47 protein-coding genes and 2 pseudogenes (2 of these 49 cut by a window edge) are annotated in these 56,577 nt (G+C 72.9%); 29 read left to right on the top strand and 20 right to left on the bottom strand.

Annotation, left to right across the window (positions count from 1 at the left end):
- From LRS07_RS18400 to LRS07_RS18390, 3 genes are all read left to right on the top strand, one after another.
- Positions 1-307, top strand: the 3' portion of a protein-coding gene (locus LRS07_RS18400; RefSeq protein WP_260499382.1) for a lytic transglycosylase domain-containing protein. The gene continues 389 nt to the left of window position 1, outside the view; 307 of the gene's 696 nt are visible here — the last part of the coding sequence; its start codon lies off the left edge, out of view; the stop codon is at positions 305-307.
- Positions 308-389: 82 nt separating this feature from the next.
- A complete protein-coding gene (locus LRS07_RS18395) occupies positions 390-1,496 on the top strand; it encodes an AI-2E family transporter (protein WP_260499381.1) in 1,107 nt (368 codons plus the stop codon).
- Positions 1,497-1,503: 7 nt separating this feature from the next.
- Positions 1,504-2,394, top strand: coding sequence for a DMT family transporter (locus LRS07_RS18390; protein WP_260499380.1), 891 nt, complete (start codon positions 1,504-1,506; stop codon positions 2,392-2,394).
- 7 nt (positions 2,395-2,401) lie between these two features.
- On the opposite strand, the gene LRS07_RS18385 is transcribed toward LRS07_RS18390, so the two are convergent.
- Both LRS07_RS18385 and LRS07_RS18380 read right to left on the bottom strand, forming a co-directional pair.
- Positions 2,402-3,454, bottom strand: a complete 1,053-nt coding sequence (locus tag LRS07_RS18385) for a Rieske 2Fe-2S domain-containing protein (protein WP_260499379.1) — start codon at positions 3,452-3,454, stop codon at positions 2,402-2,404.
- 101 nt (positions 3,455-3,555) lie between these two features.
- Positions 3,556-4,035 carry a host attachment protein gene (locus tag LRS07_RS18380; RefSeq protein ID WP_260499378.1) on the bottom strand — a complete coding sequence of 160 codons (480 nt, stop codon included), beginning with the start codon at positions 4,033-4,035 and terminating at the stop codon, positions 3,556-3,558.
- A 184-nt stretch (positions 4,036-4,219) separates the two neighbouring features.
- Here LRS07_RS18380 and parC point away from each other — a divergent pair, with 184 nt between their 5' ends.
- Positions 4,220-6,484: a DNA topoisomerase IV subunit A gene (parC, locus tag LRS07_RS18375; protein WP_260502162.1), complete on the top strand. Its 2,265-nt coding sequence runs from the start codon at positions 4,220-4,222 to the stop codon at positions 6,482-6,484.
- Between the two features lie 439 nt (positions 6,485-6,923).
- On the opposite strand, the gene LRS07_RS18370 is transcribed toward parC, so the two are convergent.
- From LRS07_RS18370 to LRS07_RS18355, 4 genes are all read right to left on the bottom strand, one after another.
- Complete coding sequence (locus LRS07_RS18370) at positions 6,924-7,586, bottom strand: glutathione S-transferase family protein (protein ID WP_260499377.1); 663 nt, start codon at positions 7,584-7,586, stop codon at positions 6,924-6,926.
- Positions 7,587-7,599: 13 nt separating this feature from the next.
- A complete protein-coding gene (locus LRS07_RS18365; RefSeq protein ID WP_260499376.1) occupies positions 7,600-8,073 on the bottom strand; it encodes a disulfide bond formation protein B in 474 nt (157 codons plus the stop codon).
- Entirely contained in the window at positions 8,070-8,534 is a 465-nt protein-coding gene (locus LRS07_RS18360) for a RidA family protein (RefSeq protein WP_260502161.1), read from the bottom strand. Before LRS07_RS18360 ends, LRS07_RS18365 begins: the two co-directional genes overlap by 4 nt.
- A gap of 76 nt (positions 8,535-8,610) precedes the next feature.
- Entirely contained in the window at positions 8,611-9,030 is a 420-nt protein-coding gene (locus LRS07_RS18355; RefSeq protein WP_260499375.1) for a globin family protein, read from the bottom strand.
- A 122-nt stretch (positions 9,031-9,152) separates the two neighbouring features.
- On the opposite strand from LRS07_RS18355, the gene LRS07_RS18350 reads away from it, so the two are divergent.
- The 7 genes from LRS07_RS18350 (at position 9,153) to LRS07_RS18320 (ending at position 22,112) form a co-directional block, all read left to right on the top strand.
- Complete coding sequence (locus LRS07_RS18350; RefSeq protein WP_260499374.1) at positions 9,153-11,633, top strand: DNA internalization-related competence protein ComEC/Rec2; 2,481 nt, start codon at positions 9,153-9,155, stop codon at positions 11,631-11,633.
- 90 nt (positions 11,634-11,723) lie between these two features.
- Positions 11,724-15,200, top strand: a complete 3,477-nt coding sequence (locus LRS07_RS18345) for a transglutaminase family protein (RefSeq protein ID WP_260499373.1) — start codon at positions 11,724-11,726, stop codon at positions 15,198-15,200.
- Between the two features lie 10 nt (positions 15,201-15,210).
- Positions 15,211-17,820, top strand: a complete 2,610-nt coding sequence (locus tag LRS07_RS18340) for a circularly permuted type 2 ATP-grasp protein (RefSeq protein WP_260499372.1) — start codon at positions 15,211-15,213, stop codon at positions 17,818-17,820.
- 156 nt (positions 17,821-17,976) lie between these two features.
- Positions 17,977-18,885, top strand: coding sequence for a transglutaminase family protein (locus LRS07_RS18335; RefSeq protein WP_260499371.1), 909 nt, complete (start codon positions 17,977-17,979; stop codon positions 18,883-18,885).
- A 50-nt stretch (positions 18,886-18,935) separates the two neighbouring features.
- A complete protein-coding gene (locus LRS07_RS18330; RefSeq protein ID WP_260499370.1) occupies positions 18,936-20,372 on the top strand; it encodes a circularly permuted type 2 ATP-grasp protein in 1,437 nt (478 codons plus the stop codon).
- Between the two features lie 15 nt (positions 20,373-20,387).
- A complete protein-coding gene (locus LRS07_RS18325; protein WP_260499369.1) occupies positions 20,388-21,446 on the top strand; it encodes an alpha-E domain-containing protein in 1,059 nt (352 codons plus the stop codon).
- Positions 21,447-21,500: 54 nt separating this feature from the next.
- A complete protein-coding gene (locus tag LRS07_RS18320) occupies positions 21,501-22,112 on the top strand; it encodes a DedA family protein (RefSeq protein ID WP_260499368.1) in 612 nt (203 codons plus the stop codon).
- Positions 22,113-22,133: 21 nt separating this feature from the next.
- Here LRS07_RS18320 and LRS07_RS18315 read toward each other — a convergent pair whose 3' ends face one another.
- The 3 genes from LRS07_RS18315 to LRS07_RS18305 form a co-directional block, all read right to left on the bottom strand.
- Entirely contained in the window at positions 22,134-22,787 is a 654-nt protein-coding gene (locus LRS07_RS18315; RefSeq protein WP_260499367.1) for an L-threonylcarbamoyladenylate synthase, read from the bottom strand.
- Positions 22,788-22,834: 47 nt separating this feature from the next.
- Positions 22,835-23,743 carry an FkbM family methyltransferase gene (locus LRS07_RS18310; RefSeq protein WP_260499366.1) on the bottom strand — a complete coding sequence of 303 codons (909 nt, stop codon included), beginning with the start codon at positions 23,741-23,743 and terminating at the stop codon, positions 22,835-22,837.
- Between the two features lie 318 nt (positions 23,744-24,061).
- Positions 24,062-24,940: a 3',5'-nucleoside bisphosphate phosphatase gene (locus LRS07_RS18305; RefSeq protein ID WP_260499365.1), complete on the bottom strand. Its 879-nt coding sequence runs from the start codon at positions 24,938-24,940 to the stop codon at positions 24,062-24,064.
- Between the two features lie 217 nt (positions 24,941-25,157).
- On the opposite strand from LRS07_RS18305, the pseudogene LRS07_RS18300 reads away from it, so the two are divergent.
- Positions 25,158-27,460, top strand: a pseudogene (locus LRS07_RS18300) (alpha,alpha-trehalose-phosphate synthase (UDP-forming)).
- Between the two features lie 48 nt (positions 27,461-27,508).
- On the opposite strand, the gene LRS07_RS18295 reads toward LRS07_RS18300, so the two are convergent.
- Both LRS07_RS18295 and mltB read right to left on the bottom strand, forming a co-directional pair.
- Positions 27,509-28,663: a PQQ-dependent sugar dehydrogenase gene (locus tag LRS07_RS18295; protein ID WP_260499364.1), complete on the bottom strand. Its 1,155-nt coding sequence runs from the start codon at positions 28,661-28,663 to the stop codon at positions 27,509-27,511.
- Positions 28,664-28,693: 30 nt separating this feature from the next.
- The gene (gene mltB / locus LRS07_RS18290; RefSeq protein ID WP_260499363.1) at positions 28,694-29,827 is read right to left on the bottom strand and encodes a lytic murein transglycosylase B; all 1,134 of its coding nucleotides are present in this window, start codon (positions 29,825-29,827) and stop codon (positions 28,694-28,696) included.
- Positions 29,828-29,937: 110 nt separating this feature from the next.
- On the opposite strand from mltB, the pseudogene LRS07_RS18285 reads away from it, so the two are divergent.
- The 8 genes and pseudogenes from LRS07_RS18285 (at position 29,938) to LRS07_RS18250 (ending at position 35,550) form a co-directional block, all read left to right on the top strand.
- A pseudogene (locus tag LRS07_RS18285) lies at positions 29,938-30,598 on the top strand (glutathione S-transferase family protein).
- A gap of 65 nt (positions 30,599-30,663) precedes the next feature.
- Positions 30,664-31,404, top strand: coding sequence for an NYN domain-containing protein (locus LRS07_RS18280; protein WP_260499362.1), 741 nt, complete (start codon positions 30,664-30,666; stop codon positions 31,402-31,404).
- Positions 31,389-31,580: a cold-shock protein gene (locus LRS07_RS18275; protein ID WP_260499361.1), complete on the top strand. Its 192-nt coding sequence runs from the start codon at positions 31,389-31,391 to the stop codon at positions 31,578-31,580. Before LRS07_RS18280 ends, LRS07_RS18275 begins: the two co-directional genes overlap by 16 nt.
- A gap of 126 nt (positions 31,581-31,706) precedes the next feature.
- Positions 31,707-32,534, top strand: a complete 828-nt coding sequence (locus LRS07_RS18270) for a GntR family transcriptional regulator (RefSeq protein ID WP_260499360.1) — start codon at positions 31,707-31,709, stop codon at positions 32,532-32,534.
- Positions 32,535-32,536: 2 nt separating this feature from the next.
- Positions 32,537-33,322, top strand: coding sequence for a transporter substrate-binding domain-containing protein (locus LRS07_RS18265; protein ID WP_260499359.1), 786 nt, complete (start codon positions 32,537-32,539; stop codon positions 33,320-33,322).
- A gap of 215 nt (positions 33,323-33,537) precedes the next feature.
- Positions 33,538-34,140, top strand: coding sequence for an amino acid ABC transporter permease (locus LRS07_RS18260; protein ID WP_260502160.1), 603 nt, complete (start codon positions 33,538-33,540; stop codon positions 34,138-34,140).
- Positions 34,141-34,151: 11 nt separating this feature from the next.
- Complete coding sequence (locus LRS07_RS18255) at positions 34,152-34,805, top strand: amino acid ABC transporter permease (protein ID WP_260499358.1); 654 nt, start codon at positions 34,152-34,154, stop codon at positions 34,803-34,805.
- The gene (locus LRS07_RS18250) at positions 34,792-35,550 is read left to right on the top strand and encodes an amino acid ABC transporter ATP-binding protein (RefSeq protein WP_312028320.1); all 759 of its coding nucleotides are present in this window, start codon (positions 34,792-34,794) and stop codon (positions 35,548-35,550) included. Before LRS07_RS18255 ends, LRS07_RS18250 begins: the two co-directional genes overlap by 14 nt.
- Before the next feature lie 81 nt (positions 35,551-35,631).
- Here LRS07_RS18250 and LRS07_RS18245 read toward each other — a convergent pair whose 3' ends face one another.
- Both LRS07_RS18245 and LRS07_RS18240 read right to left on the bottom strand, forming a co-directional pair.
- Positions 35,632-36,657 (bottom strand): porin, encoded by a 1,026-nt coding sequence (locus LRS07_RS18245; protein ID WP_260499357.1) that lies wholly within the window; start codon positions 36,655-36,657, stop codon positions 35,632-35,634.
- A gap of 156 nt (positions 36,658-36,813) precedes the next feature.
- Positions 36,814-37,749, bottom strand: coding sequence for an alpha/beta hydrolase (locus LRS07_RS18240; protein WP_260499356.1), 936 nt, complete (start codon positions 37,747-37,749; stop codon positions 36,814-36,816).
- A 102-nt stretch (positions 37,750-37,851) separates the two neighbouring features.
- On the opposite strand from LRS07_RS18240, the gene LRS07_RS18235 reads away from it, so the two are divergent.
- Complete coding sequence (locus LRS07_RS18235) at positions 37,852-38,976, top strand: cobalamin-independent methionine synthase II family protein (RefSeq protein ID WP_260499355.1); 1,125 nt, start codon at positions 37,852-37,854, stop codon at positions 38,974-38,976.
- Positions 38,977-39,019: 43 nt separating this feature from the next.
- Here LRS07_RS18235 and LRS07_RS18230 read toward each other — a convergent pair whose 3' ends face one another.
- Positions 39,020-40,171: an aminotransferase class III-fold pyridoxal phosphate-dependent enzyme gene (locus LRS07_RS18230; protein ID WP_260502158.1), complete on the bottom strand. Its 1,152-nt coding sequence runs from the start codon at positions 40,169-40,171 to the stop codon at positions 39,020-39,022.
- A gap of 274 nt (positions 40,172-40,445) precedes the next feature.
- Positions 40,446-41,405: a LysR family transcriptional regulator gene (locus tag LRS07_RS18225; protein WP_260499354.1), complete on the bottom strand. Its 960-nt coding sequence runs from the start codon at positions 41,403-41,405 to the stop codon at positions 40,446-40,448.
- Positions 41,406-41,506: 101 nt separating this feature from the next.
- Here LRS07_RS18225 and LRS07_RS18220 point away from each other — a divergent pair, with 101 nt between their 5' ends.
- Genes LRS07_RS18220 through LRS07_RS18205 form a run of 4 tightly spaced genes read left to right on the top strand, consistent with a single transcriptional unit; the run spans position 41,507 to position 46,910 of the window.
- A complete protein-coding gene (locus tag LRS07_RS18220; RefSeq protein ID WP_260499353.1) occupies positions 41,507-42,511 on the top strand; it encodes a tripartite tricarboxylate transporter substrate binding protein in 1,005 nt (334 codons plus the stop codon).
- Complete coding sequence (locus tag LRS07_RS18215) at positions 42,508-44,112, top strand: FAD-dependent monooxygenase (protein WP_260499352.1); 1,605 nt, start codon at positions 42,508-42,510, stop codon at positions 44,110-44,112. The genes LRS07_RS18220 and LRS07_RS18215 overlap by 4 nt, the downstream gene beginning before the upstream one ends.
- Positions 44,113-44,140: 28 nt before the next feature.
- Positions 44,141-45,889 (top strand): thiamine pyrophosphate-requiring protein, encoded by a 1,749-nt coding sequence (locus LRS07_RS18210; protein ID WP_260499351.1) that lies wholly within the window; start codon positions 44,141-44,143, stop codon positions 45,887-45,889.
- Between the two features lie 58 nt (positions 45,890-45,947).
- Positions 45,948-46,910, top strand: a complete 963-nt coding sequence (locus tag LRS07_RS18205; RefSeq protein ID WP_260499350.1) for a Bug family tripartite tricarboxylate transporter substrate binding protein — start codon at positions 45,948-45,950, stop codon at positions 46,908-46,910.
- Positions 46,911-46,938: 28 nt separating this feature from the next.
- Here LRS07_RS18205 and LRS07_RS18200 read toward each other — a convergent pair whose 3' ends face one another.
- Positions 46,939-47,826, bottom strand: a complete 888-nt coding sequence (locus tag LRS07_RS18200) for a LysR family transcriptional regulator (RefSeq protein WP_260499349.1) — start codon at positions 47,824-47,826, stop codon at positions 46,939-46,941.
- 140 nt (positions 47,827-47,966) lie between these two features.
- Between LRS07_RS18200 and LRS07_RS18195 the strand changes: the two genes are divergently transcribed.
- Entirely contained in the window at positions 47,967-48,290 is a 324-nt protein-coding gene (locus LRS07_RS18195; protein WP_260499348.1) for an HPF/RaiA family ribosome-associated protein, read from the top strand.
- A gap of 91 nt (positions 48,291-48,381) precedes the next feature.
- Positions 48,382-49,479, top strand: a complete 1,098-nt coding sequence (locus tag LRS07_RS18190) for a hypothetical protein (protein WP_260499347.1) — start codon at positions 48,382-48,384, stop codon at positions 49,477-49,479.
- Here the strand turns inward: LRS07_RS18190 and LRS07_RS18185 are convergent.
- Positions 49,379-51,412: a YhgE/Pip domain-containing protein gene (locus LRS07_RS18185; protein WP_260499346.1), complete on the bottom strand. Its 2,034-nt coding sequence runs from the start codon at positions 51,410-51,412 to the stop codon at positions 49,379-49,381. The two genes, LRS07_RS18190 and LRS07_RS18185, sit on opposite strands and share 101 nt — an antisense overlap.
- Entirely contained in the window at positions 51,409-52,932 is a 1,524-nt protein-coding gene (locus tag LRS07_RS18180; protein WP_260499345.1) for an MDR family MFS transporter, read from the bottom strand. Before LRS07_RS18180 ends, LRS07_RS18185 begins: the two co-directional genes overlap by 4 nt.
- Positions 52,933-53,288: 356 nt before the next feature.
- Between LRS07_RS18180 and LRS07_RS18175 the strand changes: the two genes are divergently transcribed.
- A complete protein-coding gene (locus LRS07_RS18175; protein ID WP_260499344.1) occupies positions 53,289-54,206 on the top strand; it encodes an MHFG family PEP-CTERM protein in 918 nt (305 codons plus the stop codon).
- A 21-nt stretch (positions 54,207-54,227) separates the two neighbouring features.
- Here the strand turns inward: LRS07_RS18175 and LRS07_RS18170 are convergent, their stop codons facing one another.
- Both LRS07_RS18170 and LRS07_RS18165 read right to left on the bottom strand, forming a co-directional pair.
- Entirely contained in the window at positions 54,228-54,884 is a 657-nt protein-coding gene (locus tag LRS07_RS18170) for a DUF4382 domain-containing protein (RefSeq protein WP_260499343.1), read from the bottom strand.
- On the bottom strand, positions 54,881-55,705 hold the full coding sequence (locus tag LRS07_RS18165; protein WP_260499342.1) for a DUF6502 family protein: 825 nt from the start codon (positions 55,703-55,705) through the stop codon (positions 54,881-54,883). Before LRS07_RS18165 ends, LRS07_RS18170 begins: the two co-directional genes overlap by 4 nt.
- 245 nt (positions 55,706-55,950) lie before the next feature.
- On the opposite strand from LRS07_RS18165, the gene LRS07_RS18160 reads away from it, so the two are divergent.
- Positions 55,951-56,577 carry the 5' end (the start) of a sensor domain-containing protein gene (locus tag LRS07_RS18160; protein WP_260499341.1) on the top strand. Its footprint extends 1,803 nt past the window's final position, so the window shows 627 of its 2,430 coding nt (coding positions 1-627); it begins with the start codon at positions 55,951-55,953; the stop codon falls past the right edge of the window.

Below are 56,577 nucleotides of genomic sequence, written 5' to 3'. Positions count from 1 at the left end.
CACCGCCAACACCGTGGCCACCGCGGAAGAAAAGCGCAAACCGGCGGCCGAGCGGCTGCTCGACCCGCGCATCAACATCCACACCGGCGCGCGGCTGCTGTCCGACCTGATCGCCCGCTTCGGCCGGCTGGACCTGGCGCTGGCGGCCTGGAATGCCGGCGAGGGCGCGGTGAAGCGCCAGGGCAACCAGGCGCCGCCGAACACGCTGCAGCACATCGAGCGCGTGCTGGCGCTGTACGCCGGCCTGCTGCAGCAGCGGCTGGAGGGCGCCGCCGCCCCGGCGGCCGCGAGCGCCCGCGAGCGCTGACGGCGGCCGGGTCCGGCAATCCGGGCTACCCTCCCGCCCGGGCACCGGCATTGCACCGGGGCCGCAGCCCATTCCCGCCCGCATGAAGCCCTCGCGCCCCATCCATTCCCCCGGCCTGCAGCAGCGGGCGCTCATCTGGCTGCTGGTGATCGTCACCCTGGCCTTCTTCTGGGTGCTGCTGCCGTTCTACGGCGCGGTGCTGTGGGGGACCATCGTCGCCATCCTGTTCGCCCCGGTGCACCGCCGCTTGTGCCAGCGCCTGAACGGCCGCGAGAACTGGGCCGCGCTGATCACGCTGGCGCTGGTGCTGGTCATCGTCGTGCTGCCGCTGGTGCTGCTGGTCACCTCGCTCGTGCAGGAGGGCGCGCGTGTGGTGGCGGCGGTGCAGTCGGGCCAGATCGACTTCGGCGCCTACGCCAAGAGCGTTCTGCAGGCGCTGCCGTCGCCGCTGCAGGACCTGCTGGCCCGCTTCGGCCTGTCCGACGTGGCCGAGATCCAGCGCCGGGCGGCGGAGAGCTTCGGCCGCGCCAGCCAGTTCGTCGCCAGCCGGCTGCTCACCTTCGGCCAGAGCACGCTCGACCTGGTGATCGACTTCTTCATCATGCTGTACCTCGCCTTCTTCCTGCTGCGCGACGGGCGGCGGCTGCGGCGCGGCATCGCCGCCCGGCTGCCGCTGCGCGAGGGCGACAAGCGGGTGCTGTTCGACAAGTTCACCACCGTCATCCGCGCCACCGTGAAGGGCAACGTGGTGGTGGCGGTGACGCAGGGCGCGCTGGGCGGGCTGGCCTTCTGGGTGCTGGGCATCCACGCCGCGCTGCTGTGGGGCGTGGTGATGGCCTTCCTGTCGCTGCTGCCGGCGGTGGGTGCCGGGCTGGTCTGGGTGCCGGTGGCGGTGTACCTGCTGGCGACCGGCGCGGTGTGGCAGGGCGTGGCGCTGGTCGCCTTCGGCGTGCTGGTCATCGGGCTGGTGGACAACGTGCTGCGCCCCGTCCTCGTCGGCAAGGACACCAAGCTGCCGGACTACCTGGTGCTGATCTCCACCGTCGGCGGCATCGCCCTGCTCGGCCTGAACGGCTTCGTGCTGGGGCCGGTGGTGGCCGCCATCTTCCTGTCGGTGTGGGACCTGTTCAGCCGGGAAGCGGCGCCGGACGACCCGCCGCCCCCCGCCACGCCGCCGCGTGCCGGGTGAGGGCCGCATGAGGTCCGGTCTGTCGCCGCGCCATGCGGCGGTGCTGCTCGTGCTCACCCTGGTCTGGGGCTTCAACTGGCCGGTGATGAAGGTGGGCGTCCAGGGGCTGCCGCCGCTGACCTTCCGCGGCCTGTCGCTGCTCATTGGCCTGCCCTGCCTGGCGCTGGCGCTGGTCTGGCTGAAGGTGCCGCTGCGGCTGCCGCGCCGCGAGTGGGCGCTGGTCGGCCGGCTGTTCGTCACCAACATGTTCGCCTGGCACGTGCTGCTGATGCTGGCGCTGCCGCACCTCAGTTCGGGCCGGGCGGCCATCCTCGGCTACACCATGCCGGTGTTTAGCGCGCTGTGGGGCTGGCATCGCGGCGAACGGCTCAGCCGGCCGCAGGTGCTGGGCGTGGCGGCCACCGGGCTGGCGGTGCTGCTGCTGCTGTGGCACGAGGTGACCCGGCTCAGCGGCGCCCCGGTGGCCGCGCTCGTCGTGCTGGGCGCCGCGGCGGTGTGGGCGGTGGGCACGCGGCAGATGCGCGACGCCCGCACCGACGCCCACGTGCTGACGCTGTCGCTGTGGATGACGGTGCTCACCACCGTCGGCGTGTGGGCGCTGGCGGTGCCGCTGGAGGCCGCCCGCTGGGGCCCGGTGACCTGGCCGGCAATCTGGGCCACGCTCTACAACGGGCTGCTGGTCTTCGGCTACTGCCAGCCGGCCTGGCTGTACCTGGCGCGCACGCTGCCGCCGGTGGCGTCCAGCATCAGCGTCATGCTGATCCCGGTGCTGGGCATCGGCTCCGGCGCCTTCTTCCTCGGCGAGGCGCTGCACTGGCAGGACGGCGCCGCCGTGCTGCTCATCCTGCTGGCCATCGGCCTGGTGCTGCTGCCGCCGCGGGTCTGGCGCCGGGCCTGACCCTCGCTCAGGCGGCCTGGCGCCGTCCCCCGCCCAACTCCGCACGCAGGCGCTCGCGCTCGGGGTCGTGCTCGAGGATCAGCGCCTTGACCACCTCGCGCATGGTGATGCCCGGCCGGTCCAGCACCATGTGGGCCTCGGCGGTGGTGTGCAGCGGGAAGTCGGGGTCGCAGCTCTCCAGGATGCGCCGGTCCTCGGCGCCGACCTGGCGGTCGAAGCGGGCCACGCTCTCGGCCGGCGCGTCCGCCTCCCGGTCGCTGCGGTAGGCGAACTGGATGCGCCGCACATGCCCGTCGTCGATCGGCGTGGCGAAGCCGACGATCTGGTGCACCAGCCCGTTGGGGTAGGTGAAGTGCAGCACGAAGGTGCAGGGCGCGTACCAGCGGATGTCCACCGTGCGCAGCGTCTCGGCCTCGGCGATGCGCAGGTTGCGCTGCTGCGGCTCGGGGTTGGCCACCGGCAGCTGGCAGGTGAAGTGCACGCCCTGCTCCAGCGGCCGCAGGGTCAGCCGCGGCGCCACCGGCCGGTGCTCCTCGCCGATGGTGGCGCGGTGCACGAAGCTGACATGCGCCAGGTCCAGCGCGTTCTCGCACACCCGCAGCATGTTGGCCGCCCAGTCCTCCTCGTACTCGAAGACCTGGCGGAAGGCCGGGTCGTCGGCATGGCGGACGACGGGGATGTCGAGCAGCGGCTCCTCCGAAAGGCACACCCAGGCGAAGCCGTAGCGCGCCTCGCAGCGGTAGGCCTTGACGCGGTTGCGCGCATCGGGCGGCACCTCGCCGCCCAGCTGCGGGATCGAGGTGCAGCGGCCGTCGGCGCCGAACTGCCAGCCATGGTAGCCGCAGCGCAGGTCGCCGTTCACCACCGCACTGTCCACCGACAGCCGGGCCGAGCGGTGCGGGCAGCGGTCGTGCACCGCCGCCGGCCGGCCGTCCGCCGTCAGCCACAGCACCACCCGCTCGCCGAGCAGCGTGAAGGCCTGCGGCCCGGCCTGCAGCGACGCCAGCGACAGCGTCGGGTACCAGAAGCGCCGGAACACCGGGTGGTCCATCAGCTTCATCGCGGCTCTCCGTTCGGTGGGAACGGGGGAGCGCTTGCACGGCCTGTGCCAGCCGTGCGGCAGGGACGACCGGTGGTGCCGGGGCCGCTCGACCGGTGGCCTCAGCCGGCGCCGCCGTGGAGCACGCGCTGGGTGATCTCGTCGTTGCCCAGGTGCACCAGGTCCTTGTTGATCGACGCCACCACGGTGCGCTCCACCTCGGGCTTCAGTTCGCGCCGCAGGGTGCCCAGGAAGCGCGGCGCCGCCACCAGGTGCAGGCTGTCGTAGCGCCTTTCCTGGTGCAGCTCGGTCAACCGTTCGGACACGCGCCGGGCGAAGCCCTGCGCTTCCTTGTGCAGTTCGTCGTCGCCGGCCGACGCGGTGGTGTTGGTGGCGCTCATCAGCGCGTGCGGCGCGCGGCCGTCGCCGCGCTGGGTGCCGCCGCCGGCGCGACGGCCGTGGGCGTCGCGGCGGGCGTCGGCGCGGTTCATGTGCGCGTCGGGGTCGGTCAGCTCTTCGACCGGTGTCAGTTCGCCGCCCTTGGGCGGCAGTTCGAGGATGCGGGCGATGGCTTCGTCCGCCACGACGACCAGGGTGTTCATGCGGGGCTCCTTGCGCGGGGATGCATGGCGAGAATCGGGCAAGGCCTGTGCCTCCGGGACGCCCCCGGGGCGCCGTGGGCTGGCCCTAAACTCGCGCGCTTTGCCGCGGCGCCGCGCCCGCGTCCCCCGTCCTTCACCCGATGTCCGACCTCTTCAGCGACCTGCCCCCGAGCCCACCGACGCCATCACGCTGGCCGACTACGCCGAGCGCGCCTACCTGGAGTACGCGCTGTCGGTGGTCAAGGGCCGCGCGCTGCCGGACGTGGCCGACGGTGCGAAGCCGGTGCAGCGGCGCATCCTGTACTCGATGTTCCGCATGGGGCTGGCCTTCAGCACCCCGGGCGGCGCCAAGCCGGTGAAGAGCGCGCGCGTGGTCGGCGACGTGCTCGGCCGCTTCCACCCGCACGGCGACCAGGCGGCCTACGACGCGCTGGTGCGCATGGCGCAGGACTTCGCGCAGCGCTACCCGCTGATCGACGGCCAGGGCAACTTCGGCTCTCGCGACGGCGACTCGGCCGCGGCCATGCGCTACACCGAGGCCCGGCTGGCGCCCATCACCCGCCTGCTGCTCGACGAGATCGACGAGGGCACGGTGGACTTCGTGCCCAACTACGACGGCTCCACGGAAGAGCCGCGGCTGCTGCCGGCGCGACTGCCCTTCGTGCTGCTCAACGGCGCCTCGGGCATCGCCGTCGGCCTGGCCACCGAGATCCCCAGCCACAACCTGCGCGAGGTGGCCGCGGCGGCGGTCGCGCTGCTCAAGGACGAGGGGCTCAGCGACGACGCGCTGTTCGCGCTGCTGCCCGGCCCGGACTTCCCCGGCGGCGGCCAGCTCATCAGCGCGGCGGCCGACGTGCGCGAGGCCTACCGCACCGGCCGCGGGTCGCTCAAGGTGCGCGCGCGCTGGAAGGTCGAGGACCTGGCGCGCGGGCAGTGGCAGCTGGTGGTCACCGAGCTGCCGCCCGGCGTGTCCGCGCAGCGGGTGCTGGAGGAGATCGAGGAGCTGACCAACCCCAAGGTCAAGCTGGGCAAGAAGGCGCTCAGCGCCGAGCAGCTGCAATTGAAGGGCGCGATGCTCAACGTGCTCGACACCGTGCGCGACGAGTCGAGCAAGGACGCCGCGGTGCGGCTGGTCTTCGAGCCCAAGACCAGCCGCGTGCCGCAGGCCGAGCTGGTCAACTTGCTGCTGTCGCAGACCAGCCTCGAGACCACCGCCCCGGTCAACATGACCATGGTCGGCCGCGACGGCCGGCCGGTGCAGAAGGGCCTGCGCCAGGTGCTGACCGAGTGGATCGGCTTCCGCCTGGCGACGGTGGAGCGCCGCACCCGCCACCGGCTGGCCAAGGTGCAGGACCGCATCCACGTGCTCGAAGGCCGGCAGCTGGTGCTGCTGAACATCGACGAGGTGATCCGCATCATCCGCGAGGCCGAGGAGCCCAAGGCCGCGCTGATCGCCCGCTTCGCCTTGAGCGACCGCCAGGCCGAGGACATCCTGGAGATCCGGCTGCGCCAGCTGGCGCGGCTGGAGGCCATCCGCATCGAGCAGGAGCTGTCGAGCCTGCGCGAGGACGAGAAGAAGCTGGCCGACATCCTCGGCAGCCCGGCCGCGCTGAAGCGCACCGTCGTCAAGGAGATCGAGGCCGACGCCAAGGCCCATGGCGACGACCGCCGCACGCTGATCCAGGAGGACAAGCGCGCGGTGGCCGAGGTGAAGGTGGTCGACGAGCCGGTGACGGTGGTGGTCAGCCTCAAGGGCTGGGTGCGCGCCTTGAAGGGCCACGAGGTGGACGCGACCGCGCTGCAGTTCAAGTCGGGCGATGGCCTGTACGGCACCTTCGCCTGCCGCACCGTGGACCCGCTGCTGGTCTTCGGCAGCAACGGCCGGGTCTACACGGTGGCCGTGGCGGCCTTGCCCGGCGGGCGCGGCGACGGCCAGCCGATCACCAGCCTGATCGACCTGGAGTCCGGCACCCAGGCGGCGCACTACTTCGCCGGTCCGCCGACCCAGCTGCTGCTGCTGGCCAACACCGGCGGCTTCGGCCTGCAGGCCGAGGTGGCTCACCTGATGAGCCGCCAGCGCGGCGGCAAGTCCTTCCTGACGCTGGAGCCCCAGGAGCACCTGCTGCCCCCGGTGCCGCGCGCCGCCGGCCACAGCGAGGTGGCCTGCCTGTCGATGGGCGGTCGGCTGCTGGTCTTCCCGCTGGCGGAGCTGAAGGTGCAGCCGGGCGGCGGCCGTGGGTTGACGCTGATGGACGTCGACGAGAGCGACCCCTTGGTCTCGGTGGCCACCTTTGCGCATGCCTTGCGGGTGCTGGGTCTCGGCCGTTCGGCGAAAGCGAAGGAGGAGGAGCTGAAGGGGGTTGCGTTGGCCTCGCATGTGGGGAAGCGGGCGCGCAAGGGGAAGAAGGTGGAGGGGTTTCCGAAGCCGCAGCGGGTGGTGGGGGCCTGAGCTAGGAGCCTCTGGGGCTCTTCGCGCTGCGGTTCGAGCTTCTTTGCGGGGCAGCCCGTGGGCCTGCGCGGCCCACACCCGCGGTTCTTTCTTTTGGTGGCCCAAAAGAAAGGAACCAAAGAAAAGGGCCTTCAACACAACATCCGATTTCGCTCTCGAACTGGATGACGGGGCCCGCTTGTCGCTCCGGTTTCTGCCGGCCACCAGGCCCTGCCTCAGTCTGCAAGGGCGTCTGACACTCACGCGCTGCCGGCTTCCGACCAAGCTCGTGTCTGGGTCCGCGCCGCTTCGCTTCGCTCGCTTGCAAGCCCGAAGGCACCTCGTGCCCACACTGCCTGCTGTAGGGGAGCGCAGCGACGCCGCATGGGCCCGCGCAGGCCCACGGGCTGCATCGCAAAAACAGGCCCGTTGCGGCAGCGCCCTCACGGCCACGATGACCTCATCCGAACACCACCGGCCCACCCTTCTCGACCGCCCGCCGATACGCCGGCCGTGCCCGCATCCGCTCCAGGTACGCGCGCAGCCGTGGATGGCGGTCGAAACCCGAGCGAACCGCCGACGCCTCGACGACAAAGCTCATCTGCACGTCCGCGATCGTCGGCGCATCGCCCGCGAACCAGTCCGACGACGCCAGCGCCGCCTCCATGTGGTCCAGGTGCCGGCGGATGTTCGGCTGGATGAAGCCCGCCTTGACCTGCGCCGCGATCCGCTTGGCGATCGGCCGTACGAGGAAGGGCGCGCGGCGCTCCACCGTGTCGAAGACCAGCGTCATCAGCAGCGGCGGCATGGCCGAGCCCTCGGCGAAGTGCAGCCAGTGGTTGCAGCGGCGGCCGGCCTCGGTGGACAGCGGCGGGCGCCAGGCCGGGTCGGCGTAACGATCGGCCAGGTACTCGAGGATGGCGCCGGACTCGGACAGCGTCAGCCCGTCGTCGGTGATCACCGGCGACTTGCCCAGCGGGTGAACCGCGCGCAGTTCGGGCGGCGCCAGCATCGTCTTCGGGTCGCGGCGGTAGGTCTTCAGCTCGTAGGGCAGGCCCAGCTCTTCGAGCAGCCACAGCACGCGTTGCGAGCGCGACCTCTCCAGGTGGTGGACGACGATCATCGCCGGTGGCAGGTCAGGGCTGGCGCCGGCGCAGCAGCGCCAGGCCGACGGCGCCCAGGGCCACGAACAGGGCCAGGCTCCAGAACTCGTAGGGCACGCCGAGCAGCGACACCGCGGCATCGGCACAGCTGGCCCGCGGCTGGAAGATCTCCGGCAGCAGGGCGTCGAGCTGCAGCCAGGCCAGCAGCCGGTCGGGCCAGGTGAGGTTGCACGACTGCGAGGCCGCGGCGACGAAGTGCTGCCACAGCGCGGCGGCCACGCCGCCGGCCGCCGTCAGCAGCACCAGGGCGCCCATGCCGCGGGCCGCGCGCCGCAGCAGCAGCCCCACCGCCGACCACAGCGCGATCAGCACGAACAGCAGCCGCTGCAGGATGCACCAGGGGCAGGGCTCCATCCCGTAGACGTGCTGCGACACCAGCGCCGCCGCCACCGCGGCCAGCGGCAGCAGCAGGCCGACCAGGAGCAGCGGTTTGTCGCGCCCGATCATTGGACCTCGGCGATCAGCTCGATCTCGACGCAGGACCCGGTCGGGATCTGCGCCACGCCGAAGGCGCTGCGGGCATGGGCGCCGCGCTCGCCGAACACGTCGGCGAACAGCGTCGAGGCGCCGTTGACCACCAGGTGCTGCTCGGTGAAGGTGTTGGTGCTGTTGACCAGCCCCATCAGCTTGACGATGCGGCGCACGCGGCCGAGGTCGCCCACCGCGGCCTTCAGCGTGCCCATCAGGTCGATGGCGATGGCGCGCGCGGCCTGCTGGCCTTCGGCGGTGGTCATGGTCAGCCCGAGCTGGCCGACCCAGGGCTGGCCGTCGCGCTTGGCGATGTGGCCGGACAGGAAGACCAGGTTGCCGGTCTGCACGAAGGGCTGGTAGGCCGCGGCCGGCACGGCCACCGGGGGCAGCGTGATGCCGAGGGCCTGCAGGCGTTGTTCGGGGGAGGGGGCTGGCAGCGGGGGTCGTCATGGCGGGCGTCGGGATGGCGAACGGCCCGCGATGCTACCCGCCGCCCACCGGCGGCGCGGCCGCTCAGGCCGGCGCGTCGGGATGGGCCGCCGCCACCATCACGCCGGCCAGCGTGGTGTAGGCCGTCGTCCAGGCGGCCTTCACCTCGGGGGTGAAGCCGTCGCCGAGGCCCTGCTGCAGCGTGTCGAGCAGCGCGGCGCCCACGGTCTGGTAATGCGCCGGCTGCACGCCGTAGCCCACATGGCGCCGGGCCAGGTCCTGCGCCACCGGGACCAGCCGCTCCAGGTGGTTCAGCCCGGCCACCACGGCGCCGAGCATGGCCATCAGCTTGCGTCCCTGCTCGGTGAGGTCCGTGCTGAACAGCGGCCGCAGCGACGGGTCCAACTCGAACAGCCGCTGGTAGAACAGGGCCGCCACGGCCGGCGCCTGGGGGGCCACCAGGGCAAAGGTGCGCTGGACGTGGGCGATGTCTTGCGGGGTCATCGGGGCTCCTCCGGGGTGTTCGTGGTGCGACCGCATCGCAGCTTCCATGCCACCGCCGGCGCGCCGGGGCCGGCCCTGCTAGGGGCTGACGGCGACCCGGTCCCGCCGGCAGGCTGCCGTCCATGGAACGGGGCAGGGCCTCCACCGCGGCGAAGGACGACCCCGGCGACGCCGCGGTCGCCCTGCGGCTGGGCGGGCTGGCCGTGGCCTGGGGCGCCGGCGTGGCTTGGCAGCTGCAGCAGCCTGCGCTGCTGGCGCCGGGGCCGCGGGTGGCGGGCCTGGCGCTCGGTGTGGCGGCGCTGGTGCTGGCCTGGGCCGCCCGACGGCGCACCGCCGGCTGGGCCGCAGGGCTGGTGGCCCTGGCGCTGCTGGCCGCCGCCAGCACCGACCAGCGCGCCGCCTGGCGGCTGGCCGCGCAGCTGGACCCCACGCTGGAAGGGCGCGACCTCGTGATCGTCGGCACGGTGGCCACGCTGCCCCGGCAGGGGCCGGACGGCGTGCGCTTCGCCTTCGCGGTGGACCAGGCGCGCGACGCGGCCGGCCGGCCGGTGGCGCTGCCGCCGCGCCTCTGGCTGGGCTGGTGGCGCGGCTGGCACGACGACACCGCGCTGGACGACCCGCAGGCCCCCCTTGCCGCCGGCCAGCGCTGGCGCTTCACCGTGCGGCTGAAGCGGCCGCACGGCACGCTCAACCCGCAGGGCTTCGACCGCGAGCTGTGGCTGTTCGAGAACGGCCTTGGCGCCACCGGCCATGTGCGGTCGGCCGGCGCCCACCCGGCGCGACGGCTGTCCGGCGACGCCTTCATGCCGGTGGAGCGCGCCCGGCAGGCGCTGCGCGACGCCATCGCCCGGCAGGTGCCGGACCCGCGGCTCGCCGGCGTGGTCGCGGCGCTGGCGATCGGCGACCAGGCAGCGATCGACCGCGAGGACTGGGAGGTCTTCCGCAGCACCGGCGTGGCGCACCTGGTCGCCATCTCCGGCCTGCACATCACCCTGCTGGCCTGGCTGGCCGCGGCGGCCATCGGCCGGGCCTGGCGTTGCAGCGCGACGCTCTGCTTGGGCTGGCCTGCGCCTGTGGCGGCGCGCTGGGGCGGCGTGGGCTGCGCGCTGGCGTATGCGCTGCTGGCCGGCTGGGGCGTGCCGGCGCAGCGCACGGTGCTGATGCTGGCGGTGGCCGCGCTGCTGGCGCAGGCGGCGCGCGACTGGCCGGGGCCGCTGGTGCTGCTGGCCGCCGGGCTCGCGGTGGTGGGGCTCGACCCCTGGGCCCTGCTGCAGCCCGGCTTCTGGCTGTCGTTCGCCGCGGTCGGGCTGCTGATGCTCGGCAACGCGGAGGCGGCGACGGCGCGGTCGCCCTCGCGCCTGCACGCGGTCGGCCGCGTGGTGCGCCACGGCCTGCGCACGCAGGTCGTCGCCACCCTCGGCCTGGCGCCGCTGACCCTGCTGTTCTTCCAGCAGGTGTCGGTGGTCGGCTTCGTCGCCAACCTGGTCGCCATCCCGCTGGTGACGCTGGTGATCACGCCGCTGGCGCTGGCCGGTGCGCTGTGGGCACCGCTGTGGAGCCTGGCCGCGCTGGGCGTGCAGGGGCTGCTGGCGCTGCTGCAGCCGCTGGCCGCCTGGCCGGCGGCGGCGCTGTCGGTGCCGGCGGCCCCGGCCTGGGCGCAGGCGCTGGGGCTGCTGGCGGCGGTGGTTGCGCTGCTGCCCTGGCCCTGGCGGTTGCGGGGGCTGGCGCTGCCGCTGGTGCTGCCGTTGGCCTGGCCGCTGCCGCCGCGGCCGCCGCCCGGAACCTTCGAGCTGCAGGCGGCCGATGTCGGCCAGGGCGGTGCGGTGCTGGTCACGACGGCCCGGCACCGGCTGCTCTACGACGCCGGGCCGCAGTACGGTCGCGAGGGCGACGCCGGCCAACGGGTGCTGCTGCCGCTGCTGCGCGCCACCGGCCCGGCGCGGCTGGACGCGCTGGTGGTCAGCCACCGCGACAGCGACCACGCCGGCGGCGCGGCCAGCGTGATGGCGGCGCTGCCGGTGGCCGTGCTGCACAGCTCGCTCGAGGCCGGGCATGCGCTGCGCGACCGGGCGCCGGTGCACCGGCCCTGTGTGGCCGGCGAAGGCTGGACCTGGGACGGCGTGCACTTCGACTGGCTGCATCCTGCCGCCGACGACCTCGCCCGGGCCGGCCCGGCCACGCGGCCGAACGTGCTGAGCTGCGTGCTGCGCATCCGCGGGGCGCAGCGCAGCGCGCTGCTGCCCGGTGACGTGGAGGCGCCGCAGGAGGCGGCGCTGCTGCAGCGCGACCGCGCCGCGCCGGCGGCCGACGTGCTGCTGGTGGCCCACCACGGCAGCCGCAGTTCCTCCACCGACGCCTGGCTGGACGCGGTGGCGCCCTCGCTCGCCATCGCCCAGGTCGGCTACCGCAACCGCTTCGGCCACCCGGCGCCCGTGGTGGTCGATCGCTTCGCGGCCCGCGGCATCCCCCTGCGCCGCAGCGACCACTGCGGCGCCTGGACCTGGCGCAGCGACCAGCCGCCGGAGGCCGGCCGCTGCGAACGCGAGGTGCGCCGTCGCTACTGGCACTGGTCGCCGCCGCCCGCCGCCGAGGCCGAGCCCTGACGACCCGCCGCGACCGGCGGCGATACTTCGCCGCCGTGCCGGCCTGGAAGTTGCAATCGCCGGTGCCGATCGAAGACCCCAGGAGGAGCCGTGGCCATCCACGTCGCGCTGAACCACGTCACCCACTACCGCTACGACCGCCGCGTGGGCCTGTCGCCGCAGGTGGTGCGCCTGCGCCCGGCGCCGCATTGCCGCACGCCCATCCTGTCGTACTCGCTGCGCGTGGAGCCGGGCAACCACTTCCTCAACTGGCAGCAGGATCCGTTCGCCAACTACAACGCCCGCCTGGTCTTCCCCGAGCGCACCACCGAGCTGAAGATCACGGTGGACCTGGTCGCCGAGATGGCGGTCTACAACCCGTTCGACTTCTTCCTCGAGCCGTCGGCGGAGAACTTCCCCTTCGACTACGACGCCGGGCTCAAGCAGGAGCTGGCGCCCTACCTGGCCCGCCAGCCGGCCGGCCCGCGGCTGCAGGCGCTGATCGACAGCGTGCCGCGCGAGTCGCGACGCACCATCGACTTCCTGGTCTACATCAACCAGCGGCTGCAGCGCGACATCCGCTACCTGGTGCGGCTGGAACCCGGCGTGCAGACGCCCGAGCAGACGCTCGAACTGGCCAGCGGCTCCTGCCGCGATTCGGGCTGGCTGATGGTGCAGCTGCTGCGCCATCTGGGCCTGGCGGCGCGCTTCGTCTCCGGCTACCTGATCCAGCTCAAGCCCGACGTGAAGAGCCTGGACGGCCCCTCCGGCGCGGAGACCGACTTCACCGACCTGCACGCCTGGTGCGAGGTCTACCTGCCCGGCGCGGGCTGGATCGGCCTGGACCCCACCTCCGGCCTGCTCGCCGGCGAGGGCCACATCCCGGTGGCCTGCACGCCCGAGCCGTCCAGCGCGGCGCCGATCACGGGCGCGGTGGACGAGGCCGAGGTCGAGTTCCACCACCACATGGCGGTGACCCGGGTCTACGAGTCGCCGCGGGTGACCAAGCCCTACACCGAGGACCAGTGGGCGTCCATCCTCGGCCTGGGCCACCAGGTCGACGCGACGCTGTCGGCCGGCGACGTGCGGCTGACCATGGGCGGCGAGCCCACGTTCGTCTCGGTCGACGACCGCGACGGTGCCGAGTGGAACACCGCCGCGCTCGGCCCCACCAAGCGCGCCATCGCGCAGGACCTGGTGCACAGGCTGCGCGAGAAGTACGGCCGCGGCGGTTTCCTGCACTACGGCCAGGGCAAGTGGTACCCCGGCGAGCAGCTGCCGCGCTGGGCGCTGCTCATCGCCTGGCGCGCCGACGGCCAGCCCTGCTGGGGCGACCCGGCGCTCTTCGCGGACGAGCGCGAGCCGCTGCACTACACCGAGGAGGACGCGCGCCGCTTCATCGACACGCTGACCGGCCGGCTGGGCCTCGTCACCGACCACATCCAGGCCGGCTTCGAGGACACCTTCTACTACCTCTGGCGCGAGCGCCGGCTGCCGGTCAACGTCGATCCCTTCGAGTCGAATCTGGACGACGAACTGGAGCGGGCGCGGCTGCGCCGCGTCTTCGACCAGGGCCTGAAGCAGGAGGTGGGCTACGTGCTGCCGCTGGGCGTGCGCGAGACGCCGGCGCTCGCCGGTCCGCGCTGGGTGACCGGCCCCTGGTTCGTGCGCGACGACCGGTTGTACCTGCTGCCGGGCGATTCGCCGATGGGCTACCGGTTGCCGCTGGATTCGCTGCCCTGGGTCACCAAGGCCGACTACCCCTACCTGATCGAGACCGACCCCTTCGCGCCGCGCGAGCCGCTGCCGGGCGCCAGCGCGCCGGTGATGCAATGGCCGGCCGCGGGCGGCGTCCAGGTCGGCCGGGGGGTGGCGAGTGTTGCGGGTGAGGGGCATGGGGGCGTCGCCGGCGACGGCGCCAACCTGGGATCGGGATCGGCGGGCACGGCCGCGGGCGCCGAGTCGCCCGGCCTGCCAGGCCGGCAGCAGTCGGCCAACGGCATCGTGCGCACCGCGCTGTGCGTCGAGGTGCGCGACCCGCAGCGCGGCAACGGCCCGCAGGCCGAAGCCGAGCACGGCGGCAAGTCGCGGCTGCTCTACGTCTTCATGCCGCCGCTGGCGCGGCTGGAGGACTACCTGGCGCTGCTGTCCGCCGTCGAGGCCACGGCCGCCGAACTGGGCGTGCGCATCGTGCTGGAGGGCTACCCGCCGCCGCGCGACCCGCGCCTGAAGACGCTGTCGGTGACGCCGGACCCCGGTGTCATCGAGGTCAACATCCACCCCGCCCACGACTGGGACGAGCTGGTCGACCACACCGAGTTCCTCTACCAGGCGGCGCACGAGTCGCGGCTGTCCACCGAGAAGTTCATGCTCGACGGCCGCCACACCGGCACCGGCGGCGGCAACCACTTCGTGCTCGGCGGCGCCACGCCGGCCGACAGCCCCTTCCTGCGCCGGCCCGACCTGCTGGGCAGCCTGATCACCTTCTGGCACAACCATCCGTCGCTCAGCTACCTGTTCAGCGGCCTCTTCATCGGCCCGACCAGCCAGTCGCCGCGCATCGACGAGGCGCGCAACGACCAGGTCTACGAGATGGAGATCGCGCTGGCCGAGCTGGAGCGCCAGCAGCAGCTGCACGGCGGCATGGACCGCATGCCGCCGTGGATGGTCGACCGGCTGCTGCGCAACCTGCTGATCGACGTCACCGGCAACACCCACCGCGCCGAGTTCTGCATCGACAAGCTGTACTCGCCCGACAGCAGCACCGGCCGCCTCGGCCTGCTGGAGCTGCGCGCCTTCGAGATGCCGCCGCATGCGCGCATGAGCCTGGTGCAGCAGCTGTTGCTGCGCTCGCTGGTGGCCTGGTTCTGGCGCGAACCGTACCGCGGCCGCGGCGACACCCGCCTCACCCGCTGGGGCACCGGCCTGCACGACCGCTTCCTGCTGCCCACCTTCGTGCAGATGGACTTCGACGACGTGGTGGCCGAACTGCGCCAGGCCGGCTTCGCCTTCGACGCCGCCTGGTTCGCGCCGCACTTCGAGTTCCGCTTCCCGCTGGTCGGCGAGGTGGCGACCCAGGGCGTGCAGCTGACGCTGCGCAACGGCCTGGAGCCCTGGCACGTCATGGGCGAGGAGGGCGCCGCCGGCGGCACGGTGCGCTTCGTCGATTCGTCGCTGGAGCGGCTGGAGCTGAAGGTCAACGGGCTCAACGACAACCGCCACGTCATCACCGTCAACGGCCGCCCGGCGCCGCTGGAGCCCACCGGGCGCGTCGGCGAGTTCGTCTGCGGCGTGCGCTACCGGGCGTGGGCGCCGCCGTCGGCGCTGCACCCCACCATCGGCTCGCACGCACCGCTGACGGTGGACATCGTCGACCGCTGGCTGCAGCGTTCGTTGGGCGGCTGCCGCTACCACGTGGCGCATCCGGGCGGCCGCAACTACGAGACCTTCCCGGTCAATGCCTACGAGGCCGAGAGCCGCCGGCTGGCGCGCTTCTCGCCGATGGGCCACACCCCCGGACGGCTGGAGGTGCAAGCCCTCGCCCCGAGCCGCGAGTTCCCGGCGACACTGGACCTGAGACGCCGCTGACCCCGCCTTCGTGAGCGCAGAGCCCATTTCCCGTTCCGCCCTGGCCGACGCTGAACTGCCGCTGTTCGACGACGGGACGTCGGCCGGCGATGCGCTGGCGGCGGAATGGCTGCGCCGCACCGGCGCGCTCGACCCGTCGGCCTTCGACGAACTGCGCGGCGCCGACGGCCGGCTGCGCGAGCGCTGGCGCCGCTTCGTCGGCTGGCTGCCCGGCGGGCCGGACGCGCTGCCGCTGCTGGACCAGGCGGTGCAGCGGGTGCAGCAGCAGATCCGCGCCGACGGCATCACCCACAACGTCTACAGCGACGCCGGCTCGGCCCCCCGGCCGTGGTCGCTGGAACTGCTGCCGCTGCTGATCGAGCCCGGCGACTGGGCCGCCATCGAGCGCGGGGTGACGCAGCGCGCCGCGCTGCTCAACGCCATGCTGGCCGACGTCTACGGCGATGGCCGCCTGCTGCGCGACGGGCTGCTGCCGGCGTCGCTGCTGTACCGCCATCCCGGCTACCTGCGGCCGCTGCACGGCGTGGTGCCGCCCGGCCGGCAGTGGCTGCACATCGCCGCCTTCGACCTGGCCCGCGGCCCGGACGGCCGCTGGTGGATCCTGGGCCACCGCACGCAGGGTCCGTCGGGCCTGGGCTACGTGCTGCACAACCGGCTGGTGGTGTCGCGGTTGTTCCCCGAGGCCTTCCGCGAGATGCGGGTGCAGCACATCGCGTCGAGCTACCGGCTGCTGCTGGACACGGTGGAAGCGCAGGCGCGGCGCATCGCCGGCACGCCGGCGCCGCGGCTGGTGCTGCTCACCCCCGGCCCGCACAACGAGACCTACTTCGAGCACGCCTACCTGGCGCGCTACCTCGGCGTGCCGCTGGTCGAGGGCGGCGACCTGATGGTGCGCGGCGAGCGGCTGTACCTGAAGACGGTCGAGGGGCTGGAGCCGGTGCACGGCGTGCTGCGCCGGCTGGACGACGACTACTGCGACCCGCTGGAGCTGCGCCCCGACTCCACCCTCGGCGTGCCGGGCCTGCTGCAGGCGGTGCGCGCGGGCCACGTGGTGATGGCCAACGCGCTGGGCAGCGGTTTCCTCGAATCGCCGGCGGTGCAGGGCTTCATGCCGCGCATCTGCGAGGCGCTGCTCGGCGAGCCGCTGGCCCTGCCGTCGCTGCCGTCCTGGTGGTGCGGCGAGCAGGCGGCCTGGGACGCGGTGCGCGACCAGCTCGACGACAAGATCGTGCGACGCGCCTTCCCCCGGCAGGGCCTGGAGAAGGCGCTGCCGCCGGGCACGCCGGGGCGCGACGCGGCCGCCCGCATCGAGGCCGATCCCGACGCCTGGACCGTGCAGGGCCTGCTGCCGCTGTCGCAGGCGCCGCTGTGGCAGGACGGCCATTGCGCACCCAAGCCGGCGCTGCTGCGCGTCTACGCGGTGGCCGACGGCCAGGGCGGCTGGCGCCTGCTGCCCGGCGGCATGACGCGCGTGGCCGCGGGTGGCAACGGCCACGACGTGTCGATGCAGCACGGCGGCTCGAGCCTCGACACCTGGGTCATGACCGACGGCCCGGTGGACACCTTCTCGATGCTGACGCAGCGGCTGTCGGTGGACGACCTGCTGGCCCGCCGCCGCCCCGTCACCAGCCGCACCGCGGAGAACCTGTTCTGGCTCGGCCGCTACACCGAGCGCACCGAGCAGCTGCTGCGGCTGGCGCGCGGCGTGCTGGCGCTGGTCAACGACGACACCGCCACGCCGCCGGCCGTGCTGCGCGCCGCCGGCGAGCTGGCCGAGCGCTTCGGCCTGGTGCCGGCCGGGGTGCCGAGCCCGGACCGCGCGCCGCGCCTGTTCGAGCGCGCGCTGCTCGACGGGCTGGGCGACGCGCAGGGCGCCACCAGCGTGGCCTTCAACCTGCAGGCGCTGGCGCGTGCGGCCGGCGCGCTGCGCGACCGGCTGGCCCCGGAACACTGGGGCCTGGTGCGGCAGATGGGCGAGGACTTCGCCGCGGCGCTGACCCCGGTCGACGGCGAGGACAGCGGGGTGCCGGCGCTGTCGCGGGTGCTGCCGGTGCTCGACAGCCTGGGCCTGCAGCTGGCGGCGCTGACCGGCGCGCAGAGCGACCGCATGACGCGCGACCACGGCTGGCGGCTGCTCACCGTCGGCCGCTACATCGAGCGGCTGATCGGCCTGGCCGCGCAGTTCGGCATCCTGCTCGACGAGGGTGCGCTGCAGCCCCAGGCGCGCGGCGTCGGCAACGCGCTGCTGCTCGACCTCTTCGACTCGACCATCACCTTCCGCGCCCGCTACCAGCGCCACGAGGACCTGCTCGCGCTGGTCGACCTGCTGGTGCTCGACACCTCCAACCCGCGCGCCTGGGCCGGCGTGCTGCGGCGGCTGTGCACCGAGTGCGGCAAGCTGCCCGGCCCGTCGGCCGCGCTCGGCAGCCTGATCCGGCGCCTGCCCGATCCGGCGGGCCTGATGCCGCTGGAGGAACTGCGCCGCTTCGACGACATCGGGCTGGCCGACCGCCTGTCGGGGCTGGCCCGCAGCCTCGCCGACGTCGGTGCCGCGCTGTCGGACGACATCGGCCAGCACTACTTCGCCCACGCCGAGGGCGGGGTGATGCAGCGGGTGTGAGATGACGACCCCCGGCCGTCTCGCGGCCGCCCCCCACGCGGGCGACCCGACAGGACCGGCGAACCCGGACCCTGTTGGGCGCGCGCATGCGCGCGCCGACCCTGGTCGCCATCGGCGACCTGTCCCCCGTGACGGAGGGGCCGAGCGCCGATTCCAATGACCCGTCTGCAAGTCCGCCACGAAACGATCTACCGCTACGACTGGCCGGTGGAGCAGGCGCAGCACCTGGCTTTCCTGCGGCCGCTGGCCGACGGGCTGCAGCGGCCCGAGGGCTTCGACCTGTTGATCGAGCCGGCGCCGCCGCAGCGGCGCGAGGACCAGGATGTCTTCGGCAACCACCGCTGCTGCTTCGGCGTGCACCAGCCGCACCGCGAGTTGCGGGTGCTCGCGACCAGCCGGGTGCGCCTGGCCGCGCCGGGCCGGGCGCAGCCGCAGGACACCCCGGCCTGGGAAGCGGTGGCCGAGCGGCTGCGTTATGCCGCCGGGCGGCCCTTCGAGCCGGCGGGCGAGTTCGTGGCGCCCAGCCCCTTCGTGCCGCGGCTGCGGGCGCTGCGCGAGTACGCGCTGCCGTCGTTCGACGCCGGCCGGCCGGTGGCCGAGGCGGCCATCGGCCTGATGCATCGCGTGCACGCCGACTTCCGCTACGAAAGCGCGAGCACCGACGTCGACACGCCGCTGGCCGAGGTGCTGGTGGATCGCCGCGGCGTTTGCCAGGATTTCGCCCACCTGATGATCGGGGCGCTGCGCATGATGGGGTTGGCCACCCGCTACGTCAGCGGCTACCTGCTGACCCGCGCGGCGCCCGGGCAGCCGGCCTTGCAGGGGGCCGATGCGTCCCATGCCTGGGTCAGCGTCTGGTGCCCCGGCGTCCACCCCGACGCGGCGGACCCGGCCGACCGCGACTGGCTGGAACTGGACCCGACCAACGACCTGCTGCCGACGCTCAGCCACGTCCGGGTGGCGCGCGGCCGCGACTACGGCGACGTCACCCCGCTGCGCGGCGTCATCCGCGGCGGGGGGCGGCACCGGCTCGAGGTGCAGGTCCACACCGAGCGCATCGGCTGACGGCGCGGGGCCCGGAAGTTGCTAGCCGCCACCCACGAGGAGAACACGCGATGAAGACGCGCTTCGACGAGATGAAGGCCGGCGACGGCGGGATCCGCGCCCACTACCAGCCGTACGAGGGCTGGCTGCAGCAGCAGGACGGGGCGCTGATGCGCGCGCGCCGCGAAGAGGCGGAGATGATCTTCCGCCGCGTCGGCATCACCTTCGCCGTCTACGGCGCCAAGGACGAGGACGGCGCGGGCACCGAGCGGCTGATCCCCTTCGACCTCATCCCGCGCATCATCCCCAGCGCCGAATGGCAGGCGATGGAGCGCGGCCTGCGCCAGCGGGTGACGGCGCTCAACCGCTTCCTGCACGACGTCTACCACGAGCAGGAAATCATCAAGGCGGGTCTCGTGCCGGCCGACCAGGTGCTGAACAACGCGCAGTTCCGCAAGGAGATGATGGGCGTCGACCTGGTCGGCGGCATCTACTCCCACATCGCCGGCATCGACATCGTGCGCGCCGGCAATGCGGACGGCTCGGGCGACTACTACGTGCTGGAGGACAACCTGCGCGTGCCCTCCGGCGTCAGCTACATGCTGGAGAACCGCAAGATGACGATGCGGCTCTTCCCGGAGCTGTTCGCCCGCCAGCGCATCGCCCCCGTCGCCCACTACCCCGACCTGCTGCTGGACACGCTGCGCTCGGTGGCGCCGGCCGGCGTCAGCGAGCCGACGGTGGTGGTGCTCACCCCCGGCATGTACAACAGCGCCTACTTCGAGCACGCCTTCCTGGCGCAGCAAATGGGCGTCGAGCTGGTCGAGGGCCAGGACCTGTTCGTCAAGAACGACTTCGTCTACATGCGCACCACGCAGGGCCCGCGCCGGGTGGACGTCATCTACCGCCGGGTCGACGACGACTTCCTCGACCCGCGGGTGTTCCGGCCCGACTCGACGCTGGGCTGCGCCGGCCTGCTGCAGGTCTACCGGCAGGGCAACGTGGCGCTGTGCAACGCGGTGGGCACCGGCATCGCGGACGACAAGTCGATCTACCCGTACGTGCCGAAGATGATCGAGTTCTACCTCGGCGAGAAGCCGATCCTGAACAACGTGCCCACCTACCTCTGCCGAGAGCGCGACGACCTGCAGTACGTGCTCGACCACCTCGGCGAGCTGGTGGTCAAGGAGGTGCACGGGGCCGGCGGCTACGGCATGCTGGTCGGCCCGGCCGCCTCGCAGGCCGAGATCGCGGCCTTCCGCGACCAGCTCAAGGTCAACCCGAGCAACTACATCGCGCAGCCGACGCTCAGCCTGTCCACCTGCCCGACCTTCGTCGAGAGCGGCATCGCGCCGCGGCACGTCGACCTGCGGCCCTTCGTGCTGTCGGGCAAGACGGTGCAGATGGTGCCCGGGGGCCTGACCCGCGTGGCGCTGAAGGAGGGCTCGCTGGTGGTCAACAGCTCGCAGGGCGGCGGCACGAAAGACACCTGGGTCCTGGAAGCCTGAGCAGGGGAGACGAACATGCTGTCACGCACCGCCGACCACCTGTTCTGGATGGCCCGCTACATGGAGCGGGCCGAGAACACCGCCCGCATGCTCGACGTCAACTACCAGACGTCGCTGCTGCCCCAGTCCACCGAGCGCGCCGAGCAGGGCTGGCGCGGCCTGCTGTCGATTTCCGAGCTGACCCACCGCTACCAGGACAAGCACGGCGGCGCGATCGAGGCGCGCGAGGTGATGGAGTTCATGGTGCGCGACGACAGCAACCCGTCGAGCATCGCCGCCTGCCTGCGCGCGGCGCGCGAGAACGCGCGCGCGGTGCGCGGCGCGCTGACCACCGAGGTCTGGGAAACGCAGAACCAGACCTGGCTGGAGTTCAGCCGCCGGGTGCGCGACCCGAACGCGATGAGCGACCCGGCCGACCTGTTCGAATGGGTCAAGTTCCGCTCCCACCTGAGCCGCGGCGTCACCGTCGGCACCATGCTGCAGGACGAGGCGCTGCGCTTCCTGCGCATCGGCACCTTCCTCGAACGGGCGGACAACACGGCGCGGCTGCTCGACGTCAAGTTCCACGCCTTCACCCGCGAATGGCACGGCGGCCAGCTGCAGCAGCAGCCGCTGCCGCGCGGCAGCCAGATGATGTGGAGCCGGCCGGCCGGTTTCGGCAGCTTCCCGTCTCAGGGCCAGTCCCAGTCCCAGGGCCGCGAAGAGCAGGAGTTCGACTTCTACCACTGGTCGGCCATCCTGCGGTCCGTCTCCGGCTTCGAGATCTACCGCAAGGTCTACCGCAACGTCATCGTGCCGGAGAAGGTGGCCGAGCTGCTGGTGCTGCGCAGCGACATGCCACGCTCGCTGGCCGCGTGCATGGACGAGGTGCTGGTCAACCTGCGCGTGGTGGCCAACGAGCAGAGCAGCGAGACGCTGCGCCGCGCCGGCCGCCTGCACGCCGACCTGCAGTACGGCCGCATCGACGAGATCCTGGCCACCGGCCTGCACGCCTTCCTCACCCAGTTCCTCGACCGGGTCAACGACCTGGGCGCCGGCATCAGCCGCGACTTCCTCGTCCCCATGGCGGCCTGACCCCCGGTCCTCGGTCCGCGCCTTGCCCACGTCGTGGGCGAAAGGGGGGCGCACATGGCCGAATGGGTGATCGACTGGGTGAGCGGCGCCGGCTATGCCGGCATCGTGGCGCTGATGTTCCTGGAGAACGTCTTTCCGCCCATCCCGTCCGAGGTGATCATGCCGCTGGCCGGCTACCTGTCGGCGCAGGGCAAGCTGTCGCTGCCGGGGGTGATCGCCGCCGGCACGCTGGGCTCGGTGCTGGGCGCACTGCCGCTGTACTGGGTCGCGGCCAAGCTGGGCGAGGACCGGCTGGCCGACTTCGCCGACCGGCGCGGCCGCTGGCTCACCCTGTCGCGGCGCGACATCGAACGCGCGGGCGGCTGGTTCCAGCGCCACCGTGGCGCCTCGGTGTTCTTCGGCCGGCTGGTGCCAGGCCTGCGCTCGCTGATCTCGCTGCCGGCCGGGGTGGAGCGCATGCCGCTCCCCTCGTTCGTGGTGCTGACCACGCTCGGCAGTGCGCTGTGGAGCGGCCTGCTGGCCGGTGTCGGCCAGGTGCTGGGCAGCCGTTTCGAACGGGTGTCGGAGTTCTTCGACCCGCTGTCGTGGGTGCTGCTGGCGCTGATCGCCGGCGGATACGCCTGGCGGGTGGTGACCCACCGCGGCGGCGCCCGCCGCGCGGCCTGACGAGGCCCCGGCCCCCGGGGCTCAGCCGACCCCGTCCTCCACCTCGACCAACGCCAGGCCCAGTTGCGCCGGGTCGCCGCGGCCCCGCCGCACCAGGCGCGGCGGTTCCTCGCTGAGGTCGATCACGGTGGTGGGCTCGGTGGAGCAGGCGCCGCCGTCGAGCACCACCGCCACCTGCTTCTGCAGCCGCTCGCGGATCTCCTGCGGGTCGTTCAGCGGGTCGCGCTCGCCGGGCAGGATGAGCGTCGTGCCCAGCAGCGGCTGGCCGAACACCTCCAGCAGCGCCTGCGTCACCCGGTGGTCCGGCACCCGCAGGCCGATGGTGCGGCGGCTGGGGTGCGACAGCCGCCGCGGCACCTCGCGCGTCGCCTCCAGGATGAAGGTGAAGGGCCCGGGCGTGCCCAGCTTCAGCAGCCGGTACTGGCGGTTGTCCACCCGCGCGTAGGCCGACAGGTCCGACAGCGAGCGGCACAGCAGCGTCAGGTGATGGCGCTCGTCGACGCCGCGGATGCGGCGCAGCTTCTCGGCGGCGGCCTTGTCGTCGAGGTGGCACACCAGCGCGTAGCTGGAGTCCGTCGGCAACGCGGCCACGCCGCCGCCGTGCAGCAGGTCGGCCGCCTGCTTCAACAGCCGCGGCTGCGGGTTTTCCGGGTGGAGCTCGAAGAACTGGGACATCGTGTCGTGCCGGGCAAGGAGCCGGCCCGCCAATCAAGGCGGAAAACTCAGCGCTTTGGAAGCCAACCGAAGTTCGGGGCCAGCCTCCGGTGAACCGCCAGCACGTCGTTGGTCAGCGGCCTGCCGCCGTCCGTCGGGTCGAACGCGAGCAGTCGAAGTTTCAGCAGCGACTTTGCCACGGCATAGAAGCGGTATCCCGCTGCACTCAAGCAGGCAAGTACTTCGCTGGCGCTGCCGCCGCTGCGGTCCTGATGTTCGAAGACGATGCAGTCAGGCGGCATTTCTGCAAGCAGATTCCTCGCGCCGCGGAGCACCATCAACTCGAAGCCTTCGACATCAATCTTCATGAGTCGAATTGGTCCCTGGCTGATCTCGTCGTCGAGCCGAACGACTGGCACTTCGACGCGTACCGTGCCCGGTTCGGCATAGCCATGTACCAGCGAGGCGGCACCCGCGTTGTCCGGTGGGACGTTTAGAATGAGTTTGCCCGGCTGATCCCCGAGCGCTTTCGGATAGACGGTGACATTGCCGACACCGCTGTGCGCCACCGCGGCCATGAGCCTGCTGGAGACGACGGGATTGGGTTCAAAAGAATGAACCTGCCCGGTCGACCCCACCAGCCGCGACATCAAGAGGGTGACAATTCCAATGTTCGCGCCCACGTCCAGGGCGCGGTCGCCCGGACGTAGCAGCAGGCGGCAGAGCTGGCTGATCTTTGGATCCAGGTCGCCAAAGAAGTACGCCGACCGACCGACATACTCGTCCAGCGAGGCCAGTACCTCCCCACCATCAACCCGTGCCCACACGGCATTCCGCCCCGTGCCGGAGAAACGTCGGAACAGGGTGCTGTTGGCGAGTGTGCCGGTACCCGATATAAAGGGGTATAGCCGGCAGGCCCGCGCGATCGCCGCCTGCAGCAGGTTCGCCCTTGTCCCCTCATTCGACGCTTGAGCCATCTTTAAACACTCCGCTGCCACGTGTCGATGCAATGTAGCGGAGCTCTGTATCGGGCGCGGCATTCGTTTGGGCGTCGCGGCTGGGCAACCAGGTGCGCTTTCAAATCAAGGCTTTCGTTGCTGGAGCGTTGGCGCAGTGCCTCGGTTCCGATGCCGCAGGCAGCCGTGTCCCGGCGTCTGCCACCCAGCGTCACCGACGCCTGCATCGGGTAGCGTAGGTCCAATGTCACCATCGGCACGGTGGTCGGCGGCGGGGATGGCGGTGTCCCTGCTCGCGAAGTAGGTTGCCGCCGGCACGACCAGGGCGACGCCGGGCCCTCAGCGTAGCACGCGGGTCCGCAGGGCCTCCCACACCGGCACCAGCGTCGCCGGCAGCGGCGGCAGGCCGCCGAGGTCGACCCGGCTCTCCTGCGGCGAATGGAAGTCGCTGCCGCGCGAGGCCATCAGCCCCCGCTGCCGCGCCAATTCGGCGTAGGTGGCGTACTGGTCGGGGCTGTGGCTGCCGGTGACCACCTCGACCGCCTCGCCGCCCGCGGCCTGGAAGGCCTCGAACAGCGCGTGTTCGCCCAGCGACCCGAGCCGCTGGTAGCGCCCGGGGTGGGCCAGCACCGCCACACCGCCAGCGCCGCGGATCCAGCCCACCGCCGCGTCCAGCGCGGCCCAGCGGTGCGGCACGTACCCCGGCTGGCCGGGCACCAGGAAGCGGCGGAACACCTCGCCGGTGTCGCGGCAGACGCCGGTCTCCACCAGGTGGCGGGCGACGTGGGTGCGCGAGATCAGCGCCGGGTTGCCCGCGAAGCGCAGCGCGCCCTCGTAGGCGCCCGGCACGCCGGCCTGCGCCAGGGCGTCGGCCATCAACCGGGCCCGGCGGTCGCGGCCGTCGCGGGTGGCGGCCAGCCCCTGCACCAGGGTCGGGTCGTCGGGGTCGATGCCGAGGCCGACGATGTGCACCGTCTCGCTGGCGAAGCTCACCGAGATCTCCACCCCGCAGAGGTAGGCCAGGCCGAGGCGTCGCGCGGCGGCCGCGGCGCGGTGCTGACCGGCCAGTTCGTCGTGGTCGGTCAACGACCAGAGCTGGACGCCGTTGCGGTGGGCCCGTTCGGCCAGCGCTTCGGGCGTCAGCGTGCCGTCCGACACCACCGAGTGCGAGTGCAGGTCGGCGTTGAGCGCGGTGTCGGGTCCGGGGGCGTCGTTCACCCAGGGATTCTATGGAGGCCGGTGATCCACCGGATCCCGCGGCCCGGCCGGCCCGACGCGCGGCGGGGCGATGCCCGGCCCGGCGGGTGGACATGGTCACGGACGCGGTGGCCGGCGTTCCTAGAATGGCCGCCACACACCACAAAGCGGGAACTCCGCCGCGCGATGCTGCCGCTGGACGGGGGCGGGCCGGCGGAGAGGGAAACCGCCGCACCCGATGAAGTTCCGCACCCTGAGGTTGCAGCTGCGCTTCCTGCTGCCGCTGCTCCTCGCCGTCGTCGTCGCGTCCTACGCGGCCCTGCCGCTGCTCGAAGGCGTGGTGCTGCGCTGGTTCGTGCGCGACCTCAACGTGCGCGGCGCGCTGGTCGCCGCGGCGCTGTCCGAACCGCTGGCGCAGGCGCTGTCCTTCGACGACCGGGCCGGCCTGAAGCGCATGTTCGACCGCACGGTGCAGCAGGAGCGCCTGGTCGGCGTGGCGCTGTGCACGCCCGAGGGCCAGCGGCTGGCCGCCAACGACGGCTTCCCGACCGAGCTCGGCTGCCGCGCGCTGACCGAGTCGGCGCAGGACCCGATGGCCCGGCTGATGCTGCCCACCGGCCCGGTGCACCCCAGCGTGCACGACGTGATGGGCGACCGGCGGCCGGCCGCGCAGCCGCTGGGCGACGACCCGCCGCCGCCGGCGGCCGAAGCCGATCCGACCCAGGTGCTGCTCGGCCGGCTGGTGCTGCTGCACGACATGAACTTCGTCGACCGCCGCAGCGAGGACAGCCGCCGCTTCCTGCTGCTGTTCGCCGCCGGGCTGGGGCTGGCGATGTCGCTCATCACCGTGGCGGTGGCGCAGCTGAGCTGGCGCGGCTGGGTGCAGGGCATGCGCGCCATCCTGCGCGGCGAGGGCCTGCTGACGCCGATGATGCAGGCCCCGCCGCCTGAGCTGGCGCCCTTCGCCCACGACCTGCGCGCCCGGCTGCGCGACCTGGAGGACGACTACCGCCGTAGCCTGGGCCACGACTGGCAGTGGACGCCGGAGCGCCTGCGCCAGCTGCTGCAGACCCAGCTGCGCGGCGACCAGGTGATCGTCGTGTCCAACCGCGAGCCGTATTCGCACATCCGCGAGGCCGATGGCCGCATCGGCCTGCAGCAGCCGGCCAGTGGCCTGGTGACGGCGATGGAGCCGGTGGTGCGTGCCTGCTCGGGCACCTGGATCGCGCACGGCAGCGGCAGCGCCGACCGCGAGGTGGTCGACGCGCACGACCGCGTGCCGGTGCCGCCGGACGACCCGTCCTACGTGCTGCGCCGCGTCTGGATGACGGACGAGGAGGAGCAGGGCTACTACGCCGGCTTCGCCAACGAGGGGCTGTGGCCCCTGTGCCACGTGGCCCACGTGCGGCCGGTGTTCCGTGAATCGGACTGGCGGGCCTACCAGGCCATCAACCGCCGCTTCGCCGACGCGGTGGTGGCCGAGGCGCGCAGCGAGGACCCCATCGTGCTGGTGCAGGACTACCACTTCGCGCTGGCGCCGGCGATGATCCGCGAGCGCCTGCCGCAGGCCACCATCATCGCCTTCTGGCACATCCCCTGGCCGAACCCGGAGAGCTTCGGCATCTGCCCCGGCGGCGCGAGCTGCTCGAAGGCCTGCTGGGCAGCACCATCCTGGGCTTCCACACCCGCTACCACTGCAAGAACTTCATGGAGACGGTGGACCGCTTCCTGGAGGCGCGGCTGGAGCCCGAGCACTCGACCATCACCTTCCGCGACGACGAGACGCTGATCGAGAGCTACCCCATCTCGATCGCCTGGCCCTCCGGGCCGCTGGGCCCGCCGCCGGCCGAGTGCCGCGAGCGCGTCGTCGAACGCCTGGGCCTGCCCGCCGACGCGGTGATCGCCGTCGGCGTCGACCGCTTCGACTACACCAAGGGCATCGTCGAGCGGCTGAACGCGGTGGAGCGGCTGCTGGAGAAGCGGCCCGAGTGGCACGGCCGCTTCGTCTTCGTGCAGATCGCGGCGCCCACGCGCAGCGTGCTCGAGGAATACCGCAGCTTCCAGGAGCGGGTGCAGCGCCAGGCGGCGCGCATCAACGAACGCTTCGGCCGCGACGGCTTCGAGCCGGTGCGCCTGCTGGCCGAGCACCACGGCCATGCCGCGCTGATGGAGCTGTACCGCGCGGCTGACATCTGCGTGGTGACCAGCCTGCACGACGGCATGAACCTGGTCAGCAAGGAGTTCGTCGCCGCCCGCGACGACGAGCAGGGCGTGCTGGTGCTGAGCCGCTTCGCCGGCGCCTCGCGCGAGCTGTCCGAGGCCCTGATCGTCAACCCGTACCACGTCGAGGAGACCGCCGACGCGCTGCACCGCGCGGCCACCATGTCGCCCGGCGAGCAGCGCGAGCGCATGGCCAGCCTGCGCCAGACGGTGCGCGAGTCCAACGTCTACCGCTGGGCCGGCCGCATGCTGGGCGACGCCGGCCGCTGGCGGCTGCGCTCACGGGTGGAGGAGCGGCTGCGGCGGCACCAGCGGGACTGATGACGGCCCCTCGGCCGTCGGGTGCGCCGGCCGATCCGTCGACGACCGCTAACCCAGCAGCCGCAGCACCTTGCCGTCGCTCTCGTCGGTGAGCAGGTAGAGCGCACCGTCCGGGCCTTCGCGCACGTCGCGCACGCGGGCGTCGACGGCCAGGCGTTCCTCGGCGGCGATGCGCTCGCCGTCGAGCTGCAGGCGCCACAGCGACTGGTCGCGCAGGGCGCCGAGCACCAGGTTGCCTTTCCAGCCCGGGTAGCGGTCACCGGTGACGAAGGCCAGCCCGCTCGGCGCGATGGAGGTGGGCCGCCAGACGCGCAGCGGCGCGACCACGTCGGCGCGTTCGGTGCCGTCGCCGATGGGCAGGCCGCTGCCGTATTCGCGGCCGTGGGTGATCACCGGCCAGCCATGGTTGCCGCCGCGCTGCACGCGGTTCAGCTCGTCGCCGCCCTGCGGGCCGTGCTCGGTGATCCACAGCTCGCCGGTGGCCGGGTGCAGCGCGGCGCCCTGGATGTTGCGGTGGCCGTAGCTCCAAAGGTCCGGCAGCGCGCCCGGGCGGCCGACGAAGGGGTTGTCCTTCGGCACCTCGCCGTCGGGGGCGATGCGCACGATCTTGCCCAGGTGGCCGTCCAGCGCCTGCGCCTGGTCGCGCGGGCCGAAGCGGTCGCCCAGCGTGACGAACAGCATGCCGCCGCGGTCGAACACCAGCCGGCAGCCGAAGTGGTTGCGGCTGGCCACCTTCGGCCGCTGGCGGAAGACGACCTGCACCTCCTCCAGCCGCGCGCCGCCACCGGCCTCGACCAGCCGGCCGCGGGCCACCGCGGTGCCGTTGCGCCCGCGTTCGTCGCCGCTGCCCGCCTCGGCATAGGCCCAGAAGACGCGCCGGCTGCGCCCGAAGTCCGTCGCCGGCACGACGTCGAGCAGGCCGCCCTGGCCGATCGCCTCGACGGCCGGCAGGCCGGCCACCGGCTCGCCGACCCGCGCCGAGACCGGACCGTCCGGCCGCACGATGCGCAGCCGTCCGGCCTTCTCGGTCACCAGCCAGCGGCCGTCGGGCAGGAAGGCCAGCGCCCAGGGCTGGCTCAGGCCCTGAGCCAGCACCTCGGTGCGCGCCGGGCGGCCGGTCGGCTGCGCCTGGGCGACGCCGGGCACGAAGGGCAGGGCGCCCAGCGCGGACAGGACGGTGCGGCGGGTCGGGCGGGCGTTCATGCGGATCCTTCGGGCGACGGCCGGCGGCGTTCAGCGGCCGGCCGCGACCGGCAAACCGCGGACCTCGGCCACCGCGCGGCCGAGCTCGATCACCGCCATCGCGTAGTAGCTCGACCAGTTGTAGCGGGTGACGACGTAGAAGTTGCGGGTGCCGGCGACGAAGCTGGGCGCGGCCTCGCCGTTCTGCAGTTCGACCAGCGCCAGCGGGCCGTCGTGGCGGTCCGCCTCGGGCGCCAGCCGGGCGCCGAGCTCGGTGAACTGCGCCGGCGAGAAGCTGGGCACGATGTCCGGCGCCAGCAGCGTGGCGCGGGCGGTGCTGTCCACCGGTGGGGCGACGCCGTAGTGCGTCGGCAGGCCGGGCTGCCAGCCGTGGGCCGCCAGGTAGTGCGCCACGCTGCCGATGGCGTCGACGGCGCTGCCGATCAGGTCCACCCGGCCGTTGCCGTCGTAATCGACCGCCTGCGCGTTCCAGCTGCTGGGCATGAACTGCGGCCAGCCCATGGCGCCGGCGTAGGAGCCGCGCGGCTGCCGGCAGTCCAGCGCCTCGCGCCGGCACAGGGCGAGGAACTGGGCCAGCTCGTCGCGGAAGAAGGCGCTGCGGTCGCTGCGGCCGCTGGGGAAGTCGAAGGCCAGGGTGGCCAGCGCGTCGAGCACCCGGTAGCCGCCCATCATCCGGCCGTAGAAGGTCTCGACGCCGATCACGCCGACCACGATCTCCGCCGGCACGCCGTACTGCGCCTGGGCGCGGGCCAGCGTGTCGGCGTGCAGCGCCCAGAAGTCGGCGCCGGCGCGCACGCGCTTCGGCTCGACGAAGCGCGCGCGGTAGGCCGCCCAGTTCTTCGCCGTGCCCGCCGGCGGCGGCATGATGAAGCGCACCACCGACGGCTGGAAGCGCGCCTGCGCCAGCTGCTGCGCCACCCAGTCGGGGTCGAGCTGCAGGCGCTCGGCGGTCTCGGCGGCGAAACGCATCACGTCCTCGCGGCGGCCGTAGGTGACCGCCTCGGGCGCGTCGTCGGCGCGCACCGCGGCGGGTTTGGTGGCGGGTTTGGCGGCCTTCGGCCGGGCGCGGGCCGGCACCTCGGCGGACGGCGCCGCCGCGGCCCCGGCGACGAGGCCGGCGGCCAGCAGGCAGGACAGGGCGAGGGCACGGCAGGGCAGGGTCATCGGCGGATTATCCGAAGCGGTGCGAGGGCGTTGTCGATCGGCACGCCCGCCGAACGTCGGGCGATGATGGCCGCCGCCGGCGGCCGGCCGTCGATGCCCGAGGACCCGCGATGCTCCAGCTCTACTTCCATCCCTTCTCGTCCTACTGCCAGAAGGCGCTCGTCGCCTTTTACGAGTACGGCATTCCCTTCGAGCCGCAGCGGCTGCAGGGGGCCGGACAGCCCCGCCATGCAGGAACTGACCCGGCGCTGGCCGCTGAAGCGCTTCCCGCTGCTGGTCGACGGCGAGCGCACGGTGATGGAGGCCACCTGCATCGTCGAGCACCTCGGCCGGCACCGGCCGCCGGGGACGCCCTGCCTCATCCCCGACGACGCGGACGCCGCACTGGAGGTGCGCCTGCTCGACCGCGTCTTCGACAACTACGTCTCCACGCCGCAGCAGAAGGTCGTCTTCGACGCGCTGCGGCCGGCCGAGCAGCGCGACCCCCACGGCGTGGACGACGCGCGGCGCTTGCTGGACACCGCCTACGCCTGGCTGGACGAGCGCATCGCCGGCCGCACCTGGGCCGCGGGCGAGGACTTCAGCCTGGCCGACTGCGCGGCCGGTCCGTTCCTCTTCTACGCGCACTGGACCCACGCCATCCCACCGCGCCATGCGCGGCTGCTGGCCTACCGCCAGCGGCTGTTGCGGCGCCCGTCGTTCGCCCGCGCGGTGGACGAGGCGCGCCCCTACCGCGCGTTCTTTCCGCTGGGCGCGCCCGACGCCGACTGATCGACGGTCAGAATGCGACGCGGCCGCTCGTCGGCCGCTGTCGCTTTTCTGAAGGGGTGTTCGGTATGTCGGGCCTGGGCCAGAAGCTCACGCGCATCGGGGTGTTCTACGACGGCAACTTCTTTCGCCTCGTCAGCAACCACTACCTCCATTCGCACCCGCGCCAGGCGCGCATCAGCCTCGCCGGCCTGCACCACTTCGTGCGCCACCGGGTGGCGCTGGAAGAAGGCCAGGACCCGCGGCTGTGCCAGGTGGTCGACGCCCACTACTTCCGCGGCCGGCTGCGCGCGCAGGAGGCCGACGAGCGCAACCTGCTGCTGGCCGAGCGCAGCTTCGAGGACGTGCTGATGCGCGAAGGCATCACCACCCACTACCTGCCGATGGGGCCGCAGGGCGAGAAGGGCATCGACGTCTGGCTGGCGCTGGAGGCGTTCGAGCTGGCGCTGCACAAGCGCTTCGACGTGCTGGTGCTGATCGCCTGCGACGGCGACTTCGTGCCGCTGCTGCGCAAGCTGGCGACGCTCGGCACCCGCACCATGCTGCTGGGCTGGAACTTCACCGTCAGCGAGCCCGGCCGCGACGACCGCGAGACGCGCACCGCCCAGAGCCTGGTCGACGAGGCCACCTACCCGGTGCTGATGCACCAGCTCATCGACCAACAGGCCGGCCGCGGCGACGCGCTGGTCGACGGGCTGTTCCTGCGCGGCGAGCCGCGGCCCGAGCGGTCCGCCGTGGCGGAGGCGCCGACGGCGGACACCGCCCCCTGGACGCAGGCGGCCTGCAGCGCGGCGTGGTGCAGAACCTGAAGGACGGTTACGGCTTCGCCACCCCGGCGGCCGGCGGCCCCAACGTGTTCTTCGCCTACAGCGCGCTGGTGGACGTGAGCCCGGCCGATCTGCGCATCGGCGACCCGGTGGTCTACGAGCTGTCGGAGAACAACCGAGGACCCTGCGCCGTCAACGTGCGGCCCGCCCAGGGCTAGGGTCGCGCGCGCGGCCACCGGCCGTGCTGGTACGCATCATGCAGGTCACGTCTTGCATACAAGACTTGTGATCCAAGCTGGCGCCACCCCGCACCGTCGCGGGGACTGGACCGGCGATCCGCTGCCATGCCGCCCACCGCCGCACCGGCCGCCGCCCCTGAAACGGTGCGCACGCCGGACGCCATCGCCGACCGCATCGTCGACGCCATCCTGGCCGGCCGCATCGCCGCCGGACAGCACCTGGGCGAGCAGGCGCTGGCCGGCCTGTTCGGGGTCAGCCGCACCGTGGTGCGCGAGGCGCTCGCCCGGCTGTCGGCGCGCGGCATGGTGTGGGTCAGCGCGCGCCGCGGCTGGTTCGTGGTGCAGCCGTCGCTGCAGGAGGCGCGCGACGCCTTCGACGCCCGCATCGCCATCGAGACCGGCCTGGTGCAGTCGCTCGGCGCGCCGCTGTCGGCCGAGGCGCTGCGCACGCTCAAGCGCCATGTGGCGCAGGAGCGTGCGGCCATCCGGGCCGGCGAGCCCGGCGAGCGCAGCTACCTGCTCGGCGAGTTCCACGTCTGCCTCGCCGAATGCGCGGGCAACGCGCTGCTGGCCGACATCCTCAAGGACCTGACGGCGCGCACCACGCTGATCGCGGCGCTGTACCAGTCGAACCAGGACGCGAGCCGGTCCTGCGCCGACCACGCCGCCATCGTGCAGGCGCTGCAGGACGGCGACCTCAAGCAGGCCACCCGCCTGGTGCGCGAGCACCTCAAGGCGGTGGCCGACAACCTGCACCAGCCCAACGAGGACAACCCGGCCGAGCGGCTGCGCGCCGCGCTGGCCGGCATCGGCGCCGCGGGCGCGGCCGCGCCCACCGCCGCGCCCGCGGCGGCGCCTCGCCTGTTCAGCCGCCTCGTCGACGAGGCGGCGACCCCCCGCCGATCCACCCGCCGTTCCCCCAAGGAGAAGTGACGATGACCGCCCGCCGCCTGTTCACCGCCCTCGGCCTGGCCGCAGCCCTGCTGCCGGCCGCCGCACTGGCACAGAACGCCCTCGACGAGGTGATGGCCAAGAAGACCATCACCATCGCCGTGCCCACCGACTTCCCGCCCTACGGCTTCGTCGGCCCCGACCTGCGCCCGCAGGGCCTGGACGTGGACATGGCCAAGCTGGTGGCCAGCAAGCTGGGGGTCACCGGCGAGCTGCTGCCGGTGAGCAGCACCAACCGCATCCCCTACCTGCAGACGAAGAAGGCGCAGCTGGTCATCTCCACGCTGGGCAAGAACCCGGAGCGCGAGAAGGTGATCGACTTCACCGCCGCCTATTCGCCCTTCTTCCAGGCGGTGTTCGCCGCCAAGTCGGTGAAGTTGAAGGGCTTCGCCGACCTGGCCGGCAAGAGCGTGGGCGTGACCCGCGGCGCCATCGAGGACATGGAGCTGACCAAGCTGGCGCCGGCCGGCACCGACATCAAACGCTTCGAGGACAACAACGCCACGGTGTCGGCCTTCGTCTCCGGCCAGGTGCAGGTCATCGCCACCGGCGCGTCGGTGGCCGGCAACCTGATGCAGAAGAACCCGTCGCTCAACACCGAATACAAGCTGCTGATCAAGGACTCGCCCAACTTCATCGGCGTGGCCAAGGGCGAGGACAAGCTGCGCGCCAAGGTCAACGAGATCATCGCCGCGGCCAAGGCCTCGGGCGAACTCGACAAGCTGGCGCAGAAGTGGCTCGGCCGGCCGGCCGGCGACCTGCCGAATTGAGATGACATCCCCCGGCCGTCTGGCGGCCGCCTCCCGGGGGCTCCCAAACCGACCGGGGGACCCGGATCGGTTTGGGCCTGTCTTTCACCACCGCTGCCCCTGGTCGCCTGCGGCGACCTGTCCCCACGGGGACTCGGGCGTGCCTCCTGCGCCAATCACATGACCGCCCTTGACTTCTCCCCCTCTGGGCCGAATGGCCCGCGTTGCTGCGCGGCATGGGCGTCACCGCGCTGCTCACGCTGGTGTCCATGGTGTTCGGCGCGGTGCTCGGCGTGGCCGCCGCCTGGTCGCGCACCTGGGGCCCGGCGTGGGCCGGTGCGGTGGCGGCCGCCTACGTGGAGCTGATCCGCAACACGCCGTTCATCGTGCAGCTGTTCTTCCTGTTCTTCGGCCTGCCCAGCCTGGGCCTGCGGCTGTCGCCGGAAGCGGCCTCGGTGCTGGCCATGACCATCAACCTGGGCGCCTACGCGGCCGAGATCGTGCGCGCCGGCATCGCCGCCACGCCGCGCGGCCAGGTCGAAGCGGGCTTGAGCCTGGCGATGACGCGCCTGCAGGTGTTCACCCGCGTGGTGCTGCCGCCGGCGCTGTCGCGGGTGTGGCCGGCGATGACCAGCCAGGTGGTCATCGTCATGCTGGGCTCGGCGGTGTGCGGCCAGATCGCGGCGCAGGAGCTGTCGTACGTCGCCAACCTGATCCAGAGCCGCACCTTCCGCGCCTTCGAGTCGTACATCGTCGCCACCGCGCTGTACCTGCTGCTGGCCATCGCGCTGCGCGGCCTGCTGCGCTGGGCCGGGCCGCGCTTCATCTTCGGCCGCTGAAGGAGAGGACCATGGTCGAGTTTTCGCTGTGGGACATCGTGCGCAACCTGCTGTGGGCGGTGCCGTGGACCCTGCTGCTGTCGCTCATCGCCTTCGTCGGCGGCGGGCTGGTGGGCCTGGCGCTGCTGGTGTCGCGGGTGGCACGCTGGCCTGGCGCCGAGCGCGGCGTGGCCCTGTACGTGCAGCTCTTCCAGGGCACGCCGCTGCTGATGCAGTTGTTCCTCGCCTACTTCGGGCTGGCGCTGCTGGGGCTGGAGCTGTCCGCCTGGACGGCCGCCGCGCTGGCGCTCACGCTCTACACCAGCGCCTACCTGGCCGAGATCTGGCGCGGCTGCGTCAACGCCATCCCGAAGGGCCAGTGGGAGGCCTCGGCCAGCCTGGCGCTCGGCTTCGGCGAGCAGTTGCGCCACGTCATCGGACCGCAGGCCTTTCGCATCGCCATTCCGCCGACGGTGGGCTTCCTGGTGCAGGTCATCAAGGGCACCGCGCTGGCCTCGGTGATCGGGATCATCGAGCTGACCAAGACCGGCACCATGATCACCAACGCCACCTTCCGGCCGTTCACGGTGTACGCCTTCGTGGCGCTGCTGTACTTCGCCATCTGCTTCCCCATCTCAGCCTGGAGCCAGGCACTCGAAAAGAGGATTCAACGTGGCCGCCATTGAACAACCCAGCGCCCCGCCCATCGTCCGCATCCAGGCCCTGCGCAAGCGCTACGGCGCGCTGGAGGTGCTCAAGGGCGTCGACCTGGACGTGCAGCGCGGCGAGGTCATCGCCATCATCGGCCGCAGCGGCTCGGGCAAGAGCACCCTGCTGCGCTGCGTGAACGGGCTGGAGGCGTTCCAGGAGGGCGAACTGGACGTGGACGGTCAGCCGCTGCGCCACGACCAGCCCAAGGCCATGCGCGCGCTGCGCCAGCACGTGGGCATGATCTTCCAGAGCTTCAACCTCTTCCCGCACTTGAGCGTGGGCCGCAACGTGATGCTGGCACCCGGGCTGGTCAAGGGCCGCCACGGTCCCGAGGCCGAGGCCCGCGCCCGCCAGCTGCTGGCCCGCGTCGGCCTGGGCGACAAGTTCGACGCCTGGCCCGACCAGCTGTCCGGCGGGCAGCAGCAGCGGGTGGCCATCGCCCGGGCGCTCGCCATGGACCCCGCGGTGCTGCTGTGCGACGAGATCACCTCGGCGCTCGACCCCGAACTGGTGGGCGAGGTGCTGCGCGTGGTGGAGTCGCTGGCGCAGGAGGGCATGACGCTGCTCATGGTCACCCACGAGATGAACTTCGCCCGCCAGGTCGCGGACCGGGTGGTGTTCATGCATGCCGGCCGCATCCACGAGATCGGCCCACCGGCGGAGGTGTTCGGCGCTCCGAAGACGCCCGAGCTGCAGCAGTTCCTGTCAGCGCTGCATTGAGCGTCCCGCCATGAAAAAAGCGGACCGCTCTCGCGGTCCGCTGCTTCGTCTGCTGACGCAGCCGCCCGAAGGCGGCGGCGATCAGAAGGTGTGGCGCACGCCCAGCGCGACGCTGGACGGGTTGTTGCCGGCCAGCACCGTGTACGGGTTGCCGGACGACGCACCGGTCGGGCCGAAGGCCGTCGCGGCGGCGCCGCTGGCGTTGTCGACGCGGCTGACGATGGCGTACACGTTGGTGCGCTTGGACAGCGCGTACGAGTAGCCGGCGCTCAGCAGCTTGACCTTGTCCGCCCGGCCGTCGGTCTTGGCCTCGCTGTAGCCGAGCGACACGGTGCCGCCCGGGTTCACCGCGACCTGCGTGCCCAGCGTCCAGCCCTTGCGGGTGGTGTTGGTCGGGGCTTCGGCTTCCAGGCGGTCGTAGCCGCCCAGGATCTTGAACATGCCCAGCTGGTAGCTGCCGCCGACCAGCAGGCTGCTGGTTTCGGCGGTGGCGCCGAAGCGCTCGCGCTGACCATAGGCGGCGCCCAGGTACAGCGGGCCACCCGCGTAGGTCACGCTGCCGTCCACCGTGCGGCCGGCCACGCCTTCGCCGGCCCCCACCAGCACCTTGCCGGAGAAGCCCGACAGCACCGGGGTGGCGTAGGTCACCGCGTTGTTGGTGCGGGCACCCGAGGCGCTGAACGGCGTGATGCCCAGGGTGAAGGCGCTGCCGTAGCCGGTGCCGAAGGGGTCGATGGAGTCGGCGAACAGGAAGCTCGGGTTGTACTGGCGGCCCAGGGCCACCGTGCCGAAGCCGCCCGACAGGCCGACCCAGGCCTGGCGGCGCCAGAACTCGGCGCCGTCCTGCGTGCCGGTGTCGTTCCACAGGCCATGCTCGAGCTGGAACATGGCCTTCAGGCCACCGCCCAGGTCTTCGGTGCCGCGGAAGCCGAGGCGCGAACCGGACTGGCCGCCGGCCTGCACCGAGGTGCGGTCGCCGGCGCCGCCGCCACGGGCGTATTCGACATAGGTGTCCAGCACGCCGTAGACCGTCACGCTGGATTGAGCGAAGGCGGCCACCGGGGCGGCCAGCAGGGCCGCGATGGCCAAGCGCATCTGTGCGTTCATTGAGGAACTCCCTTAAGGGTTTTCAAGCAGTCAACCAGGATAAGGGTGCGTACCGAGAAGGGCGAGACCTAGCCCGCCGGAAGCCCTCGAGGTGTTGGTAAAGCGCGTCATCCGCCGGTCACGAAGGGCCGTCCCGGCGGGCGGGACCGACCCCGCTCAGCGGGCCAACGTGGTGGCCGCCCGGCCCATGGCGGCCAGCCCGAACAGCTCGTCCAGTGCCGCGCGGTACTGCGCCTGCGCCAGCGAATGCGTGCTGTGGTGGGTGCCGCCCTCGACCAGCACCCACTTCTTGCGGGTCGCCGGGATCCGCTCGTACAGCCGCTGGCCCAGGGCGGGCGGGATCAGCGCGTCCGCGCTGCCGTGCACCACCAGCGTGGGCAGGCGCAGCCGCGCCGCCCGCTCGCTGGAGTCGAAGCGCTGGGTGATCAGCGGGCCCACCGGCAGCCAGCCCCACTTGAAGCTGGCGAAGACGTCGCGGATGGAGGTGAAGGTGTTCTCCAGCATCAGCCCGGTGGCCTGGTCGCCCACCTCGGCCGCCAACCGGGTGGCGATGGCGCCGCCCAGCGAATGGCCGAAGATGAAGCGCGGCGCCTGCGGCTGGCGGGCGGCCAGCCAGTCCCACGCGGCGCGGGCGTCCTCGTCGGCGGTGGCTTCGGAGGGCAGGGCATCCGTGCTGCGGCCGAAGCCGCGGTAGTCGATCGCCAGCACCGAGAAGCCCAGCTCGTGCATGCGACGGATGCGCGGGGCGCTGCCCCGCACGTCCCAGCGCGCGCCGTGCAGGTAGAGCAGCAGCGGCGCCTGCGCCTCGTCGGCCTGCGGCAGCCACACGCCGTGCAGCCTCACCGGCGCGCCCTCGGCCACCGGCGAGCGGAAGTCGATCCAGACGTCCTGCATGCCGGCGGTGGCGTCCGGCCCGGCCCACGGCGTCTCCTTCGCCGGCTGGAAGATCCAGCGCCGCTGCTGCTCGTCCAGGCTGCTGCAGCCGGCCAGCGCCGCCACCGACAGCGCGCCGGCCAGGGCGGCCGCGCGCAGGGTCGACCGGTTGAGCAGGAACCGGTGGGGCGGCGGCAGGCGAAGGCAGGTCGGCGGCATGGCGGGGCGCAAGCATGCAACACCTGGGCCGAGGCGTCGGCGGCGAGGGTTATGGCCGTGTCAGTCGCTACCATGGATCCCATCCAAAGGAGACGACGCCCCATGCCCATGCACACCACCCACGTCGGCAGCCTGCCGCGCGGCGACGAACTGGCGCAGCTGCTGATCGCGCGCGACCACGGCCAGCCGGTGGACGAACAGCACTTCGAGCAGGTGGTGCAGGCCGCCATCGACGACGCCGTGCGCCGCCAGGCCGAGGCCGGCGTCAGCATCATGAGCGACGGCGAACTGGGCAAGGTCGGTTACGCCACCTACATCACCGAGCGGCTGGAGGGCTTCGGCGGCCACGTCGACCGCACGCCGGCCAAGGACCTGGCGCCGTTCCCCGAGCTGCGCAAGAAGCTCACCGCCATCATGGGCTCGCAGGAGTTCGTGCGCGCCGCCTGCGTCGGCCCGGTGAAGCTGCGGACGATGGAGCCCTGCAAGGCCGACATCCGGCGCTTCCAGTCGGCGATGACGCATCACGGCCGCGGCGCGCGCGGCTTCCTCAACGCTGCGTCGCCCGGGCTGGTCACCGCCTTCCAGCCGAACCAGCACTACCCCAGCCACGAGGCCTACCTGGCCGACCTGGTCGAGGCCATGCGGCCCGAGTACGAGGCCATCGTCGACGCCGGCTTCGACCTGCAGCTGGACTGCCCGGACCTGGCGATGGCCGCGCACACCGGCTTCCAGCACCTCAGCGAGGCCGAGTTCGTCACCCGCGCCTGGCAGGCGGTGGAGGCGCTCAACGCCGCCACCCGCAACATCCCGCCCGAGCGGCTGCGCATGCACGTCTGCTGGGGCAACTACGAAGGCCCGCACCACTGCGACATCGCGCTGGAGAAGGTGATCGAGCCGGTGCTGGCGGCGCGGCCGTCGACCATCCTCTTCGAGGCCGCCAACCCGCGGCACGAGCACGAGTGGGTGGTCTGGCGCGACGCCAAGCTGCCCGAGGACAAGGTCCTCGCGCCCGGCCTGATCGACAGCTGCAGCAACTACCTGGAGCACCCGGAGCTGATCCGCCAGCGCATCCAGCGCTACGTCGACTTCGTCGGGGCCGACCGCGTGGTGGCCAGCACCGACTGCGGCTTCGGCACCTTCGCCAACTACGGGAAGATCGACCCCGCCGTCACCTGGATGAAGCTGGCCGCGCTGCGCGACGGGGCCGACCGGGTGACCGCCGCCTGACGCGGCGGCGACGCCGCCGGACGCGGCCGGTCGCCGCCGCCGGTCACGCCCCCGCACCGCCTGCAGGGGTGTCGTCCAGCAGCGCCAGGCCGTGGTCGATCTCCTCGGCCGTGCTGTTCAGCCGGGGCATGAAGCGCAGGCAGTGCGGTCGCGCGGCGTTGACCAGCAGCCCGCGCGCGCGGGCCGCCTGCACCAGCGCCGGGCCGTCGTCGCGGCCCAGCTCCAGCGCCCACAGCAGGCCGTCGCCGCGCACCTCGCCGCCGCCGTGCCGCCGCGCCAGCGTGCGCAGGCCGGCGGCGAGCTGCTCGCCGCGCTCGCGCACGCCGGCCAGGAAGGCGGGCTGCGCCACCACCTCCAGCACCGCCAGTGCCGCGGCCGCCATCAGCGGGTGGCCGCCGTAGGTGCCGCCCTGGTCGCCGTGCTCGAACACGCAGGCCGGCTCGCGCGCCAGCAGCGCCGAGATCGGCACGCCGCCGCCCAGCCCCTTGCCCAGCGTCACGACGTCGGGCAGCACGCCGTGGCGCTGGAAGGCGAACAGCTCACCCAGCCGGCCGCAGCCGGTCTGCACCTCGTCGAAGATCAGCAGCAGCCGCTGCTCGTCGCACAGCGCGCGCAGCCCGCGCAGGAAGCCGGGGCCCGCCGGCCGCACGCCCGCCTCGCCCTGCACCGGCTCCAGCATCACCGCCACCGTCTGCGGGCCGACCAGCGCGCGCACCGAGTCGAGGTCGTTCCAGCGCGCCTTGGCGAAGCCCGGCGCCTGCGGCGGGAACAGCCGCTCCCAGCCCGGCTTGCCGCTGGCCGCCATGGTCGCCAGCGTGCGGCCGTGGAAGGCGTTGTCGAAGGTGATGACCTCGAAGGCGCCGTCGCGTCGAGCTCGTCCCCACTTGCGCGCCAGCTTGATCGCGCCCTCGTTCGCCTCCGCCCCCGTGCTGCCGAACCAGGCCTGGTGCATGCCGCTCAGGCCGCACAGCCGCGCCGCCAACGCCAGCGACGGCCGGTTGTGCAGCGCCGGGCTGGGCGTGATCAGCGTCGTCGCCTGTGCCTGCAGCGCCTGCGCCAGCACGGGCGGGCAGTGCCCCAGCGCGTTCACCGCCCAGCCCTGCAGCCAGTCGAGGTGGCGCCGGCCCTGGTCGTCCCACAGCCAGGCGCCCTCGCCGCGCACGAAGACCTCGTCGGGGCGTTCGGTGATGGGCATCAGGTGCTGGTGGTGTTGCGGCGGCTGGGGCTGGGGTCGGGGTTGCACGGGCAGGCTCCTTTCAAGGCGGGACAAAGAAAAAGGCCACGGGGTGAGCCGTGGCCTTTCGGGGAGAGGGTGGTGGACGGGTCTTACGTCTTCGTCGTTCCGGGGTCCTCTGCGACGGCGCACGGCGCGGCGGCACGAGCTCGGGCGGCTCGTGCAGCGCGGGCGGCTGCGGCGGACGGGGCGCGGAAGGCGGCGGGCATGCGGGCCAGTGTAGCGGGGGCCGCGGTCATGCGGCGCCGTCCGGCCCGTGCCGCCCGGGCACGTCGGTCAGCCGCCCCGCGGCGGCCTTGAGCGATTCGGTGAAGGCTGCCGCGGCCGGCGTGCGCTGGCTGCCGCGCCGGGTGACCAGGTAGAGGTCGATGTGCACGGCCGGCTGGGCCAGCAGCGCGATCGACACGTCGTGGCGCAGGCACTGGCCGAGCGCGAACGACGGCACGATGGCGTGGCCCAGCCCCGCCTCCACCATGGCGATGAGGGTGCCGATGAGGTTGACCGATGGCCGCTCCTCATGGGCCCGTCCGATGGCCGCCAGGTGGGTCTCGATCAGCGACTGGATCGGGTTGTCCGCCGGCAGGCTGATCAGCGGCAGCCCGGCCAGGCTGCTCCACGGCTGCGGCGGGCCCAGGCCGCGGGCGGCGTCGTCCGCGCGCGGGCTCAGCCGCATCAGCCGGAACTGGCACAGCGGCGTGCGCACCAGGCCCACGGCCGGTTTGAAGAAGAAGCCGAGCCCGAGGTCCACCTCGCCGGCCAGCACGCGGGCGCGCACCGTCGTCACGTCGACGTCGGACAGCCGCACGCGCACGTGCGGATGGGTGGACGCGAACCGCTTCACCACGTCGGGCAGCAGGCTGGCCGAGACCATCGGCGTGGCCGCCACCTCCAGCCGGGCGCGCACCGAGGCCTGCGTGCCGTCGATCGCCGCCGCCACCGCGCGCAGCTCGGCGACGATGCGCTCGGCCACCGGCTGCAGCCGCCGGCCGGCCTCGGTCAGCGTCACCGAGCGGGTGGTGCGGTCGAAGAGGCGGGCGCCCACCTGCTGCTCCAGCTCCCGGACCAGCATGCTCATGCCCGATGGCGAGATCGGGATCTGCTCGGCCGCCTTGGAGAAGCTCTGCAGCCGGCACAGCTCGAGGAACGCGACGAGCTGCCGGCTGCCCACGTTGATCAGCGGCGGGGCGGGGTGCATCGCCGCATTGTTCAGGATTGCTGATGACTTGATCAGAGTGTCCTGTTTGCCTGCGCGGCCACCCGCCGCTTTAATCGGGAAGTCGTGTACGGAGACAGACCATGCCGGCCTTGCCGATGACCCCTTTCACCTTCCACTCCCGCCGCCGGCGGCTGCTGCTGGCCGCCGCGGCGGCCAGCCTCGGCACCCCCGCCGCCCGCGCCCAGGGCGGTGCCGGCCAGGGCCCCGTCCGCCTGGTGGTGCCGTTCACCCCCGGCACCGGCATCGACCTCATCGCCCGCCAGATCGCCCCGCCGCTGGCGGACCGGCTGAAGCGCCCCTTCATCGTCGAGAACAAGGTCGGCGCGTCGGGCAACATCGGCACGCAGGACGTGGTGCGCTCGGCGCCCGACGGCAGCACCCTGCTGGTCAGCGTGAACACGCTGGTGATGAACCGGGCGCTCTATCCCAAGGCCGGCTTCGACCCGCTGACCGAGCTGGCGCCGGTGGCGCTGACCAGCTGGGGCCAGCTGCTGCTGGTGGCCAACCAGGCGTCGCAGATCGACTCGCTGCAGGGCCTGCTGGCGAAGGCCCGCGCGCGTCCCGGTTCGATCAACTACGGCTCGCCCGGCGCCGGCACGCCGCACCACCTGGCGATGGAGCTGCTGAAGAACCGTGCCAAGGTGTCGCTGACCCACATCGCCTACCGCGGCACCGGGCCGGCGGTGACCGACCTGCTCGGCGGCCAGATCGAGACCATGTTCCTGCCCATCCACGTGGCGCTGCAGCACGTCAAGGCGGGCAGCCTGAAGGCGCTGGCCATCAGCTCCGACAAGCCCAGCCCGCTGCTGCCGCAGGTGCCGCCGCTGAAGACGCTCAACCTGGGCGAGCTCAACGTCGACATGTGGTACGGCGTGCTGGCGCCGGCCGGCACGCCGCGGCCGGTGATCGACCGCCTGAACAAGGAGCTGGGCGAGATCCTGGCCCAGCCGGCCATCGCCACCGCCTTCCAGACGCAGGGCATGACGCCGGACCACAGCACGCCGGAGGCCTTCGGCCAGATCATGGCCGCCGACGCCAAGCGCTGGGCGGAGCTCATCAAGGCCCAGGGCATCACCGCCGAATGAACACCGACACCACCCAGGTCATCGTCGTCGGCGGCGGACCCGTCGGCATGGGGCTGGCCATCGAGCTGGGCCAGCGCGGCATCGCCTGCACGGTGGTCGAGCGCTATGCGCAGCCGCAGCCCATCCCCAAGGGCCAGAACCTGACGCCGCGCACGATGGAGCACTTCCACTTCTGGGGGGCCGAGCCGCAGCTGCGCGCGGCGCGCACCATCCCGAAGTCCTACGGCATCGGCGGCCTCACCGCCTACGGCACGCTGCTGGGCGACCACCACTACGACTGGCTGCAGCGCGACCTGGTGCGCCCCTACTACTTCCAGGCCAACGAGCGGCTGCCGCAGTACGCCACCGAGGCGGTGCTGCGCGCCCGCGCCGCCGAGCTGCCGTCGGTGCGGACGCTCTACGGCTGGGACGCCGAGGCGCTGACGCAGGACGCCGACGGCGCCACCGTCACCGTGGCCGAGCGCGGCGGCGCGGGCCGGCGCACCCTGCGCGGCGCCTACGTGGTGGGCTGCGACGGCGCCCGCTCCCGCGTGCGCGACGCGGCCGGGCTGACCATCACCCGCACCGACCACGACCGGCTGATGGTGCTGCTGGTGTTCCGTTCCGAAGGCCTGCACCGGCTGCTGGAGCGCTACCCCGGCAAGTCCTACTACAACGTGCTGCAGCCCGAGCTCGAGGGCTACTGGAAGTTCTTCGGCCGCGTCGACCTGGGCCAGACCTGGTTCTTCCATGCCCCGGTGCCGCCCGGCACCACGCGCGACAACTTCGACTTCAAGGGCTACCTGCAGCAGGCGGTGGGCGCGGAATTCGAGGTGGACTTCGAGCACATCGGCTTCTGGGACCTGCGCTTCGCACTGGCCGACCGCTACCGCGCCCAGCGGGTGTTCATCGCCGGCGACGCCGCCCACAGCCACCCGCCCTACGGCGGCTACGGCGTCAACTCCGGCTTCGAGGACGCGCGCAACCTGGGCTGGAAGCTCGCCGCCCGGCTGCAGGGCTGGGGCGGCGAGGCGCTGCTGGACAGCTACGAGGCCGAGCGGCGGCCGGTGTTCGACTCGACCATCCGCGACTTCATCGCCCGCGCCATCGAGACCGACCGCCGCTTCCTGCTCGACTTCGATCCGGCGCAGGACCGCGGGGCCTTCGAGCGCGAATGGCGGGCGCGCGCCAGCGGCGCCGCCGACGAGGTCAACGCCTTCGAGCCGCACTACGAAGGCTCGCCGGTGGTGCTGCCCGCCCCCGGTGGGCACGGGGCCAGCAGCGCCGTCGGCCACCACCGCTTCGAGGCGCAGGCCGGCCACCACCTGGCGCCCGCGCAGCGCTCCGGCGGCGGCAACGTGTACGAGTCGCTCGGCCCGGGCTTCACGCTGCTGGCCTTCGATGCCGACCCCAAGGGGGTGCAGCGCTTCGAGGCGGCGGCGCGGGCCCTCGGCGTGCCGCTGGCGGTGGTGCAGGACCGCCGCGACGGCGAGTGCGCGCGTTACGGCGCCTCGCTGGTGCTGGTGCGGCCCGACCAGTTCGTCGCCTGGACCGCCGACGGCCCGGTGCCCGCCGCCGACCCGGACGAGGTGCTGCGCCGTGCCCTCGGCCGTGCCGCCTGATGTGCAACGTCTGAACCCTTCGATCGCCATGCAGACCCACGATCCCGCGCAAGACACCCCCCACGCCAGCACCGCCGCCCACTTCCTGGACGGCCTGGTCGAGTCGGACATCCGCTACCTGTTCGCCAACCTCGGCACCGACCATGTGGCGCTCATCGAGGCGATGGCGCAGTTCGGCCGCGAGGGCCGGCCGCAGCCGCAGGTGCTGCTGTGCCCGCACGAGAACGTGGCCATCCACATGGCCGGCGGTTACGCGGCGCTGACCGGCCAGGGGCAGGCGGTGCTGGTGCACGTCGACGCCGGCACCGCCAACGCCGCGATGGGCGTGCACAACCTCTTCCGCACCCGGTTGCCGGTGCTGCTGATGGCGGGCCGCTCGCCCTACACGCTGCGCGGCGAGCTGCCCGGCTCGCGCGACAACTACATCCACTTCGTGCAGGACCCGTTCGACATCGGCAGCCTGGTGCGGCCGTACGTGAAGTGGGAGTACACCCTGCCCTCCGGGGTCGTGGCCAAGGAAGCGGTGCAGCGTGCGCACGCGGTGATGCACAGCGACCCGCCCGGCCCGGCCTACCTGACCCTGCCGCGCGAGACGCTGGAGGAACGCTGGCCCGCCGACCGGGTGGCCAGCTTCGCCCCGGCGCGCCACGGGCCGGTGCGCGCCGGCGGCCTGACGCCCGAGGCGGCGGCCCGCGTGGCCGACGCGCTGATCCGCGCCGAGCGGCCGGTGGCGGTGACCAGCTACCTCGGCCGCGACGCCGCCGCGGTGGCCGCGCTGCAGGCGCTGGCCGAGACCACCGGCCTGCGCGTGGTCGAGTACATGCCCAGCGCGCTGGCCATCGACCGCGCCTCGCCCTGCTTCGCCGGCTTCGACCCCGCGCGCTGGGTGCCGCAGGCCGACTGCTGCCTGCTGCTGGACGTCGACGTGCCCTGGCTGCCGAAGTTCGTGCAGCCGCGCGCCGACGCCACCCTCATCCACCTCGACGTCGACCCGCTGAAGGCCGACTTCCCGATGTGGGGCTTCGCCACCGACCTGCGGCTGCCGGTGGACCTGGCGACCGCGCTGCCGCAGGTGCTGCAGGCGGTGCGCGAGCGCGCCGACGCCGGCTTCGAGGCGCGGGTGGCGCAGCGCCTGGCCACGATGGCCGACGAGGCGGCGCAGCGCCGCCAGGCCACCGCCCGCGCCGCCGCCGAGCCCGGCGCGCCGGGGGCGCTGTCGGCGGCGTTCGTCTGCGCCACGGTGGGCGCCGCGCTGGACGCCGACGACATCATCGTCAACGAAGCCATCCGCAACGCCGGCGTGGTGCTGTCGCAGATGCCGCGCAGCCGGCCGGGCACGCTGCTCGGCTGCGCCGGCGGCGGCCTCGGCTGGTCGGGCGGCATGGCGCTGGGCGCCAAGCTGGCCCGCCCGCAGGCGCGGGTGGTGCAGGTGGTGGGCGATGGCGGCTTCCACTTCTCCACGCCCACCTCCGTGTACGCGGTGGCACAGCAGTACGGCCTGCCCATCCTCACGGTGGTGCTGGACAACGGCGGCTGGCAGGCCGTGAAGGAAGCCGTGCTGCGGGTGCACCCCGCCGGCGAGGCGGTGCAGCGCGACGACTTCCAGGCCCGGCTGGGCGGTGCGCAGCGGCGCTTCGCCCAGGTCGGCGAGGCCTTCGGCGCCCATGGCGAGACGGTGGACAGCGCCGAACAGCTGCGACCGGCCCTGCAGCGTTGCCTGGCCGCCGTCGACCGAGGCCAGGCCGCGGTGCTGCACGTGCGCATCGAGCCGTTCTAGCCCCCCCGCCGGTCAGCCGCCGGGTCCCGATCCACAACAACAGACGAAGGAGACAACGATGAAGCGCAGGCAGCTATTGCAACTCGGCACCGCCGGCGCCCTGGGCGCGGCCGGCGTGGCCGTCCACGCCCAGGCGGCCTGGCCCAACAAGCCGATCCGCATCATCGTCGGCTACGCCGCCGGCGGCGGCAACGACGTGCTGGCCCGCCTGCTCGCGCAGAAGCTGCAGGAGTCGCTGGGCCAGACCGTGGTGGTGGAGAACCGACCCGGCGTGGCGGCCATCGTCGGCACCGACGCGGTGGCCAAGGCGCCGCCCGACGGCTACACCCTGATGGTCACCGCCAGCGGCCCCATCGTCTTCAACCCGGCGCTGTACGCCAAGCTGCCCTATGCGCCGCGCGACTTCGCGCCGGTCTCGCTGATGGTGCGCTTCCCGCTGCTGCTGGTGGTCAAGAACGACGGCCCGCGCAACCTGGCCGAGCTGGTCGCCTTCTCCAAGGCCAACCCCGAGAAGACCAACTACGGCTCCAGCGCGGCGTCGTTCCGGCTGGTCACCGAACTGCTCAAGAGCAAGGCCGGCCTGTCCGCCGAGCACGTGCCCTACAAGGGCAGCAACGAGTCGGTCAACGCGGTGGTCGGCGGCCAGGTCACGATGACCCTGTGCGACCCGCTGCCCGCCGTCGGACCGATGAAGGGCGGGCTGGTGCGCGCGATAGGCGTCACCTCGGCCAGACGCACCGCGCTGCTGCCCGACGTGCCGACCCTGGCCGAGCAGGGCGTCGACCTCGACATCACCCTGTGGAGCGGCCTGATGGCGCCCGCCGGCACACCGCCGGCCATCGTGCAGCGGCTGTCGGCCGAGGTGCAGCGCATCAACCGCCTGCCCGAGATGCGCGAGCGCTTCGCCACGCTGATGGTGGAGGACGCCTCCGGCCCGCCCGAGGCCTTCGCCCGCACCATCGAGGCCGAACTGCCGCTGTGGGCGCAGGTGGCGAGGGCGAACAACATCAAGGCGGATTGACGTCAGGCCGGCGGCGCCGCCGGTCCGGTCATCCCTTGCCCGGTCCATGCAGCACCGCCAGCACCAGCGGGTGCTGCACCTTGCGCTCGCTGCAGATGGCGTAGTACTGCTCCTCGACCTCGGGCGTGCCGCCGATGCGGCGCAGGCCCTGCGCCACGAGGTCGTCGTGCGCCCAGTCGGCGGCGGGCATCAGGCCCATGCCCCGCGCGGCGAAGGTGGCCAGCAAGGCGCTGTCCTCGAACTCGCCGGCGATCTGCGGCCGGAGGTCCTGTTGCTCGAACCAGCGTGTCAGCCGGCGACGCACGCTGGCATGGTCGGTGGGCAGCAGCACCGGCCAGTCGCCCAGCGAGCGCGGAAACCGCCGCCGCGCCTTGGCGGCGACGGCCGGCGGCGCGTACCAGGCGATGGCGGCCTGGCCCAGCCGGTGGCTGTAGACGCGCAGGCTGGGGTTGGACGGTGCCGGGCGGTCGGCCAGCACCACGTCCAGGCGGTGCAGCGCCAGGTCGGCCAGCAGGTCGTCGAACTCGTCGTCATGGCAGGTCAGGCGCAGCCCGGAATGGCTCAGCGCCGGTGCCAGCAGCCGGTGCACCGCCAGCTTGGACAGTCCGTCGGAGATGCCGCAGGCCAGCCGCAGCACCGGCGCACGGCCGGCGTCGCGCACCGCCTGCGGCAGCGCACTGCCGAGTTGGAAGATGGCCTCCGCCTGTTGCAGCGCTGCCTGGCCGGCGTCCGTGAGAACCACCCGCCGGCCCTCGGGCTTGAGCAGCGCATGCCCGAGGTCGCGCTCCAGCGTGCGCACCTGCGCGCTCAGCGTCTGCACGGCCAGGCCGAGCCGCGCTGCGGCGCGGCCGATGCCGCCCTCCTTGGCCACCACCCAGAAGTAGTACAGGTGGCGGTAGTTGAAGTGCAGGCTCATGTCGGCGTTTCCATTGCTTCGGGAAAACCGAAGAAATCGTCAAAGAATGGCTGCTTTTTACGAAGCCGGTAGGCCCCTATGGTGGCCCGGTCCTGCCCTTGTCCCGGGCGGGACGTCAGCGACACCAGAGGAGGTTTGCCATGGACGTGATCTTCGAATCCCGTGACCCGCAGGGGCAGGCGCTGCGCGACGTCGCCGAGCGCCGGCTGCGCTTCTCGCTGCGCCGCCTTGCGTGGTGGGTGGCGCGGGCGACGGTGCGGCTGTCGGACGTCGACGGCCCGCGCCGCGGCGCCGACAAGCGCTGCCAGGTCGAACTGCAGCCGGTGGGCGGTCCGGTGGTGGTGGTCACCTCGCTGGCCGCCGACTGGCGCTCGTCGCTGGAACAGGCCGTGTCGCGCAGCGCGCGTGCGCTGCTGCGTGCGCACCGCCGCACCTTCCACCACGGGCGGCAGTCCCTAGCTTGAAGTGGTCCTCCCGGCTGCTGGCGGCCGGGTTCTTGCGTGACGTCCCGCGTCGCAGCGACCGCTGCCCACCACACGGTGAGGGGGAAGACGCATGGTCCCGTCATGGCTCAGCGTCGCGACCGCCAGCGCTGCCCGGGTGCAGGCCAGGCCGCTGGCCGGGCGCAAGGCGCCCTGGCCGGTCGAAGCGTTTCTCGAGGTCCTGCGGCAGCGCAACCTGCTGCTCGACTGGCTGTTCTACGACGTCGGCGTCGTCACGGACGCGGAGATCACGAAGCTGGCCCCGACGCTGGCCGCGGAGGGCGCCATCCTGATCGTCCCGCCGACCGGTTCTGCCGAAACAACGGTGTGCTGCTCCGTCGCCGACTTCGTGCGGCTGGGTGGTGCCGACATCCGGCTGCTCACGGTGGCGGGCGTGGGCAGCTCGGCGCTGGGGGCGGCGGCCCTCGCACGCAATGTCGCCGATGCCTTCGGTGAGCCGGCGGCGGCCGTGGTGTCCGGGTACGGCTTCGCCGACGTGTTCCCCGAGGCGCTCGGCGGCTATTTCCTCTTCGGAACGTTGAACCGCTGGCGCCACGCCTTCGAGTGGCTGGACCGGCTGCGGGAGCAGGGGATGGTGGCCGACCCGACGCCGGTGTCGGTCCCCGGCTTCACCAGCCCGCTCGAGGCCAGCAAGGACGTCGCAGTGCTTCGCGACCTGCTGGACCATGAAGCGCTGGACTTCCGACTGCTGCTGGGTCATTCCAAAGGAAACTTGGTGCTGTCCGAGGCGCTGTACGCACTGCAGCGCACCAACCCCGCTCGTTTGGCGCGGGTCGGCAGCACGGCGTCCATCGTCACCGTCAGCGCGAAGATCGGCATGCCGGTCGAATGCCGGCAGGTGGTCGATGTGTTGGGCGACATCGACCCGCTCGGCGCGTTCAACTCGACGCCCGGCATCCGGACCGACGTTCGGCTGCCCCTTGCCACTCACACCACCAACAGGGATCTCCACTTCTTGCCCATCGACGTGCCGCAGCTCCTGCAAGGGCTGCTGGCCGACGGTCGGCTGCCTGGCCTTGCCGCGGGCCCTGCCGCAGCGTCGATCGGCCTCACCCCAGCTCCAGCGCGGGCCGGTACTTCTCCGCCGGCACCACCCGCCAGCGTCCGACGTACGCGCCGACCACCAGCGCCACCACCGCCGCCCCGATGACCAGCGCCCAGGCCGAGGCCCAGGCGCCGTCGTAGGCGCCGAACATGGAGGTGCGCATCGCACGCACCAGCCAGGTGAAGGGCAGCAGCGGGTGCAAGGCGCGGAAGAGCGGGCTCATCAGCTCCGGCGGCAGCGTGCCGCCCGAAGCCGACAGCTGGACGATCATCAGCAGCAGCGCCACCACCTTGCCCACCTCGCCCAGCGCGCGCACCAGGGCGAAGAGGATGGCCAGCGAGCTGAGCGAGGCGATGGCCAAGGTCAGCGCGAAGCGCGGCAGGCTGGGCACGCGCACCTGCAGCACCCACTCCAGCATGGCCAGCATCAGCACCGACTGGCCCAGCACCAGCAGCGCCGGCACCGCCAGCTTGCCCAGCGCGCGGGCCAGCGGCGGGGCGTCCAGCGCGCTGTCGGGCAGGCGGGTGAAGGCGAAGAGGAAGGACGTCAGCGTCGCGCCCATCCACAGCGCCAGCGGGACGAAGTTGGGCGTGAAGGCCACGCCGTAGTTGGCCACCGGCGCCGCCACCTCCACGACGGGCTCCACCGAATGGGCCAGGCCCTCGGCGCTGCCGGACAGGCCGGGCCCGACCTCGGCGGGCAGCAGGTCGACCAGCAACTGCAGGCCGGACGACAGCCGCACCGCGCCGTCGGTCAGCGCCTGGCTGCCGGCCTGCGCGGTGCCGGCGCCGTCGCGCAACTTGACCAGGGCACCGTCGAGGCGGCTGGCGCCCTGGGCCAGCTCGCGCGCGCCCTGCGCGGCCTGCTGCAGCTCGGCGTCGGCGGGCAGGGCGGCGCCCATCTGGCGCAGGCCGCCGGCCATGCGCTGCAGGCCGTCCGTGAGCGGGCCCAGCGTCGCATCGAGCCGGGCGGCGCCGTCGGCCAGGCGCTGGCTGCCGTCCCGCGCCTGCTGCAGGCCCTGGCGCAGCTGGCCGGCGCCGTCTTCGAGCTGCCCGCCGGCCGCGGCGATGCGGTCGCCCACCAGCAGCAGGCTGCCGCCGTCCTCGCGCAGCTGGGCGGCGCCGGCCCGCAGGCGGTCGGCGCCGTCGACCAGCGGCTCCAGGCCCAGCGCCAGTTCCGCGGTGCCGAGGGCCAGGCGGTGGGCGCCGGCCTTGAGCTGTCGCAACTCGGTGTCCGGTGGCAGGCGGGCTTCCATGGTGCGCAGCGTCTGCCCCGTCTGGCGCAGGCCCTCGGCCCATCGCGGCACGCCGTCGGCCAGCTGGTGGGCGCCGCCCTGGACCGCCTGGCCGCCCTCGGCAGCGGCCTTCAGGCCGGCGTGCAGCGCGCGGCTGCCCTCGTGCAGGCGCCGGCCGCCGTCGGCCAGCTCCTGGGCGCCGCGCTGCACCTGGTGCAGGCCGTCGCGCAGCGTCTGCAGGTCGCGACGCGAGCCGGCGGCGCTGTCCAGCACCAGCGTCCAGCGCTGTTCGTTCAGGGCGTCGTTGACGCGCTGGCCCAGCTCCGGCGCGAAGCGGCGCGCGAAGTTGGCTGCCGTCCAGTTGTTGCCCTCCGAGGTGTAGATCACCACCCGGGCCGCGCCGGCCTGCGCGCCGGGCACCGCCTGCGCGCTGAAGTCGGCGGGGATCAGCAGCGCGAACTGCAGCCGGCCTTCGCGCACGGCGCGACGCGCGGCGTCGGCGTCGTCCATCGCCCGGTAGTCGAAGCGCGGCTTGACGGTGAGCTGGGTCACCAGGTCGGCACCCAGCGTCACCTGGCGGTCGCCGACGGTGACGCCACGGTCCAGGTTGACCACCGCCACCGCCAGCGCCTGGGTGCGCGACGCCGGGTCCCACAGCGCGCTGAGGTAGATCAGCGCGTACAGCGCCGGGATGAAGAGGATGCCGACGGCCGACAGCGCCAGCCGGCGGTGCCGGCGCAGCAGCGTGGCGTCGGCCCGCGCCAGGGTGAGCAGGCCGGTGATCCCGGGGCGGCGCGGCGTCATGCCGGTTCCGGCGCGGCATGCCGCCCGCCGTCGTGCAGGCGGGTGTCCGGCAGTCCGAGGGCGAGCAGCGGGCCGGCCAGCGACAGCGCCGTGGCCCACAGCAGCGCCTGGCGGAAGGCGGGGTCGATGGCCTGCCCGAGGGGCTGCGCCGGGCCCGCGCCGGACAGCGACGCCAACCCTTCCAGCCCGTGCGCCAGCAGCGGCGGCGGCAGGTGCTCGCGCAGCAGGTTCAGCGTCACCGAGCCGAGCACCGCCACCCCGACGGCGCCGCCCAGGAGGCGGAAGAAGCCGGTCAGCGCCGTCACCGTGCCGATGAGGTGCGGCGCCACCGCCTGCTGCAGCATCAGCAGGGCGGTGGGCATCTGCAGTCCCATCCCGGCGCCGAGCAGCAGCATGGCCAGCGACGACGCCGGCGCCTGCTCCACCGGCAGCCAGGCCAGCGCCAGCAGGCCCGCCGGCACCACCCCCACGCCCAGCCACAACGGCGGCCGCACGCGGCCGGTGCGCGCCACCCGGCGGCCGGCGGCGAAGGCGCCGATCGGGATGCCCAGCGTCAGCGGCAGGATGTGCAGCGCTGTCTGCCCCAGCGACAGCCCGCCCACCCACTGCAGCCGCAGCGGCACCAGCACCGACAGCGCCACGTAGAGGAAGAAGCAGACGAACATGCCGCCGTTGCCCAGCAGTACCGTGCGCTGGCCGAGCAGCGCCAGCGGCAGCACCGGGTGCGGCGTGCGCAGCTGGTGGCGGCAGAAGACGGCCAGCACCAGCACCGCGACGACCAGCGCCGTGGCGTTGGCTCCGCTGGTCCAGGCCTGCCCCTGGCCGACACGGGCGATCGGCACCAGCAGCGCGGTCAGCCCGAGCACCAGCAGCACCATGCCCCACCAGTCGATCACCGGTCGCTGGCGCGGCACCGGCAGCGCGCGCAGCGCCCGACCGGTGAGCCACAGCGCGGCCAGGCCGATCGGCAGGTTGATCCAGAAGATCCATGGCCAGGACAGCCAGCCGGTCAGCACCCCGCCGGCCACCGGCCCGAACACGCTGGCGAAGGCCCACACCATGCTGATGTAGCTCTGGTAGCGGGCGCGCTCGCGTGGGGCGACGATGTCGGCCACCACCGCCTGCGCCACGATGAGCAACCCGCCGCCGGCCGCCCCTTGCAGCACCCGCGCGGCGATGAGCTGCGGCATGGTCTGTGCCAGCGCGCACAGCACCGACGCGCCGAGGAAGGTCAGCAGCGAGAAATCGAGCACCGCCCGCCGACCCAGCAGGTCGCTGAAACGGCCGTACAGCGGCGTGACGACGGTGGAGGCGATGAGGTAGCCGGACACCACCCACGCCATCAGCGACAACCCGCCGAGCTGGGTGGCGATGGTGGGCAGCGCCACGCCGACGATGGTCTGGTCGATGGCGCCGAGCAGGATGATGATCAGCACCGCGGTGATGGCCCGCCGCCGCTGCGGCACGGTGAGCGGCGACTGGAAGCCGTCGTCGGACAGGGGTTCACCTGCGGCAGTCATCGGCCGATTTCAGCATGACGCCGCCAACGGCCCCGGGTCGCGGCACGCCGTCGCAGCGGCGCCACAGGCGCCTTTCAGTCGAAGGGTAGAAGCGATGGATTTCGTTACCCATTACCCCGACGCCGCAAAACCGTGAAACCCAATGGAATGCAAGGGTCTGGGTTACTGAATGTTTATCGATGCCGGCTGCATCCGGTCTGTATTCCTTGCCGTAAAGCGAACCGTTGACCGAGCCGGTTCCTAGAATCGCCACCACTCAAGACGCCCCGCGCGTTTCCTCGCCGCCCCATCCTGAAATCCGAAGCGCGGAATATGGCCTGTCCATATTCCGGCCGGCTTCGCCATGGTCCTGTCGAATGCCGCTGCCGTTGTTTTGTCTGCGCCTGTCGATGGTGTTGCCGCTGGCCCTGGGGCTGGCCCATGTCGCGGCGGCGCGTGGACCGGTGCTGCCGTCCTGCAGCTGGGACCGGCCGGGCCATGCGGCCTTTCATGGCGACGTGGTCGCGGCGGTCGACGACTACCCGGACATCGCGCCCGAGGTGCGGCGCCGGCTGCAGGCGCGCATGGCGCTGCGGGCCTACGACGACCTGGTGAGCATCCGCCGCGACCGCATCGAGGGCCGGCGACGCTACGACCCGGCCATCCGCGACATGCACTTCGGCGCCGGCCGGGTGTGCCGCGAGGTCGGCCGCACCCGCTGGACCGACACGATGGAAGAGCGCGGCCTGGTCTACTGCGACAGCGGCGTGTGCATCCTGGTGCCGACGGTGTGCCGCAACGTCAGCCGCATCGACATCGCGCCCGGGGCGGGCCCCGAGGAGCCGCTGGCCTTCGCGCCGCCGGGGGCCGGCCTGCCGCCCGAGGAGGGGCGGCGCGGCCCGCTGGGCCTGCCGGGCCGCGGCGACCCGCCCGTCGATCCGTGGGAGCCGCTGGACTTCAACCCGGCCGCCGGCCCGGCGCTGCCCCTGCCCGCCGACCGAGCGGGAGCACCGGGCCTGGCGCCGCCGCTGTTCGCGCCCTTCCCGCTGGGCGGGGCGGGCGTGCCCGTTCCGGTGCCGTTCGCGGCGCTGCCGCCGGCGGCCGGGCCCGGTCCGCCGCCCGAGGGGTGGCTGACGCCGGCACCGTCCAACGTGGCACCCGACGCGGTGGCGGGCCTGCCGCCGGCGCTGCTGCTGCCGGCGCCGCTGCCGCCGGTGCCGGAGCCCGGCACCTGGGCCCTGCTGCTGGGCGGCGGGCTGGCCGTGGCGCTCGCCGCGCGGCGGCGGCGGGGCTGAGCCGTCGCCGCCGGGGCGCCGTCAACGCACGGTGGCGGTGATCTGCGGCCGCAGGTTGAAGCGGCCGGAATTGCCGGCTTCAACCACCGATTGGCAGGCGTCGAAGTCGAGCAGGATCTCGGTCAGCGCGGCCGGCCGCACATCGGCCTCGATGCGCAGCTTCAGCCCCGACTGCGAAGCGCTCGGCGTCTCCAGCGGCACCTGGACCTTGGTGAGGGTCGGCACCACCGAGTTGGCCAGCGGCGAGGCGCCGTTCTGGCCGTTCTCGGCCAGCACCAGCCGCAGCCGGCGGTAGCGGCCCTCGGGCACCTCCTGCTCGCCGAGCACGGTGGTGGCGCCGTTTCGCAGCGTGAGCAGGTCGATCTGGCGCGGCGGGTTGAGCGGCAGCGTCTGCCAGCCGCTGTCGCCGTCGTCGTCGGTGTCGTTGGCGTTGACCCGCACCGACAGCACGGTGACGTAGACGTTGTCGAAGCCGCACGCCGGCGCATCGGTGAGCGTCACCCGCAGGATGGCGCCGGTGCCGCCGATGCCGCCACCCCCGCCGCCGCCGCCGCCGCTGCCGCCGGTGCCCCCCAGCCCGCCGCCACCGCCGCCGCAGCTCACGAGCACCGCGAGCAGCAGCAGCGCCGCGAACGCGCGGCCGCTCAGCCAGTTCCACCGGCGAGGGATGGGGATCATGCAGCGTCTCCTGGGTCGTCCTCCGATCGGGCCAGAGGCTCTTCGATGTAGTAGATGCCCAGCCCCACCCGCGAACGGGGCAGTGCCGGGTCGTCCTCGAGGTCGGGCTGGGCGGCGTCGCGGCGGGCCAGCCAGCGGTCGAGCGCCTCAAGCATCTGCTGTGCCTTGTCGGCGGCCAGCTTGCGAAAGGCGGGCAGGTCCTTGGCCGGGATGGCGTTGTAGAGCACCTTGCGCTGGTAGCGCGGGTCGGTGGCGCCGTGCTGCAGGTTGTGGTCGATGGTGGCGATCAGGTCGGCCACGTCGCTGCCCAGGATGGCGAGCTTGGCGGCGTCGTCGTGGCGGGGCACGTGGGCACGCGCCACCGGCAACAGCCGGCCATCGGGCTGCTCGGCCACCGAGCCGGCGTGCAGCAACTCGTCGAGCACTGCGCGCATGGGCATGTCGCCGCTGTAACGGCGCACCAGCTGCGCGAAGCTGGCGCCTTCGCCCTCGACCGGCAGGGGCAGGGGCCGGCGCTGCCCGTCCAGGAAGTCGGCGTCGCGCACCCAGCCGCCGAGCACCCGCACCGCGCGGTTGTACTGCAGCTGCAGTTCGAGGGACTGGCCGTCGTCGGCCAGCAGGCGCTGCACCTCCTTGCGCGTCAGGCCCGACAGCACCGAGACCCGGGCCGCGGTCTGGCGCTTGCCCGGCAGACCGAACTCCTTCATCGCCACGTCGACGTAGACCTGCTTGGCGATTTCCTCCAGCGCAGCGAAGGGCACGCCGTGACGCAACAGCAGGCGGCACAGCGGGCGCAGCAGCCGCCGCAGGGCGGCATACAAGGGGCCTCGTGACGGTGGACTGCTTTGCACGGCCGCCGCAATATACAGAGCGCTTTGCGCTGGCGCGCGCCGTCACCCTCGGTGCCCCGTGACGAACGCCGCTGCCGGATGCAGCGCCGGCCTCAAGGCGCCACGCCGTTGGCCGATGACGCTCCTGATCGGGACAAGAGAAGGACAACATGTCAGGCACCCGGCAGAGGAGACAGACGGACCATCCACCCACAGGCCAACCGCCGGAATGGTCCGTGCTGGAACGTGCCGTTGACGCCCTGGTCATTGCGTACGACGCCGGCCTGCGGCCGTTGCACGTTGGTGCCGGCTACCGCGCGCTGACCGGCCGCCTGGAGGCCGACCTGCTGGGCCGGCCGGTGGACGAGGCGCTGGGCGACGGCCTGCACGGCCCGGCGCTGCTGGCCTGCCTGCGCGGCGCGCTGGACAGCGGGGAGGACACCGGCACCGTCGCCACCCTGAGGGATGCCGAGGGCGCCGATCGCACCCTCGCGTTGCGGGTGGCCGCACAACGTGACGCCGTCGGGCAGGTGGTTGGGCTGTGCCTGGTGGTGCGTGACGACAGCGAACGGGCCGAGCTGCAGGCCAGGCTGGCCACCGCCGAGAACGACTACCGCGCGTTGGCCGAGCACTCGCCGGACAACATCGCGCGCTACGACCTCGACCTGCGCATGCGCTACTGCAACCCGTCGATGCGGCGCAGCGTCCTGATGCTCGGCGACCCGCTGGGTCGCACCATGCTGGAGGCGGCCCCGCCCGGCCGGCCGTGCGCTCAGGCCTTCCACGAAGCGCTGGTCGAGACCGCGAGGACCGGTCAGAGCCGGTCGGTGGAAGCGGTGGTCGAGCATCCCACCCTGGGCCAG

It is taken from the genome of Aquabacterium sp. J223 (genome assembly GCF_024666615.1).
GTDB lineage: Bacteria > Pseudomonadota > Gammaproteobacteria > Burkholderiales > Burkholderiaceae_C > J223.
The sequence above is the reverse complement of the archived record's forward strand: the minus strand, read 5'-3'. Positions and strand labels throughout refer to the sequence as shown.

Excerpts from the sequence above, each read along its gene's own strand:
- LRS07_RS18210 (WP_260499351.1), top strand. The coding sequence starts at position 44,141 with ATGCAGACCCACGATCCCGCGCAAGACACCCCCCACGCCAGCACCGCC.
- LRS07_RS18260 (WP_260502160.1), top strand. The coding sequence starts at position 33,538 with ATGGGCGTCACCGCGCTGCTCACGCTGGTGTCCATGGTGTTCGGCGCG.
- LRS07_RS18230 (WP_260502158.1), bottom strand. The coding sequence starts at position 40,171 with ATGCCCATCACCGAACGCCCCGACGAGGTCTTCGTGCGCGGCGAGGGC.
- LRS07_RS18235 (WP_260499355.1), top strand. The coding sequence starts at position 37,852 with ATGCCCATGCACACCACCCACGTCGGCAGCCTGCCGCGCGGCGACGAA.
- LRS07_RS18245 (WP_260499357.1), bottom strand. The coding sequence starts at position 36,657 with ATGAACGCACAGATGCGCTTGGCCATCGCGGCCCTGCTGGCCGCCCCG.
- LRS07_RS18225 (WP_260499354.1), bottom strand. The coding sequence starts at position 41,405 with ATGCACCCCGCCCCGCCGCTGATCAACGTGGGCAGCCGGCAGCTCGTC.
- LRS07_RS18395 (WP_260499381.1), top strand. The coding sequence starts at position 390 with ATGAAGCCCTCGCGCCCCATCCATTCCCCCGGCCTGCAGCAGCGGGCG.
- LRS07_RS18215 (WP_260499352.1), top strand. The coding sequence starts at position 42,508 with ATGAACACCGACACCACCCAGGTCATCGTCGTCGGCGGCGGACCCGTC.
- LRS07_RS18180 (WP_260499345.1), bottom strand. The coding sequence starts at position 52,932 with ATGACTGCCGCAGGTGAACCCCTGTCCGACGACGGCTTCCAGTCGCCG.
- LRS07_RS18315 (WP_260499367.1), bottom strand. The coding sequence starts at position 22,787 with ATGTCCCAGTTCTTCGAGCTCCACCCGGAAAACCCGCAGCCGCGGCTG.
- LRS07_RS18280 (WP_260499362.1), top strand. The coding sequence starts at position 30,664 with ATGTCGGGCCTGGGCCAGAAGCTCACGCGCATCGGGGTGTTCTACGAC.
- LRS07_RS18195 (WP_260499348.1), top strand. The coding sequence starts at position 47,967 with ATGGACGTGATCTTCGAATCCCGTGACCCGCAGGGGCAGGCGCTGCGC.
- LRS07_RS18205 (WP_260499350.1), top strand. The coding sequence starts at position 45,948 with ATGAAGCGCAGGCAGCTATTGCAACTCGGCACCGCCGGCGCCCTGGGC.
- LRS07_RS18310 (WP_260499366.1), bottom strand. The coding sequence starts at position 23,743 with ATGGCTCAAGCGTCGAATGAGGGGACAAGGGCGAACCTGCTGCAGGCG.
- mltB (WP_260499363.1), bottom strand. The coding sequence starts at position 29,827 with ATGACCCTGCCCTGCCGTGCCCTCGCCCTGTCCTGCCTGCTGGCCGCC.
- LRS07_RS18330 (WP_260499370.1), top strand. The coding sequence starts at position 18,936 with ATGAAGACGCGCTTCGACGAGATGAAGGCCGGCGACGGCGGGATCCGC.
- LRS07_RS18390 (WP_260499380.1), top strand. The coding sequence starts at position 1,504 with ATGAGGTCCGGTCTGTCGCCGCGCCATGCGGCGGTGCTGCTCGTGCTC.
- LRS07_RS18185 (WP_260499346.1), bottom strand. The coding sequence starts at position 51,412 with ATGACGCCGCGCCGCCCCGGGATCACCGGCCTGCTCACCCTGGCGCGG.
- LRS07_RS18170 (WP_260499343.1), bottom strand. The coding sequence starts at position 54,884 with ATGATCCCCATCCCTCGCCGGTGGAACTGGCTGAGCGGCCGCGCGTTC.
- LRS07_RS18380 (WP_260499378.1), bottom strand. The coding sequence starts at position 4,035 with ATGAACACCCTGGTCGTCGTGGCGGACGAAGCCATCGCCCGCATCCTC.
- LRS07_RS18270 (WP_260499360.1), top strand. The coding sequence starts at position 31,707 with ATGCCGCCCACCGCCGCACCGGCCGCCGCCCCTGAAACGGTGCGCACG.
- LRS07_RS18325 (WP_260499369.1), top strand. The coding sequence starts at position 20,388 with ATGCTGTCACGCACCGCCGACCACCTGTTCTGGATGGCCCGCTACATG.
- LRS07_RS18265 (WP_260499359.1), top strand. The coding sequence starts at position 32,537 with ATGACCGCCCGCCGCCTGTTCACCGCCCTCGGCCTGGCCGCAGCCCTG.
- LRS07_RS18295 (WP_260499364.1), bottom strand. The coding sequence starts at position 28,663 with ATGAACGCCCGCCCGACCCGCCGCACCGTCCTGTCCGCGCTGGGCGCC.
- LRS07_RS18255 (WP_260499358.1), top strand. The coding sequence starts at position 34,152 with ATGGTCGAGTTTTCGCTGTGGGACATCGTGCGCAACCTGCTGTGGGCG.
- LRS07_RS18370 (WP_260499377.1), bottom strand. The coding sequence starts at position 7,586 with ATGATCGTCGTCCACCACCTGGAGAGGTCGCGCTCGCAACGCGTGCTG.
- LRS07_RS18240 (WP_260499356.1), bottom strand. The coding sequence starts at position 37,749 with ATGCCGCCGACCTGCCTTCGCCTGCCGCCGCCCCACCGGTTCCTGCTC.
- LRS07_RS18175 (WP_260499344.1), top strand. The coding sequence starts at position 53,289 with ATGCCGCTGCCGTTGTTTTGTCTGCGCCTGTCGATGGTGTTGCCGCTG.
- LRS07_RS18190 (WP_260499347.1), top strand. The coding sequence starts at position 48,382 with ATGGTCCCGTCATGGCTCAGCGTCGCGACCGCCAGCGCTGCCCGGGTG.
- LRS07_RS18335 (WP_260499371.1), top strand. The coding sequence starts at position 17,977 with ATGACCCGTCTGCAAGTCCGCCACGAAACGATCTACCGCTACGACTGG.
- LRS07_RS18350 (WP_260499374.1), top strand. The coding sequence starts at position 9,153 with ATGGAACGGGGCAGGGCCTCCACCGCGGCGAAGGACGACCCCGGCGAC.
- LRS07_RS18385 (WP_260499379.1), bottom strand. The coding sequence starts at position 3,454 with ATGAAGCTGATGGACCACCCGGTGTTCCGGCGCTTCTGGTACCCGACG.
- LRS07_RS18320 (WP_260499368.1), top strand. The coding sequence starts at position 21,501 with ATGGCCGAATGGGTGATCGACTGGGTGAGCGGCGCCGGCTATGCCGGC.
- LRS07_RS18365 (WP_260499376.1), bottom strand. The coding sequence starts at position 8,073 with ATGATCGGGCGCGACAAACCGCTGCTCCTGGTCGGCCTGCTGCTGCCG.
- LRS07_RS18200 (WP_260499349.1), bottom strand. The coding sequence starts at position 47,826 with ATGAGCCTGCACTTCAACTACCGCCACCTGTACTACTTCTGGGTGGTG.
- LRS07_RS18220 (WP_260499353.1), top strand. The coding sequence starts at position 41,507 with ATGCCGGCCTTGCCGATGACCCCTTTCACCTTCCACTCCCGCCGCCGG.
- LRS07_RS18355 (WP_260499375.1), bottom strand. The coding sequence starts at position 9,030 with ATGACCCCGCAAGACATCGCCCACGTCCAGCGCACCTTTGCCCTGGTG.